We start from the raw sequence: 53,318 nt of genomic DNA on the forward strand, positions 1-53,318 counted from the left end.
GTCGACGCCTACATCCCGCAGCCGGAGCGTCCGGTCGACCTGCCGTTCCTGATGCCGGTCGAAGACGTGTTCTCGATCTCGGGCCGCGGCACCGTGGTCACGGGCCGCGTCGAGAAGGGCATCGTCAAGGTCGGTGAGGAAGTCGAGATCGTCGGCATCCGTCCGGTCCAGAAGACGACCTGCACGGGCGTGGAAATGTTCCGCAAGCTGCTGGACCAAGGTCAAGCGGGCGACAACGTCGGCGTGCTGCTGCGCGGTACGAAGCGTGAAGACGTCGAGCGCGGCCAAGTGCTGTGCAAGCCGGGCTCCATCACCCCGCACACCAAGTTCCTGGCCGAAGCCTACATCCTGACCAAGGAAGAAGGCGGTCGTCACACCCCGTTCTTCACGAACTATCGCCCGCAGTTCTACTTCCGCACGACGGACGTGACCGGCATCGTTCACCTGAAGGAAGGCGTCGAGATGATCATGCCGGGCGACAACGCCGAGCTGAACGTCGAGCTGATCACCCCGATCGCCATGGACCAGGGCCTGCGCTTCGCCATCCGTGAAGGCGGCCGCACCGTCGGCGCCGGCGTCGTGGCCAAGATCGTCGAGTAAGAAGACATCCTTTCGGCCTAACGCGCTCACGCGCTGCATGAGGCCGGTTGGATACAGAGTAGCGTAACAGAACGGCCTCCGGAGCGATCCGGGGGCCGTTTTGCTGTGGGGGCGACCACAGGCGCCCGCAACGGGCCTGCCGTTCGGGCGTTAGGATCGTCTGCCCAAAAGCCAAGGTTCACGATGCGTCTGATCTCGTTGCTTGCGTGCCTTGTCGCCCTGTCGGCCTGCGCCACCCATCCCGGCAAGGTCGATCAGGTCCGGTTCGCCAAGGACGCCGAGCCGGTGTTGGCGACGACGGAAGCCGGGACGGTGCGCGGCGTCGATGGGGCGGGGACGCGAGCGTTCCTCGGCGTTCCGTTCGCGGCACCGCCGGTCGGCGAACGGCGCTGGCGCGCGCCGCAGCCGGTCGCGGCATGGCAGGGCGCTCGGGATGCGACGCGGATCGGACCGGACTGCACCCAGGCGATCGGGCGACGCTCGATCCTGGGCGGCGGCGGCGGGATCGTCGTCGGGTCCGAGGACTGTCTGTATCTGAACATCTATGCGCCGGGCGGAGAGGCGGCCGAGGCGCGGCCGGTGATGGTCTATATCCCGGGCGGCGCCTTCACCGTGGGGGCGGGCGCCAACTACGATCCGTCAAAACTGGCCCGGGAGCAGGGGCGGGTGGTCGTGACGATGAATTATCGGCTCGGCGCGCTGGGCTGGCTGGCGCATCCGGGGTTTCAGGCGACTGGCGAAGGCTTCGGCGGCAACTTCGGCCTGATGGATCAGCAGGCGGCGCTGAAGTGGGTGCATCGGAACATTGCGGCCTTTGGCGGCGACCCGGGCGACGTCACCCTGTTCGCCGAGAGCGCCGGGGCCTGGACGGCCTGTTACCTGATGGCGTCGCCGCAGTCGGAGGGCCTGTATCAACGGGTCATCATGCAGAGCGGCGGATGTCTTGAGCCGTCGTCGCTGGTCAGGGCGCAGGATGCGGCCCTGTCGGGGCCAATGTTCGCCGAAAGGCTGGGCTGCACCGGCCAGGATCAGATCGCGTGTCTGAAGGCGCTTCCGGCCTGGCGGCTGTCGCGGGCGGCGTCATTGAGGGCGGGCATCAACGGGCCGGGATCGTGGGGACCGGTGCACACGGACGCCACTGTGCCGGAAAACCCGGCGGTCGCGATCCGCGAGGGGCGGTTCACGCGCGTGCCAGTTCTCGTCGGGACGAACCTCGATGAGGGGCGGCTGTTCGCCAACGAGGTGCAGGACATGGATCGCTATCAGAAGGAGACGATCTGGATGTACGGCGATCAGGGCGAGCGGGTGTTGGCGCGCTATCCGGTCGGTGAGGACGGGCCCGCCTATGCCATCGCCACCAACTTTACCGACCAGAGGTTCGCCTGTCCGTCACAGGCTTTGCGACGACTGCTGGCCCAGCACGTGCCGGTGTGGGGCTATGAGTTCGCCGATCGCGAGGCGCCGTTCGTCTTGCCCGACTGGATTGTCGGTCTCGACCTAGGCGCCTATCACGCCAGCGAACTGGCCTATGTGTTCGGCACGCGCTGGGTGTTTGCTGATCCAAAGCGGTTCACGCCTGAGCAGAGAGCGCTGTCGGAGCGGATGCAAAGGCTGTGGGCGACGTTCGGGCGTTCGGCCTTCGCCGCCAAATGGCCCCGCGTCGAGGGTGCGGGGCCGGTGCGCGTGTTCAAGCCACAAGGCGATGTCATCGACGACGGCTTCTTCGAACGCCACCACTGCGACTTCTGGGACGGGACGCCGTTCGGCGCCGTCCACTAGATAAAGCGGACAGTGACGCCGGGCTTAACCTTGTCGGCCAGCATCCAGGCGTCCCAGTTGGTCAGGCGGACGCAGCCGTGCGACGCCGTCTTGCCGACCAGATGCGGGTCCGGCGTGCCGTGGATGCCGTAGCTGGGCTTGTTCAGATCGATCCAGACGACGCCGACCGGATTGTTGGGGCCCGGTTTGACGACGACCTTCTTCTTGCCGTCGCCATAGCTGAGTTTCGACGGGTCGTAGGTGTAGTCCGGGTTTCGCGCCACGCCGTTCACCTTGACCGTGCCGGTCGGGGTGGGATTGTCGCCGCTGCCGATGGTGGCGGGGAAATAGGCGATCAGCTTGCCGTCGGCGTCGAACGCCTTGACCGAGCCTTCGCTCTTGTCGACGTCGATGTGGTCCACGTCGGCGGGCAGGGGGGCGGTGTTGACGGCGGGGACAAGCAGGCCTTGGCCCACGCGATTGAAGTCGGCGCCGGGGTTCATGGCGCGCAGCAAGGCCTCGGTGACGTGGAAACGCTCGGCCAAGGCCTCTACGATATTGGCGTATCCCATGTGGGCCGCCTGACCCTGAGCTTCCAGCTCCGTGGGGACGACGCCGAGATAGGGTCCGTCGATCTCCTGCTGGGTGATGGTGTAGGTGGTGGTCACCGCGCCCGGTCCGGCGGCGGCGCGCAGTCGGCCCATCACGTCGGCGTTCAACTCGCCATTCACCGTCATGCCGTTGGCTTCCTGAAACGCGGAGATCGCCTGACGCATGTTCGACCCCGCCAGGCCGTCGATCGCGCCGGGCGAGAAGCGGGCGCGCTCCAGAAGAACCTGGGCGCGGATCAGGGCGGGCTGCGGCTGCTGCTGGGCGGCATTCGGGCTGGCCGGCTGGCCCTCTTGTGCGGCCGGCGGCGCCGCATAGGCGGTGTTTTCGATGGCGTCTCGAGAGAGCGGGCCGGTTTGGCCCACTTGCGCGGCCTCGGCCGTCTGCGCCGCTGGGGCGGCTGTGTTCTCTTCCTTCGGCGAACAGGCGCCCAGAGCGAGAACAGCGAGTGCGGCGAGGTAGGCGGGACGGTTCATAAAAGACTTTCGAGGTGGTGAGTGCAGGCGGTCGATGTTCAGTTGGGTTCGCCGGTCGCGGGGTCGGTTTCGGTTTCGCCGGAGTTGGACGAGTCCTTCGAGCCCTTGGGTTCGGTCGCGGGGCGCGGCGGCTGGCCGTCGGCGTCCGGCCGCAGGTTTTCGTTCTCGACGGCTTTGCTGTCAGGGCGTTGATCGGTCATGGTCTTCTCCTTGGGTCACTCAAACGCGCCAGGGCGACCGCGGCTCCTTCAACGTGCATTCACCATGACAGTGAACCCTGATGAAACGCGCATAGGGCAGGGTGCGATGTGGAATGGACCTTGCTGCACAGGGCCCTAGAGGATGCGTATGGCCGGAATGCTGCAGGTCGAGATCATGGACGCGGCGGCGATGGACGCCGCCGCCGTCGCCCTGTGGCGTGGGTGGACGGCGGGCAATCCTGATCTGGCCAGCCCGTATTTCCGCTGGGACTATGCCGAGATCGCCTCGCGGGTCTGCCCCGGCGCGGCGATCGCCGTATTCCGGCGAGATGACAAGATCGTCGGCTTCTTCCCGCATCAGCGACGCGGCGGAGCGGTGCAGCCGCTGGGCGCGCCCATGAACGACTATCATGGCGTCATCGCCCCGGCGGGCGAGACGATCACGCTGGAAGAGGTGGCGCGGCTGTTGAAAGCCAAGCGGCTGAACGTGCCTGGGTGGATCGGCGCGGGCGAAACAGGCCAGGCGCGTGAGACGGTGCAGGTGGCCATGCCCGAGGCGGGCTATGACGACTGGTACGCCGAGCGTCGCAAGACCTTCGGCAAATACTTCAAGGACAAGGAGCGGGCGCGCCGCAGCCTGGAGGCTGAGCTGGGGCCGATCCGGGTGGAGCGGGGTCTCAGAGATCCTGCGCTGCTGGATCATCTGATCGCGCTGAAGGCGGCGCAGTATCGGCGCTCGGGCCTGCACGACATCTTCGCCTGCGGCTGGACGCGGGATTTGCTCCACGCGCTGATGAGCGAGCCGCGAGAAGGCTTCGGCGCCTCGATGGCGGCGATGCACGCGGGCGACAAGCTGGTGGCGATCGAGTTCTCGCTGCACGCCGGGCGGCATTACCATTTCTGGTTCCCGGCCTATGAGCCGACGCTGGCGCGCTGTTCGCCGGGCATCCTGCTCAGCATGGACACGATGCGGCTGGCGGCGGCCGAGGGCTTCCGGGTGTTCGACTTCGGCTTCGAGGGCGAGACCTACAAGAAGTATTTCGTCAACGCGCGCCAGACGGTGCGCGAAGCCGTGGTGATGCAGCCGGGCGTGACCCAAGCGCTGGGCGACATCACGGTCGCGGCGCTGAACAGGGCGGGCGGACGCGGCGAGGCGGTGCGAGCGTCCCTGCGTCGGCGCTGGGCCACGATCGAAGCTTGCGAGGCGACGCCGGTCGGGCGGCTGAGGGGCGCGGCGGTCGCCGCACGGTCGGCTGTCCAGAAGGCGGCTGCCAAGAAGAAGACGCCGGCGCGCGTCGCCCACGTTTGAGGATATCGGCATGACCCAACGCCGCACACGCTATCCGGGCCCGATCGCCGAGGCCAAGACCCACGCCCACACCCTGATTAAGCAAGGATTCGCCGAGGACGCGGCGCTGGCCGCCGTGCTGGATCGCTATCCGGCCGAGCTGTTCGACATCAACCTGTATGACTACGACGATGAGGGTCAGGTGTCCTTGCGCACCGGCGCGCGGGGGCGGTTGTCAGGAGAGGAGTTGCTGGAGGCGATCAAACAGGGTCGGCTGTGGGTCAATCTGCGCGGGGTCGAGACCGGCTGGCCCGAGTTGTGGGCGGCGGCGATGAAGGATTTCGCGGCGATCCAGGCGACCTACCCGGGGATGCGGGCGGTGCGGAACGCGGGGCAGTTGATCCTGTCGTCGCCCAAGGCGCGCGTGCCCTATCATTTCGACGCGGCGGGCGTGGTGCTGTTTCACCTGCGTGGGCGCAAGCGGCTGTTCGTCTATCCTGGCGACGAGGGGCATCTGCCCGAGCGAAACATGGAACAGGTGGTTGCGCGCCAGACGACCGAAGAGCTGCCTTACACGCTGGCGTTCGAACAGGACGCGCAGGTCATGGATCTGGAGCCAGGCCGCGCCCTGACCTGGCCGCTGTATGCGCCGCACCGGGTGGAGAATCTGGACCGCTTCTGCGTCAGCCTGTCGATGGATTTTCAGACCTGGCCGTCCCGTTTCCGCAACGGGGCGCTGTTCACCAATGCGGTGATCCGCAGCCGGGGCGGGCGGCCGCGCTTCACCGACGGCATGACCACGCCGGAGCTGGCGGCGCGCTGGGCCGCGTCGCTGGCGCTGAAGAAGGCGGGCGCGATGAAGAGCAAGATCGCCAACTTCGAGCGCGACTTCGAGCCGGAGATCGGCGCGGCTGACGGCGCGGGCGCTCTGAACGCGACGTCATAAGCTCGGGGCGTTAATTCGAGTTCATGACCTCGAGTTAAAATGACTTGGGCGCGGGCGGCGCGCACCTTCTCTTCAGAACCGGGCTCCTCACATCCGGGAAGGGAAAACGCTCATGAAAACCGCACTGATCGCCGCCGCCGCCGTCGCCACCCTGACCGGGTTTGTCGTGGCGCCCGCTTCGGCCGCCGAGGTCGAGATCCGCAACGCCGTCGCCCGTGTGGTGGTCATCGTCGAGGATCGTCAGGATATCGGGATCGAGGTCACGCAAGGCCAGACACGCTTGCCGGCCATTCAGGTTCGCCGCGACGGCAATGACGTCAAGATCGACGGCGGCCTGCGGCGTAACGGCATGTGGGGCGGCAACAGCGCCATTCGCGGCTGCAACTCCGGTCGCAGCGATGCGGGCCAGCCGGGGCAGGGCGCGACCGCCGAGGTACGCGACCTGGGCCGCATTCGCCTGGAAGACGCGCCGCTGATCGTCGTGCGTACGCCGCGCGCCGTTGACGTCAGCGCCAGCGGCGCGGTCTTCGGCTCGGTCGGACGCGGCGCGCGATCGGTCGAGTTGGACAACGGCGGCTGCGGCAACTGGAACGTGGCCAATGTGGACGGCGATCTGGAACTGGGACTCGGCGGCTCGGGCGCGATCCGCGCGGGCACGTCTCGATCGCTGAACGCCAGCGTCGGCGGATCTGGCTCCATCTCGGCCGGAGCGACCGGAGCCCTGAAGGCGGCTGTCGGCGGATCGGGCAATGTCGAGGTGGCCAGCGCCGGCGGACGCAGTGAACTGTCCATCGGCGGCTCGGGCGGTGTGAATGTGCGGCAGGGCCGAATGGACAAGCTGTCGGTCGCCATCGGCGGCTCGGGCGATGTTCGCTACGGCGGCGCGACGCGCGACCTGGACGTGGCGATCGCCGGATCGGGCAGCGTCCGAGTCGCCTCAGCCACGGGATCGGTTTCTCGCTCCGTCGTCGGATCGGGAACCCTGCAGATCGGGCAGTAAGACCCGAGCGACGAGAAGATCCCCGGTCGTGGAACCCCGGGGGCCTTTTCCGGCCAAACAAAAAGCTCCGGCGGATCGCTCCGCCGGGGCTCTTCGCATGGATCAGGTCCGAGACGCTTAGAAGACGTTCAGGACGCTGGAGATGGCCGAGACGCCCAGGTTGGCGCCGGCGCGGTCACGCGCTTGCAGACCGCCGCCAAACGAATAGCGCAGGCCGACCGACCAGGTGTCGACGTCCAGCGAATCGATGTCGGCGCGGGTATAGGCGGCGCCCAGCGAGAACGGGGTGTTCTCGAACTCGTATTCGGCGCCCACGCCGTAGGTCCAGGCGTCGGTGTCGCCGCCCGAGAAGTCGACGTTGTTGTAGGCGACGCCGGCGTTCAGGCGCAGATTCGGCATGACGTAGAAGGCGGCGTCAGCGCCGACGGTCCAGATGTCGGCGTCCACATTGTCAGCGGTCGTGTAGGCGACTTGGCCGGTCAGGGTGGCGTTCGACAGATACTTCTGCGCTTCGGCGCCGACGGTCCAGATCGGCTCGTTGCCGCTGCCGATGCCGTTGGCGGCGACGAAGGCGCCGGCGCGGACGTCGGAGGACCACATCTTGGTCAGGTGAGCAGCGGCCGCGCCGGTGACGTCTTCTTCGCCAAAGGCCTTGGTGTAGTCGATCGCGCCGTTCAGGGTCACGGTCCAGTCCTGGGCCGGCAGGGCGACCGATCCGTCAACGGTCCAGACGTCAGCGTCGACATCGTCGCCGGCGACTTCGATCGACGGGTTGGAATAGGTCACGCCGACCGAACCGATGGCGTCTTGGGCGAAGGCCGGGGCGGCGAACAGGGCGGCGGCGGCCGTGGCGAGGAGGATCGTCTTCATTTTTCTTTTGTCCTTAGCAGTCTGCTCCCGGATGGGGGTCCGGGGAGGGGCGCTGCTATCAGCCTAAGACGAAGCGGAGCAATAAACCGACGTTCGATTGGCTTGGGATGGCAAGGTTGTTGCGCAACAGCCACGCGTTGCGGCCAGAATGTGTCACGACTTGGCGATCTGTGGGGCAAGTCGTTAATCGCGCGCCGCAGTCGCGCTCATGCACTATAAAGAGGCGTCCGACGCCGCCGACGTCGCCGACGAATGCCTCGTGACGCTGTGCTGAGCCCTCGGCGAATACCGCGTCGAAATCCTGTGGCAGCCCGGGTTTGCGCGCTTGACGAAATCAGAATCGATAGGCATAAGCCACCACTCTTGTTGGACCGGCTGTGCAGTTCGCTGCAAACGCGGTTCGCAAGAACGACCTAAGTCACTGTTCTTTGCAGCTTCTTGGGATATCAACGGCCTTCGCGGGCAACTGCGTGGGCCGATCGTTTTTGCGGATTTGCGTTCCCTGAGGGCTTTTTGCCCGAAGGCCTTCGGTCTTTGAAATGGTTCACAGGGACGCGGTCCTCCGACCGCATTGGAAGTAAGCACCGATATGGATCAAAGCATCCGCATCAGGCTCAAGGCCTTTGATCACCGCGTCCTCGATTTTTCGACGCGCGAGATCGTTAATACCGCCAAGCGCACCGGCGCGACCGTTCGCGGTCCGATTCCGCTGCCGACCCTGATCGAGAAGTTCACCGTGAACCGCTCTCCGCACGTCGATAAGAAGTCGCGTGAGCAGTTTGAAATCCGCACGCACAAACGCGTGCTCGACATCGTCGACCCCACCCCGCAGACCGTGGACGCGCTCATGAAGCTCGACCTGTCCGCCGGCGTGGACGTCGAGATCAAGATTTAAAGTAGAAAGAGGCGGGATCCGATGCGCACGGGCGTGATCGCCAAGAAGCTGGGCATGACCCGCGTGTTCGCCGATGACGGCGCGCACGTACCGGTCACTGTGCTGCAGCTCGACGGCTGCCAAGTCGTCGGCCAACGTACCCAGGAGCGTGACGGCTACGTCGCTCTCCAGCTGGGCGCTGGCACGAAGAAGGCTAAGAACACCAACAAGGCTCAACGCGAGACCTTCGCCAAGGCGGAAGTCGAACCGAAGGCCTATGTGACCGAGTTCCGCGTCGATGCGGACGGTCTGCTGGACGTGGGCGCCGAACTGTCGGCCGAACACTTCCTGGTGGGCCAGAAGGTCGACATCCAGGGCGAGACCATCGGTAAGGGTTTCGCCGGCGCCATGAAGCGCTGGAACTTCGGCGGCCTTCGCGCCACCCACGGCGTTTCGGTCTCGCACCGTTCGCACGGTTCGACGGGTAACCGTCAGGACCCGGGTCGCACGTTCCCCGGCAAGAAGATGGCCGGCCACTACGGCACCGAGACCGTCACCACCCAGAACCTGACCGTCGTCCGCGTGGACGCCGAACGTGGCCTGATCCTGATCAAGGGCGCTGTCCCCGGTCACGACGGCAGCTACGTCAAGGTTCGCGACGCCATCAAGAAGGCTCGCCCGGCCGACGCTCCGTTCCCCGGCGCGCTGAAGTCGAGCAAGTCTGCTGCTCAACCCGCTTCGACCCCGGCTGAAGAAGCCCCCGTCGAAGCGACCGAAGGCGGTGAAGCGTAATGAAACTCTCTGTCATCCAACTCGACGGCAAGGCTGCTGGCGACGTGGAACTGTCGGACGCCGTCTTCGGCATCTCGGACATCCGCGGCGACATCCTGGCCCGCACCGTCAACTGGCAACTGGCCAAGCGCCGCGCCGGTACGCACAAGGTTCAGACCCGCAACGAGAACTCTCGTACGGGTAAGAAGATGTACAAGCAAAAGGGCACCGGCGGCGCTCGTCACGGTTCGCGCCGTGCACCGCAGTTCGTCGGCGGTTCGCGCGCCTTCGGCCCGATCGTTCGCGATCACGGCTTCTCGCTGCCGAAGAAGATCCGCGCGCTGGCTCTGCGTCACGCCCTGTCCTCCAAGGCCAAGTCGGGCGACCTGATCGTGGTCGACACCGTCTCGGTGAAGGAAGCCAAGACCGCTTCGCTGCGTGAAACGCTCGGCAAGCTGGGCTGGACCAAGGCTCTGATCATCGCGGGTCCCGAAGTCGATGCGAACTTCGGCCTGGCCGCACGCAACATCCCGCACATCGACGTGCTGCCGAACGCCGGCCTGAACGTCTATGACATCCTGCGGGCTGACAAGCTGGTGCTGACGAAGGCCGCCATCGAGGCCATCGAAGCCCGCTTCAGCGATAAGGAAGCCGCGTAATGGCCGCTCAACCTACCGCCAAGCACTACGACACCATCCTGGCCCCGGTGATCACCGAAAAGGCCACGATCCTGTCCGAGCAGAACAAGGTCGTCTTCCGCGTCGCCGACACGGCGACCAAGGACGAGATCGCCGCTGCGGTCGAAAGCCTGTTCAAAGTCAACGTCCTGAAGGTCAACACCCTGGTTCAAAAGGGCAAGACCAAGCGCTTCCGGGGTATCCTGGGTCGCCGGGTCGACATCAAAAAAGCGATCGTGACGCTGGCTGACGGCCAGTCGATCGACGTCACCACGGGGCTCTGATCAGATGGCCTTGAAACATTACAATCCGACCTCGCCGGGCCGTCGCGCCCTCGTGCTGGTTGACCGTTCGGAACTCCACAAGGGCCGTCCGGAAAAGTCGCTGACCGAAGGCCTGACCAAGTCGGGCGGACGCGGGCAGGGCGGTCGCATCGCGGTCCGCTTCCGTGGCGGCGGCGCCAAGACCCTGTACCGCAAGATCGACTTCAAGCGTCGCAAGTGGGACATGGTCGGCACGGTCGAGCGTCTGGAATACGATCCGAACCGCACGGCCTTCATCGCGCTCGTGACCTACGAGGACGGCGAGAAGACCTACATCATCGCGCCGCAACGCCTTAAGGCGGGCGACACGATCGTGGCGGGCGAAAAGACCGACGTGAAGCCGGGCAACGCCATGCCGCTGCGTTCGATGCCGGTGGGTACGATCATCCACAACATCGAAATGAAGCCGGGCAAGGGCGCTCAGCTGGCCCGTTCGGCCGGCGCCTACGCCCAGCTGGTCGGTCGCGATCAGGGCTACGCCCAGATCCGTCTCGGCTCGGGCGAACTGCGCATGGTCCTGGACGGCTGCATCGCCACGGTGGGCGCGGTTTCGAACCCCGACCACATGAACCAGAACCTGGGCAAGGCCGGTCGTAAGCGTCACATGGGCTGGCGTCCGCACGTTCGCGGCGTCGCCATGAACCCGATCGACCACCCGCATGGTGGTGGTGAAGGCCGGACCTCTGGTGGTCGTACCCCCGTCACGCCGTGGGGTAAGGACACCAAGGGCACTCGTACCCGCAAGAACAAGGCTACGGACAAGTACATCATCCGTACCCGCCACGTTAAGAAGGCTCGCTAAGAATGGCCCGCTCCTCCTGGAAAGGCCCGTTTGTCGACGGGTATCTGCTCAAGAAGGCCGACGCCGTTCAATCGTCGGGCCGCAAGGACGTGATCAAGACCTGGTCGCGCCGCTCCACCATCCTGCCGCAGTTCGTCGGTCTGACGTTCGGCGTCCATAACGGTCAGAAGCACGTGCCCGTGTCGGTCTCGGAAGAGATGGTCGGCATGAAGCTCGGCGAGTTCGCCCCGACCCGGAACTTCCCGGGTCACGCGGCGGACAAGAAGGCCAAAAGGAAGTAACCGATGGCCCAGACAAAAAACGAGCGTCGGGTCGCCCCGACCGAGGCCCGCGCAAAGCTGGTCAACGTGCGTATCAGCCCGCAAAAGCTGAACCTGGTCGCCGCTTCGATCCGCGGCATGCCGGTCCAGAAGGCGCTGAACGAGCTGGAATTCAGCCGTAAGCGCATCGCTGGCGACGTCCGCAAGGTCCTGTATTCGGCGATCTCGAACGCCGAGAACAACCACAACCTCGACATCGACAATCTGGTCGTCGCCGAGGCCTTCGTGGGCAAGAACCTGGTGATGAAGCGTTTCGCGAGCCGTGCTCGCGGTCGTTCGTCGCGCATCCTGAAACCGTTCAGCGAGATCACCATCGTGGTCCGTGAAGCCGGCGAGGCCGCCTGATGGGACAGAAAATCAATCCGGTCGGTCTGCGCCTCGGCGTGAACCGCACGTGGGACAGCCGCTGGTTCGCCGCCGGCGCCGACTATTCCCGCCTGCTGCACCAGGACCTGAAGCTGCGCGAGTGGCTGCGGGAACGCCTGGCCGCCGCCGGCGTGTCGCGCATCATCATCGAGCGCCCGCACAAGAAGTGCCGCATCACCATCTACGCCGCCCGTCCGGGTGTCGTGATCGGCAAGAAGGGTGCTGACATCGAGAAGCTCCGCAAGGACATCTCGGCGCGCACCGAGGGTGAAGTTCACCTGAACATCATCGAAGTCCGCAAGCCGGAAACCGATGCGCAGCTGATCGCCGAGAACATCGCGCAGCAGCTGGAGCGCCGCGTGGCCTTCCGTCGCGCCATGAAGCGTTCGATGCAGTCGGCCATGCGTCTGGGCGCCAAGGGCATTCGTATGAATGTCTCGGGTCGTCTGGGCGGCGCCGAAATCGCACGTATGGAATGGTACCGCGAAGGTCGCGTGCCGCTTCACACGCTGCGCGCCGACATCGACTATGGTTTCTACGAAGCCAAGACGACCTACGGCATCATCGGCGTGAAGGTCTGGGTCTTTAAGGGTGAAGTGCTGGAGCACGATCCCATGGCGCAGGACAAGCGTTGGGCCCAGGAAGCTTCGGGTCCGTCCTCGAACGAAGGCCGCGAACGCGGCGGCCCCCGTGGCGACCGCGGTCCGCGTCGCGACCGGGGACGTGAGAACTAAGTCATGTTGCAACCGAAGAAGACCAAATACCGCAAGGCCTTCAAAGGCCGGATCCATGGCTCGGCCAAGGGCGGTTTCTCGCTGAACTTCGGGTCGTATGGCCTGAAGACGCTGGAGCCGGAACGCATCACCGCGCGTCAGATCGAAGCGGCTCGCCGCGCGATCACTCGCCAGATGAAGCGTCAGGGCCGCGTCTGGATCCGCGTCTTCCCCGACCTGCCCGTCACGGGCAAGCCGGCCGAAGTCCGGATGGGTAAGGGCAAGGGCGCCGTGGACCACTGGGCCGCGCGTTGCCACCCGGGCCGTATCCTGTTTGAAATCGACGGCGTGCCGGACGATGTCGCCCGCGAAGCACTCCGTCTTGGCGCCGCCAAGCTGCCGGTCCGCACCAAGGTCGTGACCCGTATCGACGCCGGCGTCGCGCATGTGGAGGCTGCCGCCTAATGACCAAGATCGCCGATCTGCGGTCGCAAACGACCGACCAACTGTCCGACGAGCTGCTGAAGCTCAAGAAGGAACAGTTCAACCTGCGCTTCCAGGCGGCCACCGGCCAAATGGAAAAGACTCACCGCGTTGGTGAAGTCCGCAAAGACATCGCTCGCATCTCGACGCTTCTGCGCGAGAAGCGTGCGGCCTCGTAAGGAAACGAATATGCCCAAGCGAATTCTTGAAGGCGTGGTCGTGTCCGACAAGGGCGAGAAGACTGTCGTTGTGAAGGTGGAGCGCACCCTGCTTCACCCGCTTCTGAAGAAGACCGTCCGGTCGTCCAAGAAGTACCACGCGCACGACGAAGCCAACGCGCTCAAGGTCGGCGACATCGCTCGCATCGTCGAGTGCGCCCCCAAGTCCAAACTGAAGCGCTGGGAAGTCCTTTCCAACGCCTCCGCCTCGTAATCAGAAGGATCTGATCTTATGATCCAGATGCAAACTAACCTGGAAGTGGCCGATAATTCGGGCGCCCGCCGGGTCATGTGCATCAAGGTGTTGGGCGGCTCCAAGCGCCGCTACGCCTCGATCGGCGACACAATCGTCGCCTCCGTGAAGGAAGCCATCCCGCGCGGCCGTGTGAAGAAGGGCGACGTCGTTCGCGCCATCGTCGTGCGCACCGCCAAGGACATCCAACGCAAGGACGGCTCGGTCATCCGCTTTGACAAGTCGGCCGCCGTCATCGTCAACAAGCAGAACGAGCCTGTCGGCACGCGGATCTTCGGCCCGGTTCCTCGCGAACTGCGCGCCAAGAACCACATGAAGATCATCTCGCTGGCTCCGGAGGTCCTGTAACATGGCCGCCAAGATCAAGAAGGGCGACCGCGTCGTCGTCCTTACCGGCAAGGACAAGGGCCGCACGGGCAACGTGCTGAAGGTCCTGCCCACCGAAAACCGCGTCCTCGTCGAAGGCGTCAACATGGTTCAGCGCCACACGCGCCCGAGCCAGGCTGACCCGCAGGGCGGCATCAAGAACAAGGAAGCCTCGCTTCACCTGTCGAACGTCGCGATCGCCGACGCCAACGGCAAGGCAACCCGCGTCGGCTTCAAGATCGATGGGGACAAGAAGGTCCGCATCGCCAAGACGACGGGAGACGTCATCTGATGGCTACCGAAAAGTACACCCCGCGCCTCAAGGACGAGTATCACGCTCGCATCCGCCAGGTGATGAAAGAAAAGTTCGGCTACACGAACGAAATGCAGGTGCCCAAGCTGGACAAGATCGTCCTGAACATGGGCATCGGCGAAGCCGTCGCGGACTCCAAGAAGGCGAACACCGCCCTCAAGGATCTGACCGCCATTGCCGGTCAGAAGGCCGTCGCCACCAAGGCCCGTAACTCCATCGCCGGCTTCAAGCTGCGCGAAGGCATGGTCATCGGCGGCAAGGTCACCCTGCGCGGCGACCAGATGTACGAGTTCCTGGACCGGTTCATCACGATCGCGCTGCCGCGCGTGAAGGATTTCCGTGGTCTGAAGGGCACGTCCTTCGATGGTCGCGGCAACTACGCCACGGGTCTGAAGGAACACATCGTGTTCCCGGAGATCAACTACGACCAGATCGATCAGATGTGGGGCATGGACATTGTCGTCTGCACCACGGCCAAGACCGATGAGGAAGCCAAGGCTCTCCTCACCGAGTTCAAGTTCCCGTTCGTGAAGAACTGAGCGGGAAGGGAAGAGCACAATGGCTAAGAAAAGCGCCGTAAACCGCAATGAAGCCGTCAAGGCCCTGGTTGCGAAGTATGCCGCGAAGCGGGCCGCCCTCAAGGCGACCGCCAACGACGAAAACCTGCCGCTGGAGGAGCGCTTCGACGCGCGCCTGAAGCTGGCCGAACTGCCGCGCAACTCCGCGCCGAGCCGCATTCGCAACCGCTGCGAAGTGACGGGTCGTCCGCGGGCGTTCTACCGCAAGCTCAAGATGAGCCGGATTGCGCTGCGTGAACTGGGCAACCTGGGCCAGATTCCCGGCCTGACGAAGTCCAGCTGGTAAGGGGAGCGAACAGACATGATGATCAACGATCCCCTGAGCGACATGATCGCTCGCATCAAGAACGCGGCGACCCGCAAGCGTTCCAAGGTGCTGACCCCGGCTTCCCGTCTGCGCCAGCGCGTCCTCGACGTGCTGCAGGACGAAGGCTACATCCGCGGCTACAACCTGGTTCAGAACCCGGGTGAGTTTCCGCAGTTCGAGATCGAGCTGAAGTACTTCGACGGTCAGCCCGTCATCGCCGAGATCGCGCGCGTGTCCAAGCCGGGCCGCCGCGTCTATTCGGCGATCGGCGATCTGAAGCCCGTCAAGAACGGCCTCGGCATCTCGATCCTCTCGACTTCGAAGGGCGTCATGTCCGACGCTTCCGCCCGCGACGCTAACGTCGGCGGCGAAGTCCTCTGCAGGGTCTACTGATATGTCCCGTATTGGCAAGAAAACCATCGCCGTGCCGAAGGGCGTGACTGTCACGCTCGACGGCCAGAACGTCACCGTCAAGGGACCCAAGGGCGAGAGCGCCTGGACCGTCGCCGACGAGATCGAAGTCAAGCAGGAAGGCGACGAACTGTCGCTGACGCCGCGTTCGGACACGCCTCGCGCTCGCGCGATGTGGGGTCTGTCGCGCACGCTGGTCGACAACATGGTCGTCGGCGTCACCACGGGCTTCGAAAAGTCGCTGGAGCTGGTCGGCGTGGGTTACCGCGCCGCGATGAAGGGCGACGCCCTTTCGCTGCAACTCGGCTTCTCGCACGAAGTCGATATCGCTCCGCCGGCCGGCGTCAGCTTCGCTGTGCCGAAGCAGACCGAGATCAAGATATCGGGCGCTGACAAGCAAGCCGTCGGTCAGATCGCCTCGGTCATCCGCAAGCTGCGTCCGCCGGAGCCCTATAAGGGCAAGGGCGTCCGTTACGCGGGCGAGAAGGTCCGTCGCAAGGAAGGCAAGAAGAAGTAAGTCATGGCTCTTTCTCTTCGACAACAAGCCAAGCGTCGCTCGGAGCGCACGCGTCGCCGCCTGAAGGCTGTCGCCAACGGTCGTCTGCGTCTGTCGGTCTACCGTTCGGACAAGAACATCTCGGCCCAGATCATCGACGACGCCCAGGGCGTGACCGTCGTGGCTGCCTCGTCGCTGGAAGGCGGCAAGGGCAAGCGCGGTTCGGACACGGCTGCGGCCGCCGCGATTGGCAAGCTGATCGCCGAACGCGCCATCGAGAAGGGCGTCAAGGACGTCGTCTTCGACCGTGGTGAGTACATCTATCATGGACGGGTGAAGGCGCTGGCGGAAGCCGCGCGTGAAGCCGGCCTGAACTTCTAAGGGACGCGACAGATGGCGCAACAACCCCAACGCGGCGGCGGCGGCAACGATCGCAACCGTCGTGACAACCGCAACGGTCCCGCTGCTGATGGTCCGGATTCCGACATCGTCGAGAAGCTGGTGCACATCAACCGCGTCGCCGCCACCGTCAAAGGCGGCCGTCGCTTCAGCTTCGCAGCCCTGATGGTCGTCGGCGACGGCAAGGGTCGCGTCGGCTTCGGTCACGGCAAGGCGCGCGAAGTGCCGGAAGCCATCCGCAAGGCGACTGAAGAAGCCAAGAAGACGATGATCCGCGTTCCGCTGCGCGAGAACCGCACGCTGCACCACGACGGCAACGGCCGTTGGGGCGCCGGCAAGATCATGATGCGCGCCGCCCCTCCCGGGACCGGCGTCATCGCGGGCGGTCCGATGCGCGCCGTGCTCGAAACCCTCGGCGTCCAGGACGTCGTGGGCAAGTCGACCGGTTCGTCGAACCCCTACAACATGATCCGCGCGACGTTCGAAGCGCTGAAGGTCCAGTCCTCGCCCCGTCAAGTCGCGTCCAAGCGCGGCAAGAAGGTCGCGGATCTGATGGGCCGCCGCAACGACGGCGCGTCGACGCCCGAAGCCGTGGAGTCCTAAGTCATGGCTGAGAAGAAAACCCTCACCGTCAAGCAGACTGGTTCGCCGATCCGCCGCAAGAACGACCAGCGCGCCACCCTGGTGGGCCTGGGTCTAAACCGCCTGGGTCGTGAATCCACTCTGGAAGACACGCCTTCGGTTCGCGGGATGATCGCCAAGGTCGCCCACCTGACCGAGATCGTCGAAAAGTAAACCGTTTCGCCCTCTCCCGCACCCGGGGGAGGGCGTTTCTGCACTTGCGAATACCCAGAGGGTCGCCTATCAGCGGCCCTTAATTTTTTCCAAGCCGAGTCCGGACGATGTCCGGGCGCTAGCACCCGAAAGGATCAGGCACATGAAACTGAACGAAATCCGCGACAACGAAGGCGCCCACAAGAAGCGCATGCGCGTCGGCCGTGGCCCCGGTTCGGGCAAGGGCAAGACCGCTGGCCGTGGCGTCAAGGGTCAGAAGTCGCGTTCGGGCGTCGCCATCGGCGGCTTCGAAGGCGGCCAAATGCCGCTGTACATGCGTATGCCCAAGCGCGGCTTCAACAACGCCAATGCTCTGAAGCTGGCTGAAGTGAACCTGTGGCGCCTGCAAGACGCCGTCGACGCCGGCAAGCTGGACGCCAAGTCCGAACTGAAGGGCGACGCCCTGGTCGCCGCCGGCGTGATCCGTCGCGTCAAGGACGGCGTGCGTCTGCTGGGCACCGGCGAGCTGAAGCAAGCGCTGAACCTGGTCGTCTGGTCGGCCACTGCCGGCGCCAAGAAGGCCATCGAGGCCGCTGGCGGCTCGGTCGTCGAGCAACGCATCGAAGCCGAAGCCAAGGCCGCCGCGCGCGTCGAGAAGCGCAACGCCGCCAAGGGCAAGGCTCCGGCTCCCAAGGCGCCGCGCGGCGACGAGAACAAGATCTCGGCCCGTACCAAGCGCACCGCCGCCAAAGCCTAAGTCACGCGTCGTCGCGGCGATTAGGTCGTGACCTGATTACATCTGCGACGACGAAAGAACGGAAGCGGCCCTCGCATGAGGGCCGCTTTCCGCCTATCTGACGACTCAATCAGTCGTGGGGACGCATAATGGCTTCGGCCGCAGAACAACTCGCCGCCAATATGAATATGGGCTCGTTCGCGAAAGCGACCGAGCTGCATAAACGCCTGCTGTTCACGCTGGGCGCGCTTCTGGTCTATCGCATCGGCACCTATGTGCCGATCCCGGGCATCAACTCGCAGGCCTTCCTGCAGTTCTTCCAGAACCCGGACGGTCAGCGCGGCATCCTGGACATGTTTAACATGTTCTCGGGCGGCGCGGTCGAGCGTATGGCCATTTTCGCCCTGAACGTGATGCCCTACATCTCGGCCTCGATCATCGTGCAGCTGATGGGCACGGTGTATCCGCCCTGGGAGAAGCTGAAGAAGGAAGGCGGCGAAAGCGGCCGCAAGCAGTTGAACCAGTACACCCGCTATCTGACTGTGTTCTTGGCTCTGGCGCAGTCCTTCGGCATCGCGGCGGGCCTGAACAGCACGGCCGGCCTGGTCGACAACCCCGGCATCTTCTTCATCATTTCGACGGTCGTGACCCTGACCGGCGGCACCATGTTCCTGATGTGGCTGGGTGAGCAGGTGACCGCGCGCGGCGTCGGCAACGGCATCTCGCTGATCATCTTCGCCGGTATCGTGGCGGTCCTGCCGTCCACCATCGCCCGCCTGCTGGGCTTGGCCCAACAAGGCCAGATGTCGGCCTTCGCCCTGCTGTTCATCGCCATTCTGGCCGTGGCCACCGTGGTCTTCATCGTCTTCATGGAACGCGCCCAGCGCCGTCTTCTGATCCAGTATCCGAAGCGCCAGGAAGGCAACCGCATGGCCGGCGGCGAGCGTTCGTTCCTGCCGCTGAAGGTCAACACCGCAGGCGTTATCCCGCCGATCTTCGCCTCGTCGCTGCTGATGCTGCCGACGACGGTCGCGACCATGACGGCCAACGCCGACCTGCCCAGCTGGATGAGCTGGCTCCCGCTGGTGACGGCGCAGCTGACGCACGGCCAGCCGCTGTTTATGGCGCTGTATGCCGCCCTGATCGTCTTCTTCTGCTTCTTCTACACCTCGATCACCTTCAATCCCGAAGACACGGCCGAGAACCTGCGTAAATACGGCGGCTTCCTGCCGGGCATCCGTCCGGGCAAGCGCACGGCGGAATATCTGGACTATGTCCTGACCCGCCTGACCGTGATCGGCGCCGCCTACATCACCGCAGTCTGCCTGCTGCCCGAGTTCATCGTCAGCCAGTTCGGCAACAGCCTGTACTTTGGCGGAACGTCTATCTTGATCGTCGTCTCGGTCACCATGGACACTGTGGCTCAGATTCAGTCCCAACTGCTGGCGCATCAGTACGAAGGCCTGATCAAGAAGGCCAAGCTGCGTGGTCGTGGCGGTCGCGGCGCTCCCACGCCGGTTCGCCGCTAAGTCTTAGGTTGTCAGACGCCCAGGGGAGGGCTGAAGCATGAACTTGATCCTGTTCGGACCGCCGGCGGCGGGGAAGGGCACCCAGGCCAAGCGGTTGGTGGAAGAGAAGGGCATGGTCCAGCTCTCCACCGGCGACATGCTGCGCGCGGCGATCGCTTCGGGCTCGGAGCTGGGGCTGAAGGTCAAGGACGTGCTGGCGCGTGGCGATCTGGTCACCGACGAGATCGTCATCGCCCTGATCGAAGATCGCCTGACGGAGGCTGAGGCCGCCGGCGGCGCCATCTTCGACGGCTTTCCCCGCACCGTGGCCCAGGCCGAGGCGCTGGACGAGATGCTGGCCAAGCGCGGTGTTCAGATCGACGCCGTCGTTCGGCTGAAGGTTGACGACGCCGCCCTGACCGAACGGATCGCCAAGCGCTTCGCCGAACAGGGCCGGCCGGACGACAATCCGGAATCGTTCAAGGTCCGGCTCGAGGCCTACAACCGCAACACTGCGCCGCTACTCCCCTACTATGAAGCCCAGGGCAAGCTGACCGAAGCCGACGGCATGGGCTCGATTGAGTCCGTCGCCAAGGCGATCGACGAGGCCCTGGCCTGATTTGCGTTTTCGGGCGTTGATCGCCTGATGACCGAGTTGGACGATCCCAAACCCGAAAAGACCCGCCTGCGTCGCTGGCGCATGGCGGGCATATTCGTCGCCGTTGCCGTGGCCGAAATCGGCTTGTTCCTGTGGCTGGGACAGGTGAGGGGGCCGGCGCCGACGCCTGTGGTCGAGCCGCCGCCGTTCGAGGTCGTCCTCTACGATCCGCCGCCGCCGATTTCCAACGAACCCCCGGCGCCCGTGACCGGCGGCGGCGCCCCCGCTGCGCCATCCGTCATTCACACGCCGCCGCCTCCGCCCAAGGAACGCCCGCGCGAAGTCCCCACACCGCCCGTCAAGGCGCCGGAACCCGCGCCCGTCGTCGGGGCCGCGCCGGCGCCGTCGCCGCAACCCGGCTTCGGCCAGGGCGGGCAGGGGACAGGCAGCGGATCCGGCGTCGGCTCTGGATCCGGCCCGGGCAGCGGCTCGACCGGACCGCGTCTGGTCACAGGTCCCACCATCGGCCAGATTCGCGCCAACCACCCACCGGGCGCCCGCAGCCGTTACGGTCGGGTCGAACTGTCCTGCGTCATTCGCCTGGACAGCCGGCTGGACGGTTGCCGCGTCGTTCAAGAGACGCCCCCCGGCCTGGGCTTCGGCGCGGCCGGCTTGCAGGTGTCCGGCTATTTCCGCTTTCAACCGCCGACCGAAGACGGTCGCCCCGTCGAGGGCCAGCGGGTCACCGTCGGCGTCGATTTCGGCCGCCCGCCACGCTGAAGCGGCGCCGCGCGGGAGCGGATGTTGACGCCCGGTGAATCATCTGTATAAGGGCGCCTTCCCGCGAAGGGCGCCACGCTCCTGGTTTGTTAACCGGAGCGTTTGTTGCGTCTGACTAACGCGTATCTGGAGAATTTCGTGGCCCGTATTGCTGGCGTCAACATCCCGACCAACAAGCGCGTAGAGATCGCGCTTCAGTATATCCATGGCATCGGCCCCGCCGCCGCCAAGGACATCACCGAAAAGGTGGGCATCGAGCCCGCCCGCCGGGTGAACCAGCTGACGGACGCCGAAGTCCTGTCGATCCGCGAAACGATCGACAAGGATCACACCGTCGAGGGCGACCTGCGCCGCGAGACGTCGATGAACATCAAGCGTCTGATGGACCTGGCCTGCTATCGCGGCCTGCGTCACCGCAAGGGCCTGCCGGTCCGCGGCCAGCGCACCCACACGAACGCCCGCACCCGCAAGGGTCCCGCCAAGCCGATCGCCGGCAAGAAGAAGTAAGACAGACACATGGCCAAGGAACCGGGTCGCGTAAAGAAGCGCGAGCGCAAGAACATCACCTCGGGCGTTGCCCACGTGAATGCTTCGTTCAACAACACCATGATCACGATCACCGATGCCCAGGGCAACGCGATCTCGTGGTCTTCGGCGGGTCACATGGGCTTCAAGGGTTCGCGTAAGTCGACCCCTTACGCCGCTCAGATGGCTGCGGAAGACGCCGGTAAGAAGGCCCAGGAACACGGCGTGAAGACGCTGGAAGTGAACGTTTCGGGTCCGGGCTCCGGTCGTGAATCGGCCCTGCGCGCGCTGCAGTCGGTCGGTCTGACGATCACGACCATCCGCGACGTCACGCCGATGCCGCACAACGGTTGCCGTCCGCCCAAGCGTCGTCGCGTCTAAGCGATAGCGTTCTAAGGCACCCCCAATCTCCGTCCGCTCCATCATGGCCTCGTCGACAAGGCCGGAGCAGGCGAAACCCGTTCGAGGGACAAAATGATCGAAAGAAACTGGCAAGAGCTGATCCGTCCCGAGAAGCCGCAGATCGAGATCGGTTCCGACGCCCAGCGCAAGGCGCGCCTGGTGGCCGAACCCCTCGAGCGTGGCTTCGGCGTGACGCTCGGCAACGCGCTCCGTCGCGTTCTGCTGTCCTCGCTGCAAGGCGCAGCCGTCACGGCCATCCAGATCGACGGCGTCGTTCATGAATTCTCGTCGCTGGAAGGCGTGCGGGAAGACGTGGTCGACATCGTCCTGAACATCAAGCAACTCGCGTTGCGCATGCACGCCGAAGGCCCCAAGCGCATGACCCTGCGCGCCACGGGCCCCGGTCCGGTGACGGCCGGCCAGATCGACGTGCCGGCGGACATCGAGGTTCTGAACCCCGACCACGTCATCTGCACGCTGGACGACGGCGCATCGGTGCGCATGGAACTGACCGTCCAGAACGGCAAGGGCTATGTCGCCGCCGAGCTGAACCGTCCGGAAGATGCGCCGATCGGCCTGATCGCCGTCGACGCCCTATATTCGCCGGTCAAGAAGGTGGCTTACCGCGTCGAGCCGACCCGTCAGGGTCAGTCGCTGGACTACGACAAGCTGTTGCTGGAAGTCGAAACCAACGGTGCGGTCACGCCGGTTGACGCTGTGGCCTACGCCGCGCGCATCCTGCAGGACCAGCTCCAGATCTTCATCACCTTCGAAGAGCCCAAGAAGGCTGTCGAGCAGTCGGACGGCAAGCCCGACCTGCCCTTCAACCCGGCGCTGCTGAAGAAGGTGGACGAGCTGGAACTGTCGGTTCGTTCGGCCAACTGCTTGAAGAACGACAACATCGTCTACATCGGCGACCTGATCCAGAAGACCGAGGGCGAAATGCTTCGCACCCCGAACTTCGGCCGCAAGTCGCTGAACGAGATCAAGGAAGTTCTCACGACGATGGGCCTCAGCCTCGGCATGGACGTGCCGAACTGGCCGCCCGAAAACATCGAAGATCTGGCCAAGAAGTTCGACGACCAGATCTAAGTTCAACCCTCCGCCCGTCTCCTTCGGGAGAATGTCGGGGCGGTTAGAAGATTACGGTTCCAGGTCCGCTTGAGGATACCGGTTCCGGAGTAGGAGAGACCCAGATGCGCCACGGCGCCGCCCATCGTAAACTCGGTCGCACGAGCAGCCACCGCACCGCCATGTTCGCCAACATGGCCGCCTCGCTGATCAAGCACGAGCAGATCACCACGACCCTGCCCAAGGCGAAGGAACTGCGTCCCTTCGTAGAGAAGCTGGTCACCCTCGCCAAGAAGGGCGACCTGCACGCGCGTCGTCAGGCCATCAGCCAGGTTCGCGACGTGCCGCAAGTCGGCAAGTTGTTCGAAACGCTTGGACCGCGCTACAGCGAGCGTAACGGCGGCTATATCCGCATCATGAAGGCCGGCTTCCGCCACGGCGACAACGCCCCGATGGCCGTCATCGAGTTCGTTGACCGCGACGTCGAAGCCAAGGGTAAGGACTCCGGTCCGGTCCTGGCCTTCGAAGACAACGACGAAGACTAAGATTTGGTCGTTTGACCAAACGCCGGAAGGGCGGTCGGAGCGATCCGACCGCCCTTTTGCTTTGCGTGGAAACCGGACATGAGGGGTGAATGACCGTCGCGATCGTCGATTTCCGTCCCGATCACGCCGCCGCCTGGGCGAAGTTGAACACCGCCTGGCTGGTCGAGGGCGGCTTTGCGATCGAGGCCAAGGATCGGGTCGCGATCGATGATCCGCAGGGCGTCTTCCTGGACAAGGGCGGGCGCATCTTCATCGCGGAGAGGGATGGGGAGCCCGTGGGCTGCTGCGCCATGGTCCCGACCGTCGACGCGGTGGAGGTCTGCAAGATGACGGTCACGCCCGCCGCGCGTGGCCTGGGGCTGGCGCGACGCCTGCTTGAGGCCTGCGAAACGGCGGCGCGGGAAGCGGGCGCCGCCCGGCTCTATCTGGAAACCAACAGCGCCCTGAAGCCCGCGATCGCCTTGTATGAAAGCGCCGGCTTCGTGCATCTGCCTCCGCGTCCCACGCCTTATGCCCGCGCTGATGTCTTCATGGATAAGCGGCTCTAGCCGCCCAGGACGCGGCGGTGGACGCCTTCCGCGACTGGCTGGTTGCGGAAGGCGCGCGCAGTCCGTCGCCGCCTATTCCTTGGACAAATCCTGGCGGTTGAACCAGGCGACGGCGGCGGCGAAGGGGACGCCGATCCAGAGGGCCAGGCTGAGAACGCCCTTGAGTACGGCATGATCGGGCAGTTGCGCTGCCGATGCGCCGCCCTCGATGGCGGCCTTCAGCAGGTCGGTGGCCATGCCGGGCGACAGCAGGGGCAGAAGCCAGCCGTCCGGCGTTACGCCCATCGGCAGCAGCAGTTGGGGCAGGAAGAACTGGGCCACGCCGATCACCAACGGCGCGAACAGGGCCGCCAGCAACGAGCGCGTCACTACGGCCGCCAAGAGGCCGAGCATGGTGAACTGCAGAATGCGCGCCCAGGACGTCAGGGCCAGCAGGCCGAAGTCCGCCGCCGCTGCGCCGGTCATCGAGAATGTGAGGGGGCGGCCGAATACCGCCGCCTGGATCACACTGGCGATCACGTCGGAGATCAGGGCGGCGATGGTCGCCAGCACGATCACCAGACCCACGACCGCGACCTTGCCGGTCAGCAGATTCGGCCGGGTGTTGCGCGCGCTGATCAGCCGCCAGGTTTCCCAGCGATAGTCGCCGGCGTAGATGGTCGCCGCGCCGATCAGGACGAACATCAGGATCGCGGGATTGGCGAAGTCGCCCGCGCTCTTGAGCAGGGCCATCCCCAGATCGAGCGGGCCGCCCTTCATCATGTCCGGCGGCAGCTTGCCCGCCAGCTTGGCCTCATTGGCCTTGGCGACGACGAAGCCCAGGGTGGCGAGGATTACGCCCATGATCGGGATGAACAGCACGCTCCAGAACAGGGCGGTGCGGTTCTTGGACAGGCGGTAGGTTTCGGAACGGATCGCGTCAGCCAGCACGGTTTTGCTCCTGCACGCCGGTCCAGCCGGTTTCGCTCATGAAGACGTCTTCCAGGTCCGCGCCGATCCAGCGGGCCTCTTCGATATCGACTCCGCCCTCGACCAGAGCCCTGATGGCGGCGGCGGCTTCGCTACGCGGCACGGCGGCCACAAGTGCATCGCCCTCCAGCGTCGCGCGCTCGCCCAGCACGGACATGGCCTTCGCCAACGGCGTGACCGACAGGCGAAGACGCTCGCCCGAGGCGGTCAGATCGGAGACGCGGCCCTCGGTGATCACCTTGCCCTTGTTGAAGATGGCGACGCGGTCGCAGACGCGCTGGACCTCCTGAAGCTGGTGGCTGGCCAGGATGACCGTCACGCCGTCGTGGTCGGCCAGGCTGCGGATCAGGGCGCGCATCTCCTGGATCCCGGGCGGATCCATGCCGCTGGTTGGTTCATCCAGGATGACCAGGTCCGGCTTGGTCATCAGGGCGGCGGCGACGCCCAGGCGTTGCAGCATACCGACCGAAAAACCCTTCACGCGCCGATTGGCGGCCTCGGTCAGTCCGACGCGTTGCAGCCAGTCAGCGATCTCGGCCGAGGACACGCCGCCATGGGCGCGGGCCAGCCATTCCAGCACCTGGCGAGCGGTCATGAACGGCGGAAAGCGCGGCGTCTCGATCATCGAGCCCATGAGCCGCATCGAGGCCGGATCGCCGATCCGACCGCCCATCACCGTGGCCTCGCCCTCGGTCGGACGAATCAGACCCAACAGGGTGCGAAACAGCGTCGATTTGCCCGCACCATTGGGCCCCAGAATGCCGTAGACCCCGCCGCGCGGGATCGACAAGGTCAGGCCGTCCAAGGCCTTTACGGTCCCGTAGGTCTTGGTCAGGCCGCGAATGTCGATGACGGTTTCCATACGCCAAGCTTGGCGAGTGAACGCCGGTCGCACAAGCCGTCGCGTGGCTGTCGTCCATTAAGTTTAGGCAATGGTTCAGTGTCGCCTTGGAGTAAGTTCATGTCTCGTTTCGTCGCCGCCAGCCTGGCCGTGGCCGCCGCCGTCGCCGTCGCGTCCTGCGCCGGGGCCCCGCAATCCGCCCTTACATCTCCGATTGTCGAGCAGGCCGCGCAGACGACCCGTCCCGATCTGGTCATCCTGGTGTCGATCGACGGCTTCTCGCCGGACTATCTGGGCAAGGGGCAGACGCCGGTGCTGGATGGACTGGTCGCCAGCGGCGCGTTCGGGTCGATGCGGCCGTCGTTCCCCAGCGTGACCTTCCCCAACCACTATACGCTGGTGACGGGACTGCACCCGGACCATCACGGGGTGGTCGGCAACCGGTTCACCGACGCGCAACTGGGCGCCTTCACCATGGCCAGCAAGGAAAGCGGCTTCTGGGATCAGGGCGAGCCGATCTGGGTCACGGCCGAAAAGGCCGGCGTGCGCGCCGGCACCATGTTCTGGCCGGGATCGGAGGTCGAGATCCACGGCGTAAGGCCCAGCCAGTGGGCACCGTTCGACCAGGGAATGCCGGGCGATGCGCGCGTGGATCGTCTGCTGTCGTGGCTGGACCTGCCGTTGGATCGGCGACCGAAGCTGGAGACGCTCTATTTCGACATCGTCGATACCGCCGGTCATCGCAACGGCCCTGATTCAGCCGAGACGCGCGCCGCCGCCGCATCGGTGGACGCCTCGATGGCACGGTTGATCGAGGGGCTGAAGGCGAGGGGGCTTTATGATCGCACGATGCTGGTCGTGGTGTCGGATCACGGCATGGCCGCGACCTCGCCGGATCGGGTCGTGTGGATCGACGACATCATCGATCCGGCTGCGCTGAAGATCGGCTATGGCGGAGCGGTCCTGACCGCCGATCCGGCGCCGGGCCGCGAGGCCGAGGTGCAGCAGAAGCTGGTCGGACGCCATCCGCATATGGAATGCTGGAACAAGGCCGATGTGCCGGCGCGGCTGGTCTATGGATCCAACCCACGCGTGGCGCAGATCGTCTGTCTGGTCGAGACTGGCTGGTTGACGGCGACGCGGGATCGGCCGGTGACGCGGGCGGGCGGCGCTCACGGTTATGACAATCAGGCGCCGGAGATGGCGGCGATCTTCATCGCCCATGGGCCGGGCGTGGTCGCCGGGCGTCGGCTGACCGATATGGACAGTGTCGATGTGCAGCCTTTCCTAGCGCGGATGCTCGGGATTGCGGCGCCGGCCGGCGACGGGCGGGCGCAAGACACCTTGCCCGTCACCATGCCCTGATGGGGTGATTGGCGAGCCGACGATTTGAGCGCACACTGGTCGCCAAAGGGAGAGGGGCGAAGATGCGCAAAGGTCTGTGGGTCGCGACGGTTTCGGTCGCCTGTCTGATTGCGCCCGTGGCGGTCGCCGACGCCACGGCGACGGCGGCGACCCTGGCCCTGATCACCAATCCGCAGGTCTGCGGCCGGGTCGGCGCCGTCGGCGATGTCCAGCCGACACGCGATATGGTCATGGCCCCAGGCTTCGGCGACGAGGGTTTCGCGGTCGATACGCAGAACCCCGAGGCCCAGGCCTGGTTCGACCATGGCGTGCGGCTGCGCTGGGCGTTCGAGCATTCGGAATCGGTGCGGGCGTTCAGGAAGGCGAGGCAGTTGGACCCGTCGTGCGGCATGTGCGCCTGGGGCGAGGCCTGGGCGATCGGGCCGAACCTGAATGGCGGCGGCGGCGATCCCGAATCGATCGCCGCAGGCCTGCGCGTCGCCCGTGACGCGCGGCGTCTGGCCCGCGACGCCACGCCGATGCAGCGCCAGATGATCGACGCGCTGATCCAGCGCTATTCCGGCAAGGAGAAGACCCGCGCCCTGCGTTACGCCCGTGCCATGGACCGGATCGCAAAGCGTCATGCCGACGATGTATCGGTCGCCTCGATCACCGCCGACGCCTGGATGCTCCAGCCCGAGGGCGAATGGTGGGACAAGGACGGCAAGGCGACCGATCCGGCCGTCACCCGCGCCATGGCGATCCTGGAGCACGCCCTGACGGTCAAGCCCAACGATCCGGGCGCCATTCACCTGTATATCCACCTGACCGAATGGTCGGACGATCCGCACAGGGCGCTGGCCTATGGCGAGCGGCTGGCCCTGCTGGCGCCGGGCGCCAGCCATCTGGTGCATATGCCGTCGCACACCTTCTATCGTGTCGGGCGCTACAAGGACGCGATGATGTCCAACGTCAACGCCGTGGCGCTGGACAAGAGTTACGACCAACTGGTCGGCCCGCCCGGCGGGATACGCGGCATGCGGCTGCATGCCCACAACATCCATTTCGGCATGGGCGGCGCCCTGATGGCGGGTGGGGCCGAGCGCGGGCTGGAGCTGGCCGACTGGTACATGGCGACCTATCCGCAGCTGGCGGGACCGCCCGAGGCGGGCGAGGACGGCTATGTCGTCTATCGTCAGGTGATGGCGGCGGACGCCTATGCGCTTTACGGCCGGTTCGGATCGGACGCCCAGGTCGCGGCGCTTGCCGAGCCGGACGTGGCCCGTCCGCTGATGCGGGTCGGCTGGCGCTATGCACGGGGCGAGGCGGCGGCGCGGCGCGGCGATGCGGCGACCGTTCGGGTCGAGGCCCAGGCCATCGCCGCCCTGCTGGCGGACAAGGCGTTCAAGGGCCCGATGGCGGATCGTCAGACCGGTTTCACCGAACTGTTCCAGAAGGTGCTGGAAGGTCGCGCGGCCATGATCGATCAGGACTATCCCGCCGCCATCGCCGCCTATGGGCGGGCGGCGGCGATCCAGGCCATGGCGCCCGAGGGCGGCGATCCGCCCATGATCTGGTATCCGACGCGGCGAAGCCTGGCCGCCGCCATGCTGGCGTCCGGCGATGCGGCGGGGGCCAAGGCCAAGATCGGCGAACTGCTGAAGGATTGGCCGAACGACCCGTACAGCTACTACGTCCTCTACCGCGCCGAACAGGCGCTGGGCGATGAGACCGCGGCCAATGACGCCCTGCGCCACGCCGGCGTCGAATGGATCGGCGGACAGATGAGTTTGGCCGAGGCATAGCGCCTCGGCCTCAGTTTTTTCAGCGCTTCGCCGCTTCGATCATTTTGCCGATTTCGGCCGGGTCGATGCCGGGGCTGGCCTTGCCGTTGACGAAGAAGGTCGGCGTGCCGCGCAGACGCAGGGCGGCGGCCGTGGTGTGGATGTCGGCGATGTGGCGGGTGGTGTCGGGCGCGGCGATCGCTGCCTTGGCGCGGTCCATGTCCACGCCATGCGCCGCCAGGATGGCGTCGATCGCTTCGATCGACAGCGCCCGCTCGGTCATCAGGCCGTCATAGACCTCTAGGTACTTGCCCTGCTGATGCGCGGCCAGGGCGGCGCGGGCGGCGTATTGCGAGGTGATGTCGTCGCCGCGGTCCAAGATGGGCCAGTCCTTGAAGACGAAGCGGACCTCCGGATGAGCAGCCATCAGGGCGCGATAGTCGTGGGCCACGGCCTTGCAGCCGGGGCAGCGGAAGTCGAAGAACTCGATCACCGTGACCTTGGCGTTCGCCGGACCGAAGGCCGGATCGCGGGCGTCGGGCGCCAGGAGGCCGGCGTTGGCGGCGGCGGCCTGGTTCGTCTCCTCGACGGCGGCCTCGGCGTCCTTGGTCTGGAGCGCCATCTGCGCCTCCTGCAAGACCTCGGGATGCTCCAGCAGATACGCACGCACGTTCGATCCGCCGGTCAGATAGGGCGCGGCTGAAAAGCCCAGCGCGATGACCGACAGGCCCAGGGCCAGATAGCCGGCGCGGCCGCCGCTGAGCCATCCTGGCTTGGCGGTCTTGGGTTCAGGCGCAGGCGTGGGGGCGTCGTCGGTCATTCAGGCTCGCAGTCGGCGGTAAGCATCAGTTGAGGGTGGCGGGCCGGCGCGCGGCGTCACGGCGGTCCAGGTCGTTGAGATCGTCGGGCGTGGCGCCCGAGGCGAGGACGATATCGACGGCGCGTCGCCATTCGATCGAGCCCGGATCCAGCATGGAGCGGGCGCGCAGGGCGAATTGGGTGGCCTGTTTCTCGTCCCCGCCGGCGAAATAGTATTCCGCCGAGGCCAGGCGCGCCTCGCCCTCCTTGCCTTGCGAGGCATAGGCCTGGGCCAGCAGTCGCCAGGCCATGGTGTTGTCCTTCTCGGCGACGACGGCGTGCTTCAACTGGTCGATGGCCTCGTCCAGCTTGGCCTTGTCGTTGGTCTCGATCAGGGCGTGGGCCAGGTTGACGCGCAGCAGGGGGGCGTCGGGCTTCAGGCGGACCGCCTCGCGGTGGGCGGCGACGGCCTCGGCCGGGCGGCCTTCCTCGAACAGGATCTGGCCCTTCAGTTCCTGGAAATAGGGGTTGTTCACGTCGCCGGCGATCAGCGCATCCACCGCCGTCAGCGCCTTGTCCGTCTGGCCGTCGCGATACCAGGCGATGGCCCGCGCATAGCGGCCGGGCAGGGAGGTGTCGGACGACGGATAGTCGCGCAGGGTGGCGTTCGGCGGATCCATGAAGGCGTGAATCTTGGCCAGGATCAGCGCGTGCTGGGCCATACGTTCGGGGCTGTCGCGATGGTCATAGTGCGGCTGTTCCTGCACATAGCGGCGCAGGCTCTCGATCCGGTTCGACGACAGGGGGTGGCTGCGGAAATAGGGATAGCGGCGGGCGTCGGAGAAGACCTCCTGCGAGCGGAAGTTCTCGAAGAAGGACACCAGACCGGCGCCGGATTCGCCGGCCGCCTCCAGCGCCCGCGCGCCCGAGATGTCGGCCTCGCCTTCCTGGCTCTGCATGTAATGCAGCGCGCCCAGAGCGCCGAAATACTGGCTGGAGCCCAGCAGGGCCACGCCTGCGTCCGGCGCGCCGGCGGCGATCGCCAGGGCGCCGAGCGCCATGGTCATGAACATGGGCTGTTTGCCGGCGTTCTCGGCCCCGTCGCGCAGGGTGTGGCGGTTCTTGATGTGGCCCGCCTCGTGCGCCATCACGCCCAGCAGTTCGCCGGGGGTCTTGGTGCGCAGGATCAGGCCGGTGTTGACGCCCATGATCCGCCCGCGGGTCGCAAAGGCGTTCAGGTCGTTGTCGTTGACCAGCAGGACTTCGATGTCGTTCGGGTTCAGCCCCATGGCCACGAAGACCGGGTCGGCCCATTCGCGCACGATGCCCTCGACCTCGGTGTCGCGGATCAGGCTTTGCGCGGAGGCCTGGTCGGCGACGGAAACAGCCATAAAGGCCGTCGCCGCCGCCGCCAGAACGCGGGATGCAGATCGGGGAAGCCACCTCATGGCTCTACTCCAACAACGACCGGCCCCCGCCTGTATCCAGACAGTCTAATCGTGACCGATCAGCGGCGCCACCACCCGCGCTTGGGCTTTTCGGGCGGTGCGACGATCTGGTTCGGGTCTTCGGCGATGATGGCCTGAACGTCGATCTCCGGCGTGGGGGCGACGAAGGGCTCGGCCAAGACGGCCTCGGTCACCGGAACCGCCGTCGGGGCGACTTCGGCCGGTTCGGCGGCCAGCGCCTCGTGCGGGGTCACGTCCAGCTCGACCGGCGCGCCTTGGACCGTGGCCTCGTTCGGCTCGATGGCGGTGTCGGGATGCGGCTCGGTCGCGATCTCGACGTTGGCGCCGGCCGACTTGCGACGCACGCGACGACGCTGAGGCTCAGGCGCGATGGCCGGGGCGGCCGTCTCGACGGTCTCGGTCGGCTCGACCATCACGGCCATCGGCGTCTCGGGCGAACCGTCGGGCGGCATGCCTTCGTTGGTGGCGCGGTTCTCGACCTTGATCTCGTGGCTGACGGAACCTTCGCCACGGCCGCGACCGCGACGACGGCGACGGCGCGAACGCCCGCCCTCCTCGCCGGAGCCTTCGCCGGCGCCGCTATGGGCGACGACATCCAGGCCTTCGCCCTCGGACTGAGCGAAGGCGGGGCGTTCAGACCGCTCATGGCGCTCGCCGCGTTCCGGGCGACCTTCCGAGCGGCCGGGGTTCAGCGGGTCGAACCAGACATAGGGGTCGTCCAGCGAAGGCGTGCGGCCGCGAACCCAGGTGTAGACGTCGCGCTCGCCATCCTCGCGGACGCGGCGACCGCCACGGCGACCACGGCGACGGCGACGGCCGTTTTCGTCTTCCTCATCATCCGAGGCGTCGTCGGCGCTGACCGTATCGACGGCCTCGACGTCGGAGGTTTCCTCGTCGCGACGACCGCCGCGACGGCGACGGTTGCGTCCACGACCGCGATCGCGACCGCCGTCGTGACGCTCCGAGCGTTCGCGCGGTTCGTCGTCGTCGTTGTCTTCGCGATCCAGGGACTCGACCGTGTCGTCATCGTCGTCGGCGATGATCTCCTCGTCGTCGTCCTCATCCTCGTCTTCGTACAGCGAGGCGTCGAAGTCGTCGTCGAGGTTGGGCATCTCGATCTCGGGCGCGACGAAGTCCTCGTTGGTCTCGGTGCGCTCGATATTGTGTTCGCCCTGACCCAGGCTGTCGTCGATCTGGACGATGACGTTCAGGCCGCGACGTTCAAGCAGCGACTGCAGATAGGCGCGCTTGTGGTTCAGTATGTACAGGCCGACGGCGGTGCAGACCTTCAGCACCACGACGCCCGCGCCGTTCTTGCCGGCCTCGATGTCGACTGCGCGCAGGGTCATCAGGGCGGCGGATTCCGCCGAACGGATGCGGCCCGTGCCCTGGCAGTGCGGGCAGGCTTCGGTCGCACCCTCGATTACGCCCAGACGACGACGCTGGCGGCTGATCTCCATCAGGCCGAAGGGCGAGATGCGGCCCATCTGGATGCGGGCGCGGTCGGAGGACAGGGCCTCCTTCAGCACGCGCTCGACGGCGCGGTTGTTCTTGCCCTCATCCATGTCGATGAAGTCGATGACGACCAGGCCGGCGAGGTCGCGCAGGCGCAGCTGGCGGGCGGCTTCCTCGGCCGCTTCCATATTGGTCTTGAACGCTGTCTGTTCGACGTTGCGTTCCTTGGTGGCGCGGCCCGAGTTGACGTCGATGGCCACCAGGGCCTCGGTCTGGTTGATGACCAGATAGCCGCCGGACTTCAGCGGCACGACCGGCTGATGGATCTGCGTCAGCAGTTCCTCGATGCCGTTGGCCGCGAACAGGGGGCGCGAACCGCGATACAGGTGAACCTTCTTGGCCTGGGCGGGCATCAGCACGCGCATGAAGTCGCGCGCTTCCTTGAAGCCCTCGACGCCCTCGACCTGGATGCCGTCGAAGTCCTTGTCGAACATGTCGCGCACGGCGCGGCGGACCAGGTTCTCTTCCTCGTAGATCACCGAGGGGGCGTGAGAGGCGAGGGTGGTTTCGCGGATCGTCTCCCACAGGCGCAGCAGATATTGATAGTCGCGCTTGATCTCGGCCTTGGTGCGCTTGGCGCCCGCCGTGCGGATGATCAGGCCCATGCCCTTGGGCACTTCCAGGGCCGAGACGGCGCTCTTCAGGCGGCGACGGTCCGAGGTGTTGGTGATCTTGCGGCTGATGCCGCCGCCCTTGCCTGTGTTGGGCATCAGGACGCAGTAGCGGCCGGCCAGCGACAGCCAGGTGGTCAGGGCCGCGCCCTTGGCGCCGCGTTCGTCCTTGACGACCTGGACCAGGAGGATCTGGCGGCGCTTGATGACGTCCTGGATCTTGTAGCGACGCATCAGGCGTCGCTTCAGCCGCTCTTCATCGGCCAAGGCCGATTCGGGATCGACGTCGTCGCCGGTCGATTCGCGGTCGAGATCGTCCTCGTCCTCATCGTCATGCGCCTCGGCCATGATGGCTTCGCGGTCGGCGACGGGAATCTGGTAGTAGTCGGGGTGGATTTCGTTGAAGGCGAGGAAGCCGTGGCGATTGCCGCCGTATTCAATGAAGGCGGCCTGCAGGCTGGGCTCTACGCGGGTGACCTTGGCGAGGTAGATGTTGCCGCGAAGCTGGCGCTTCGCACGGGATTCGAAATCGAATTCCTCAATCTTGCGCCCGTCCACGATGGCGACCCGGGTCTCCTCGGGATGCGCCGCATCGATCAGCATTGTCTTTGACATGGAAAGTCTCTCTCTGGCGCGCGCAGGCCGACCGTCCCGGATCTCCGGACAGGGTCATGGCGGCTCGCCGAATGAAGGTGAGGGCCAGCGCGCGCGACATCCCCTCGCCGAGAACGGCGAAGAAGGCTTGATCAAGCCGTTGGGGAACGCAGGCGGAAAGGCCCATTAAGTCGTCGGTCCTGAACCGGGCGCGCCAATCCCTTGGGAAGGCCGCGTCCCTGGTCCGCTCTTCGAACCATCGGCCAGGCCGGGGTGGTTCTAGGATTGGTGAAAGTCAACGCCGCGAGGAGGGCGCGCCAAGATTCGCAGAGGCGAAATCGGCGCGATCGGTTCGCGAGCGGTCACAGCATAGTCATGCAACGGGAGAATTAAAAGGCGCTCGCCTTAACCCCCTGAATACGAGCCTCTGTCATGATGAGGTTCAAGTAGGCTTAAACCGGGTTCGCCGACGCAGATGAGCGGTCGCGTTTTGACAGGTCTGATGCGCTGGGGCGCGAAGGAGTGGGCGATGACCGCCCTGGCCTTCGTGGTCATCTGCATGGTCGGTCTGTCCGCAACGCGCGGTTTCGCCTGGGGCGCGCAGGGCGATGTGCTGGCGGTGCGCTTCGGCGCCGATGGCGATCGGACCCGCGTCGTCATCGATCTGGACAAGACGGCGCAAGGACGCGTCATCGACGCGGGCGGCGAAGGCCGGGTGGTGCTGGCCCTCAGCGGTGTTGCGCCAGGGCGTGGTCTGAACGGTGGCGGTTCCGGTCTGGTGCGCTCCTATGAGGTCACTTCGTCTGGCGGTTCGTCACGTGTTCAGCTGGAACTGGCGCGCGGCAGCGAGATCGAACGGCGCTTCCTGCTGCCGCCCGGCGACGGCGTCAGCCATTATCGTTATGTCGTGGACCTGAAGGCGACGGGAGCCGCCGCGCGCGCCTCGACCACGCCGGCGCCGCGCGCCAGCGCGCCGCCGCGCCGCGCTGAACGCCCCCTGATTGTCATCGACGCCGGCCATGGCGGCAATGATCCGGGCGCCAGCGGCGCAAGCGCCCAGGAAAAGCAGGTCACTTTGGCCGCCGCCCTGGCGTTGAAGGCCGAGCTTGAGAAGAACGGCCGCTATCGCGTGCGCCTGACCCGGACCGACGACCGCTACGTCGATCTCTATCGCCGTGTTTCCATCGCGCGTCAGGCCGACGCCGATCTGTTCATTTCCTTGCACGCTGACGCCGGCGCCGACCCGGCGCTGCGCGGGGCCAGCGTCTATACCTTGTCGGAGCAGGGCGCGGGCCGGGCCGTGCGCGAGTTCACGCGCGGCGACAACTGGCACCGCGAGCTGCATCTGCCGGGGCGCGACCCGTCGGTGGATCGCATCCTGCTCGACATGACGCAACGTGCGACTCAGAACCGCTCGGCCCAGTTCGCGCGCGTCTTGCTGACCCATCTGGAGGGCTCGGACCATCCTCTCTTGCGCCGCAGCCATCGCGATGCGGGTCTGGCTGTCCTCCTGGCGCCCGACGTGCCGGCCGTGCTGCTGGAAATGGGCTTCATCACCAATCCCGAGGACGAGCGGCTTTTGACCGACGAGCGCGCGCGCCGTCGCCTGATGAAGTCGGTGGCGGACGGGATCGATCGCTATTTCCGCGAGCCGTCGAGCCCGATGATGGCTGCCGCGAACAGCCAGGCGGCCGGTCAGCCCTGATCCGGCGCAACCAAGCCGGCTGTCGCCGGTTTCCCGACCATGAAAAAAGCGATTGTCACGGGCGGATCAGGCCTGATCGGAACGGGCGTCTGTAGGGCCTTGCTGGCCAACGGATGGGAAGTCGCCTCCTTCGACCTGAAGCCGGGAGAGGGCGAAGCGCGTCACATCGACTGCGATTTGGGTGATGAGGACTCGGTCAAACAGGCGTTCGAGACGTTGGGCTGGTCGTCGCTGGACCTGCTGGTCAACAACGGCGGCATCGCCGATCCGGTGAACGGCCCGCTGGCTGAGCTGTCGCTGGCGGACTGGCGCAACACCATCGACAGCCATCTGACCGGCGCTTTTCTGATGAGCCGCGGGGCCATTCCGCTGCTGAACGAGGGCGGCGCCATCGTGAACATGATCTCGACGCGCGCCTTCATGTCCGAGCCGCACACCGAGGCCTATGCGGCGTCCAAGGGCGCGCTGTTCGCCCTGACCCACGCCCTGGCGATCAGCGAAGGGCCTCGGATTCGCGTGAACGCCATTGCGCCCGGCTGGATTTCGGATGGCGAGGATTTGCGTCCAGTCGATCACCAACAGCATCCGGTCGGCCGCGTCGGCCGCGCCGAGGATATCGCCGGGGCCGTGCTCTACCTCGCCGAAGCGAGTTTCGTGACAGGTCAGGTGCTGACCGTGGACGGCGGCATGACGCGCAAGATGATCTACGCCGACTAGGCCGTCAGGCCAGACCGGCCTTTTTCAGCGTCTTCCACGCCTTGATCACGCGTTGCAGCTTGGCCTCGGCGCTGCGGTCGCCGCTGTTGGTGTCGGGGTGAAACCGCTTCAGCAGCTCGTGATACTGAGCCTTGATCTTCGCCTTGTCGGCGCCCGGATCCAGATCGAGGTCGGCCAAGGCGGCGCGTTCCAGCTTGCCGATGCGGCGGTCCTCGGTCGCGGACTGCGGCGCCTGATCGCCCTTGCGACCGAAAAGGCCGAAGCTGTCGCGCCATGAGCCGGCGCCGGTGGTGTTCGAGGTGCCCATCTTGGCGGCGAAGGCGGCGGCCTCACGTGTGAACTTGCCGGCCTGCATCTCCCAGGTCGGGCGCCCGCCGGTCATGGCCTCGTTTTCCTGGGCGGCGCGGATCTGGCCTTCGCTCATGCCGGCGTAGAAGTTCCAGCCCTTGTTGTACTCGCCGGCGTGCGGCTGGCAGAACTCGTAGAAGTCGTTCAGCCGTTCGCGCGACTTGGGCGCCTTGGCCGCAGCAGCCCGGCGACAGTCGGGCCACTGGCAAGGCTTTTCGCCAGGCTTGAGGTGCAGGACGTCGGCCTTCGCCGCCTCTTCCTCGGGCTTGGGCGGCTTCACCCGAATGTCTGTGAAGCGCGGCTTGTATTGAAAGGAGGCGGACATCAGCCGAAGTGTAAGCCCGATTGGGACAGCATCAAGGAATCGATCATGTCTGAAGGGCCGGTGGCGACGATTATTCGTGCAAAACTGACGGCGGGGCTGTCGCCCTTGCGTCTGGAGGTCGAAGACGACAGCTGGCGCCACGCCGGACATCATCATGAAGGCGGAATGGACGCCAAGCCTGGCGGCGAAAGCCATTTCAATCTGGTGATCGTGTCCGCTGCTTTCCAGGGGCAATCGCGGCTGGCGCGACAGCGCGCGGTCAACGCCCTGCTGAAGGACGAGATGGCCGGACCAGTCCACGCCCTTTCGATCAAGGCCCTAACGCCGGATGAGGCGGGATGAGCGAAAGAACTGCGTTCACATCGTCTTAGAACCTTCGTCTTAGCGTCATCCGACCAAACAGAACGTGGGGATCTGGGCTTATGGTGGAATCCGATGGCGTCGTGAAGGCGCTCGAAGGCGAACAACGCGCCGGAGACGCGGCCCAGGCGCTGACCGCCATCCTGCAGACGCAGTATCTCCGCTACATGATCATCGCCTCGTGGGGCGTAGGTCTTCTCGGCACGGTGGGCCTGTGGCCGGCGCTATTGTGGTTCGGCGGCACCCTGGCGGCCGGGTCGCTGCGGGGAATCGTCGAACATCGTCTGAGCCATCGCGTCGGCACCAACTGGGGCGTGATTTTCCCGATCGTGGCCACGGTGACGACCGGCGCCTGGGCCATCGCGCCTCTGATGGCCTGGTTCTCGCCCACCGAGTTCGGACGCCCCCTGGCCCTCGCCCTGCTAATTTCTGGCTATGTGCTGGTCTTCGCCCAGCTTCGCAGCTCGCCGCGTCAGGCCCTGATCATCTCTTCGCCCTACGGCGCGGCCGCGACGATCATTCTGTTCAGCCTGTGGGGCACCAACGCCTTCTGGTCGATGCTGGCGGTCCTGCCGTTCACAGCTGCGGGTCTGTTCGTGCTGGTGACCATGACCCTGCTGCGCGAAGACCGCATCCGGGCCTTCCAGTCGCACCAGGCGCATCTGATCGAGGAGCTGGAAGCGGCCCGCGACAAGGCCAACGCCGCCAATGACGCCAAGTCGAACTTCCTGGGCGTGATCTCGCACGAACTGCGCACTCCCATGAACGGCGTGCTGGGCGCGGCCCAACTGCTCAGCGCGACACGACTGGAGACGACGCAGCGCGAATATCTGTCGATCATTCGCAACTCCGGCGACAATCTGTTGTCGCTGCTGAACGACATTCTCGACATGACCAAGATCGAGGCCGGCAAGATGAACTTCGAGGTCGTCGATGTCGCCGTCGACGGTCTGAACAAGCGCATCACCGGCCCCTTCGAGGCCCAGGCCGAAGCCAAGGGCTTGACGTTCGTCACGACCGTGGAAGGCGACATCCCGACGGTGGTGCGCGGCGATCCGCTGCGCGTCTGCCAGGTGGTGCAGAACCTGTTGTCCAATGCGGTCAAGTTCACCGAGGCCGGCGAGATCCACTATCTCGTGCGCGGACACCGCGTGTCGGATCAGCGCGTGCGGTTCGAGTTTGTCGTCCAGGACAGCGGCGCAGGCATTGCGGCGGCCGATCTGGAGCGGTTGTTCATGCCCTTCACCCAGGTCGACACCTCGTCCACGCGGCGCTTTGGCGGGACGGGTCTGGGCCTGACCATCGCACGGCGCATGGCCAACATCATGGGCGGCGACATCACCGTGACGTCCAAGCTAGCCGAGGGCTCGTGCTTCACCCTGGAAATCGAGGCCGAGGTCGTGGAATGGGCCAAGCCCGTCGCGGCGGCCGAGGTTCATGCCGAGATCGAGGGCGGCGAATCGCTGCGCGTCCTGGTGGTCGAGGATCACCCTGTGAACCGAATGATCCTGGAGGCCTGGATGAGCTCGGCCAGTCACGTTACCTCGACGGCCGAGAACGGCCAGATCGCGGTCGATATCGCCAAGGACCAGCCGTTCGACCTGATCATCATGGATGTGAACATGCCGGTGATGGACGGACTGACCGCGACACGCATGATCCGCGAAGGCGGCCAGAACGCCGGCACCCCCATCGTGGTCCTGTCCGCCTCGGCGCGTCATGAGGATCATGAGGCCGGGCTTCAGGCCGGCGCCGACGCCTATCTGAACAAACCGATCGATTTCGGCGCTCTGGCCGCCCTGATGGGGCGCGTCGGCGGTGGTCGCGATGCGGTCGCGCAAATGGCGCTGCCTTCGTCGGAGGCCTCGGTCGCCGCCTGATTGCGGCGATCCTGTGTTCCCGACATGAACCTGGGCCGATGACGCCGGTTCAGGTGCGCCTCAGTCGCCGTGCTCCATAACTGCATCCAAGCCGACGTTCTTCGGCGCAGATGGAGACAAGATCATGAAAAAGATCCTGACCACCGCAATCGCTTCGGTCATGGCCGCCGGCGCGCTGGGCGCTGCTGGCGCAGCGTCGGCCCAACCCATGCCGCCCCACGGTCCGCATGGTCCCGCCGCACGCCACGGTCCGGGTCCTGACCACTACGATCGTCGGGACTATCGCCAGGATCGCCGCGACTACCGCCGCGAGCTTCGTGAGGATCGTCGCGACTATCGCGAGCAGCGACGCGCCTATGAACGTTGGCAGCGTGCGGAACGTCGTTACAACGCCCCGCGCTATGTCCCGCCGCGCGGCTATGCGGTTCGCACCTGGAGTTATGGCCAGCGGATGCCGTCCTACTACCGGACCAACGCTTATGTGGTGAACGACTACAACCGCTATGGCCTGCGTGCGCCGCCCCGTGGCTACCAATACGTCCGCAGCGGTAATGACGTGGTGCTCGCCGCCGTCGCCGGCGGCCTGATCACCGCCGTGATCGCCGGACTGTTCAACTGATCTGCTGAGGATTTGAGATACGCCCCGGAGGGAAACCTCCGGGGCGTTTTTCGTTGTGAAGAGGACGGCGACGCTTCCGGCGCCCAAGATGGATGACGATGCGCGCCTTCGCCGAGCTACTGGACCGCCTGTCCCTGACGGCCTCGCGCAATGCGAAGCTGGTGCTGGTGCGCGATTATCTGAGGGCGACGCCCGATCCGGACCGGGGATGGGCGCTGGCGGCCCTGACCGGGGACCTGACGTTCGACGCGGCCAAGCCGGCCATGATCCGAAAGGCGGTCGAAGGCCGGGTCGACAGCGTGCTGTTCGGCTGGTCCTACGACTATGTGGGGGATCTGGCGGAGACGGTGGCCCTGATCTGGCCCGTGACCCCGGACCATCGGCCAAACCGCGAGCCCGAATTGGCCGAGGTCGTCGAGGCGCTAAGGACCGCGACGCGGACGGAGGTGCGCGGTCTTCTGGAAGGCTGGCTGGATGCGCTGGAGCCGAAAGGGCGCTGGGCGCTGCTGAAGCTGATGACCGGGGCCTTGCGCGTGGGCCTGTCCGCGCGACTGGCCAAGACGGCGGCGGCGATGATGCGCCCGGATGCGGTGATGGCGCCGCCTTCGCCGGACGGCGACGAGGCGCAGATGACGCTGGAGGCGTTGGATGCCGCTGCCATCGAGGAGGTCTGGCACGCGGTCGAGCCGCCCTACGCCGATCTGTTCGCCTGGCTGGAGGGCAGGGCGGAGCGGCCCAGCCCGGATGCGCCCGGCCGTTTCCGACCCGTCATGCTGGCGGTCGCCATCGATGAAGCGGTCGATCTGCCCAAATTATCGCCGGCCGACTACGCCGCCGAGTGGAAGTGGGACGGCATACGGGTTCAGGCGGTGCTGGAGGGCGAGGTCCGCAAACTCTATTCCCGCACGGGCGACGAGATTTCGGCCGCCTTTCCCGACGTGATGGCGGCTTTGGCGTTCGAAGGCGCGATCGATGGCGAGCTGATTGTCTGGCGCGACGGGGCGGTCGCGCCGTTCGGGGACTTGCAGCAGCGCCTGAACCGCAAGTCGGTGGACGCCAAGGCGATGCAGGCCTTTCCGGCGGCGGTCGTCGCCTATGACCTGCTGGCCCAGGATGGCGAGGATCTGCGCGGCCTGCCGCTGCGCGAGCGTCGGGCGCGCCTGGAGGCCCTGGTCAATGGTCATACCGGCGAGCGACTGCATCTGTCGCCGGTGGTCGATTATGCCGATTGGGATCAGTTGGCACGGTTGCGAGCCGATCCACCGGTCGGGGCGGCGGCCGAGGGGCTGATGCTGAAACACTGGGACAGCCCCTATCTGGCGGGGCGACCCAAGGGGCCGTGGTTCAAATGGAAGCGCGACCCGCACGTCATCGACGCCATCCTGATGTACGCCCAGCGGGGGCATGGGAAACGCTCGAGCTTCTATTCCGACTACACCTTCGGCGTCTGGACGCCAGAAGGCGCGCTGACGCCGGTGGGCAAGGCCTATTTCGGCTTTACCGACGAGGAGTTGAAACAGCTCGACAAGTTCGTGCGCGATCACACCATCGACCGGTTCGGGCCGGTGCGGTCGGTGCGGGCCGAGCGGGACTTCGGCCTGGTGCTGGAGATCGCCTTCGAGGGACTGAATCGCTCGACCCGGCACAAGTCGGGCGTGGCCATGCGCTTCCCGCGCGTCAGCCGCATTCGCTGGGACAAGCCGGCGCGAGAGGCAAACACCATCGACGACGTAATGGACCTGCTGGACGCTATCGAAAGCGGCGGCGGGCGGATCGCAAAGGCCTGAAATCGGGCTTTCGGGGGTTCCAATCGTCGCGTCAGGCGTTAGACCCGACCTCATGTCTCTGCCTATTTCCAACGAAGTCGCCGACGCGGTGGCCGCGGGCCGCAAGGCCGTTTCGATCGATGCCGCCGTGATCGCCAAGCTGACCGACATGGCAGGTGATTTCGCGATCAACCTGACGATCGCCATCCTGATCTTCGTTCTCACCGTCTTTGCGGCGAAATGGGCGGCGCGCGGGGCGCGAAATACGCTGTCGAGGGTCAGGGGCTTCCGCCACGATCCGACGGTCCTGAGCTTCGCGGTACAGGTCGTGCGGGTGGTGGTGTTCATCATCGGCATGATCGCCGTGCTCCAGCGCCTGGGTGTTCAGACGACCTCGATCATCGCCGTGCTGGGCGCGGCGTCCTTGGCGGTAGGTCTGGCGTTGCAGGGCACGTTGTCGAACGTGGCGTCGGGGATCATGCTGCTGGTGCTGCGGCCCTACCGGGTCGGCGACGTCGTCGATGTCGGCGGGATGAGCGGCACGGTGCAGCGACTGGATCTGTTCACGACCCAACTTTCCAACGCCAATAACCACAAGATCGTCATTCCGAACTCCAAGGTCCTGAGCGACCCGCTGACCAATCTGACCGGCCAGCAGACGCGCCGGATCGAGATCAACTTCACGGTCGGCTATGGCGACGATCTGAACCAGGCGCGCTGCGTCCTGGCGGATATGGCCGCCGCACACGACAGGGTGTTGCACGATCCCCATCCCTGGACCGGCGTGACGGGCCTGCTGGACAGCTCGGTGCAGGTGACGCTGCACGCCTGGGTCAAGGTCGGCGACTGGTGGCAGACCCAGGCCGATCTGATGCAGGGCGGCAAGGAGGCGCTGGACGCCGCCGGGATCGAGATTCCGTTCCCGCATCAGGTCGCCGTGCCGTATGGCGATGAGGATGTGGTCCCGGTCGTGCGCGTCCGCACGGTCGATGACGATACGGCCGATCTGAAGGCGACGAACCGTTGATGCGTTACGATTTCGGCTCCGACAACACCGCCGGCATGGCGCTGAGCGCCATCGAAGGCCTGGTGCGCGCCAACAAGGGATTTGTTCGCGCCTATGGCGCAGACGAGGTCACCGCCCGCGCCGCCGACCAGATTCGCCAGCGTCTGGATGCCGACGCCGAGGTGCGTTTTGTTTTCAGCGGGACGGCGGCCAACGCCATCGCCCTGTCGATGCTGGCCCAACCCTATGAGGCGGTGCTGGCGCACCATGCGGCGCACATCTGCACCGACGAGACGGGCGCGCCGGGATTCTTCGGTCACGGCGTCGGCCTGATCGGACTGCCGGGGTTCTCGGGCAAGATCGATCCGCTTGCCCTGCAGGCGCAGTTGGGCGAACCCGAAGTCGGGCATCGTCAGCCGCCCGCCGCCCTGTCGCTGACCCAGGCCACGGAATATGGCTCGGTCTATACCGAGGAAGAACTGCGCCACCTGATCGAACCGGCCAAGGCGTTGGGCTATGGCGTCCACATGGACGGAGCGCGCCTGACCAATGCGGTCGCCGCCGGTTTCGATTTGAAGGACATTCCGCGCCTGGGCGTGGACGTGCTGGTGTTCGGCGGGGCTAAGGCGGGTGCCAACTGCGCCGAGGCGATCGTGCTGTTCGACAAGAGCTTGGCGCGGCGACTGAACAATCGGCTCAAGCAGGCGGGCCAGACGTCATCCAAGACGCGTTTGTTGTCGGGTCCGATGCTGGGCTTGCTGGAAAGCGGCGATTGGGAATCGGGCGGCGCCCACGCCAATCTGATGGCGCAGCGGTTGGCGGCGGGCATCGCGGGGCGGTCGCCCTTCGTCCTGGCCCATCCGGTGGAGGCGAACGCCGTCTTCGTGCGGATGCCGCCAGAGGCGCATGCCCGCCTGAATGAAATGGGCTGGGCCTGCTACGCCTTCGATGACGGTTCGGTGCGCTTCGTCTGTTCGTGGGCGACGCAGGAAGCGGCTGTGGACGAGTTGATCGAGGCGCTCGCCGGTCTGGGCTGAGCGACTAATCCCCGTTCGCGCGCCAGCGTGGCCTTTCCCCGGTCGCATTGGCTTTCCATATGCGGATCATGGCGATACGAGGCGAACGCTCCGGCGGCAGGCGTGACCCGATGGTCAAGGCGCAGCAAGCGGGGAGCCCACAGGACAAGACGGACGGACCCCCGACGCTGACGGCGTTGGCGGACCTTGCGCGGCTGGTGGCCCGATCGGGCGCACCGCACCTGAAACTGCGGCTGATCTCGGCCATCCTTCTGACGCTGGCGGGCAAGGGGCTGGGCGTCATGGCGCCGCTGGTGCTGGGCGCGGCGGTCAACCGTCTGGCGGCGGGGCAGGGTGCGGCGACCGCCGTCGGCCTGGGCTTTGCGGCCTTCGCCATCGGCTGGACGCTTGTTCGGTTCCTGTCGGCGGCCTCGCCCCTGATCTCCGACGTCGTATTCGCGCCGGTGCGTGCCGCCGCCCAGCGCGCGACGGCGGCCGAGGCGTTCGCTCATGCGCTGAGCCTGTCGCTGGACTTCCACCAGACCAAACGCTCGGGCGCCTTGTCGCGGACGATGGACCGGGGATCGCGCGCGGTCGATTTCCTGCTGCGCATCCTCGCCTTCAACCTGGTCCCAACCGGGGTGGAACTGGTGCTGGCGGCCGGGGTGCTGGGCGCCAAATACGACTGGCGCTTCGCCGCCGTCGCGGTGGTCGTGGTCGTCATCTACACCGCCGCCACCTTCGCCATGTCCAACTGGCGGCTGGAGCATCGCCGGATCATGAATGCGGCCGATTCCGAGGCCGCTGGCGTCTCGGTTGACGCCCTGCTGAACTATGAGACGGTCAAGTCGTTCGGCGCCGAGACGCGCGCGGCTCAGACCTATGACCGGGCGCTGGGCGACTATGCCGAGGCGTCGCTGAAGGCCAACAGTTCGCTGAACATGCTGAACGGGATGCAGGCCCTGGTGATGAACCTGGGGCTGGGCGTCATGGCGGTGATGGCCGGGTTCGAGGCGGCGGCCGGGCGGATGGGACCGGGCGACGTGACGGCGGCGGTGCTGATCATGATCTCGCTGTATGCGCCGCTGAACATCCTAGGCTTCGCCTATCGAGAAATTCGTCAGTCCTTCATCGACATGGAGGAGATGCTGAAGGTGACGCGACAGACGCCGCAGGTCGCCGATGCGCCGAACGCCGTCGCCCTGCCACGGCCGGTCGATGCGCGCGGGGCGTCGGTAGCGTTCGAAGCCGTCGGCTTCCGCCACGACGCGCGGGCCAATGGGCTGGAGGACGTCAGCTTCTACGCTGCGCCTGGCACCACGACGGCGCTGGTCGGGCCCTCGGGCGCGGGCAAGTCCACCATTGTCAAACTGGCGCTGCGTCTGCTCGATCCGCAGGAGGGGCGCGTGCTGATCGACGGCCATGACGCGCGTGAGGTGACCCAGGCCTCGCTGCGATCGGCGGTGGCGCTGGTGCCTCAGGATGTGGCGCTGTTCAACGACACCCTGGCCGCCAACATCGCCTTCGCCCGGCCCGAGGCGGATGAGGCGCAGGTGTGGGCGGCCGCGGAGGCGGCGGAACTGGCCGACTTTATCCGCGGCTTGCCGGATGGGATGCAGACCAAGGTCGGCGAACGGGGGCTGAAGCTGTCGGGCGGCGAACGTCAGCGGGTGGGCATCGCCCGAGCCCTGTTGGCCGATCCGTGCATCCTGATCCTGGACGAGGCCACCAGCGCCCTGGACAGCCGGACCGAGGCGGCGATCCAGAAGACCCTGCGCAAGGCCAGGAATGGCCGCACGACCCTAGTGGTCGCACACCGGCTGTCGACCGTGGCGGACGCGGACCAGATTATGGTGCTGAAGGCCGGGCGGATCGTCGAACGCGGCGGGCACCACGAACTGGTGGCCCGACAAGGCGGGGAATATGCGGCGCTGTGGCGCAAACAGACGCGTGGCGGCAAGACGCCTCAGATGGCCGACTGATCGGCGGCCGGCAGCTTCTTTCGTAGAACCTCATGCAGGTTCGTCAGGATGGCGGTCCGCGCGGCCTGCTCTTGCGGCGGCAGCGCCAGCAACAGCTTCATCGCCTGGGCATGGACCGTGGCGATGCGCCAGTCGAACCCGCCCTGGCGCGGCGCGGCGTCCAGCAGGTCGCACAGGCCTTTGGCCGCGGTGCATAGGTCGTCCATCGAGAAGGGGCTGGCGGCGTCAATGATCTGGCTTGAGGCGGAATAGGCCAGATCCAGCCGCATCGGCTCGATCAGGTTCGGATCGGGCTTGGCGAGGAGCACCGCGATATTGTCGCCGATGATGGCGCGGGCCTGATCCTGAAGTCCGTCCAGATTGGCGCGGGCCTGGGCCAGGGCGACCCCGACGCTGACGCCGCCGGGGCGATCCAGCATCTCGGACAGGCGCGACTTGCGTTGGTTGTGGGTGATGACGGTCATAGGGCCAGACTCTCCATCCCCTTCGCCTTTCGAATCATGTCGGCGCGACGTTCCACGCCTTCATAGCCGGTGTGCCGGAACCGGCGATCCGGCCCCAGATAATCGCCGACCTCCAGGAAGGGCCGGCTGTCGCGCGCCACCCACAGGATACGCTCCAGCAGAAGCGCCGGGCTGAAAGGCTTGGTGACGACGAAGTTGGCGCCGCAGTCCCGCGCCTCGGCGACGCGCCCGCGACGAATGTGGCTGGCGGTCATGATGACGGGGGTGAAGGCGTTGGGATTGGGGCCAGAGCGGCGCAGCCAGCGCACCAGTTCGAACCCGTCGATGTCGGGCATGTCGGTGTCGACGACCAGCAGATCGACGGGTTTGTCGGTCAGCAGCTTCTTGGCTTCCATGCCCGTGCCGCACGCATAGGTCGGGCGGATGCCGAAACCGGTCAGGGCGTTGGACGTCAGGGTCAGCGAAAACGGCGAATCGTCGACGATCATCGTGATCGCGCCGGCCAGGTTGAAGACGGCGCTTTCACGCAGGGACTCGCCGCCGCTCATGGCGCAAAGGCCCCAGTCTGTCGCGCCGCTGAACTCATGGCCGGTCGCAAACCCCGATGCCTCTGAACGAAGCGCCGAGCTTGGCAGACGAGGGTGGATGCTGCGTTAACGTTGGTCGGCCAAAGCGACCGGGCGTCAGAGGGCGCCGATGGCGTAGAAGCGATCCGCGCGACGCTTCTTGATCTGCTGGGGCGTCAGGCCGTCGAAGCCCTTCAGCTCTTCGGCCAGAACGTCGCCGACATTGGCCATGGCCGTATCGCGATCGGTATGAGCGCCGCCGACAGGCTCGTCGATCAGGCGATCAACGATCCTCAACTGCATCAGGTCCGGGCCGGTGATCTTCATCGCCATGGCCGCATCCTTGGCCCGCGCGCCGTCGCGCCACAGGATGCCGGCGGCGCCCTCGGGCGAGATGACCGAATAGATCGAGTGTTCCAGCATCAGCACGCGGCTGGCCGCCGCGATGGCGATGGCGCCGCCCGAGCCGCCTTCGCCAGTGATGGTGGCGATGGAGGGCACGCCCAGGGTCAGGCAGCGCTCGGTCGAGCGGGCGATGGCCTCGGCCTGGCCGCGCTCCTCGGCGCCCAGGCCCGGATAGGCGCCGGCGGTGTCGATGAAGCTGAGGACCGGCAGGCCGAACTGTTCGGCCATGTCCATCAGACGCACGGCCTTGCGATAGCCCTCGGGCCGCGCCATGCCGAAGTTGTGAGTGATGCGGGTCGCAGTGTCGTGACCCTTTTCGTGGCCCATGATGACGACCGGACGACCGCGGAACCGGGCCAGACCGCCCAGGATGGCCTGATCGTCGCCGAACTGACGGTCGCCGTGCAGTTCGTTCCAGTCGGTGAACAGGCTCTGGACGTAATCGATGAAGTGCGGGCGCTGCGGATGGCGCGCGACCTGGGTCTTCATCCAGGGGTCGAGGCCGGCGTAGGTCTTCTTGCGCAGCTGCTCGGCCTTTTTGCGCAGGCCCTCGATCTCGTGATCGATGTCGCCCGAGGTGTCGGCCAGCAGCGACAGCTCCTCGATCTTGGCTTCCAGATCGGCGATCGGCTTTTCGAAGTCGAGATAGTGCGTGGCCATCAAGGCGTCCGGGAACTGCAAACGGGCGAAAGCGCCCTTGGGGAAGGCGCGCGAACCTAGAGAGGTCAACGCCGCCGGGCAAGCGGCGGTTCAGTCGTCGCGCGCCAAGGGGTGGTTTTGGTGGACGACCTGGGCCAGGCGGTCGGTGGCGACGTGGGTGTAGATCTGGGTCGTGGCGATATCGACGTGGCCCAGCAGGGTCTGGACGACGCGCAGGTCCGCGCCGCCTTCCAGCAGGTGGGTGGCGAAGGCGTGGCGTAGGACGTGGGGGCTGACGCGGGCGGGGTCGATGCCGGCCGTGATCGCCGCCTCGTCCAACAGTTGGGCGAAACGGCGCGGGGTCAGGTGGCCGGTGCGGCCGGAGGAGGGGAAGAGCCAGGGACTTTCGGGCGCCTCAGGCTTTCGCCCATCCTTGCCTTTGAGTCTGGCGTCGCGCGCGACGAGCCAGGCCTTGATCGCTTCGCGGGCGGAGGCGTTGAGGGGGGCTAGTCGCTCCTTGCCGCCCTTGCCGCGCACGATCAGATAGGCGGGGTCGCGCCGTACGGCCTCGACTTTGAGCCCCAACAGTTCGGATACCCGCAGGCCGGAGGCGTAGGCCATCTCGACCAGGGCGACCAGGCGCAGACCCCCCGCCGCGTCACGGGCGGCCGAGGCGGCCAGCAGGGCGTCGATCTCGGCGCGACTCAACACCTTGGGCAGGGACCGGCCCTGTTGGGGGGCGTCAAGGCGGCGCGAGGGGTCGTCGGTGCGCCATCCTTCGGCCAGGGCGAAGCGGTAGAACTGCCGCGCTGACGAGCGGCGACGGGCGGCGGTAGCGGCGGACAGGCCGCGCCGCGACAGGTCCGCGAACCAGGCCTCGAGCGCCTCGGCGTCGGCCTTCATCAATCCGCCGGCGTCCGACAATGCCATCTCCGCGTCCGCCAGATCGCGACCATAGGCGGACAGCGTATGGGGCGAGGCGTCGCGTTCGACTGCCATCATCTCCAGAAAGGCCTCGATCTGGGGCGTCATGCGGCGATCCGTGGCCTGAACGACTGGCGCAGGGTCAGGCTTGGTGTAGAGGTTTTCTGGATCATGCCTGCCCGCGCCGCCGCCTTCGCCTTCCTCTCGACCGACCGTTCCGCCGGAGCCGCCGGATGAGGCGGCGTGCGAATCCGGGTCCGACCCGCACCATAGCCCTGGTGGGCCTGATGGGGGTGGGCAAATCGTCGGTCGGTCGTCGGCTGGCCAATCGGCTGCGACTGCCGTTCGCGGACGGGGATGTGGAGATCGAGGCGGCGGCCGGGATGACGGTCTCCGAAATTTTCGCCGCCCTGGGCGAGGCCGAGTTCCGCGCGGGCGAGGCGCGGGTGATCCGCCGCCTGCTGGAGGGCCCGCCCATCGTGCTGGCGACCGGCGGCGGGGCGATGATGAACCCGGAGACGCGGGCGCTGCTGAAGGCCAAGGCCGACACGGTCTGGTTGAGGGCCGATCTGGCGGTCATCGCGGAACGGGTGGCGCGGCGCGACACGCGGCCCCTGCTGCGGGGCAAGGATCCGCTGGAGGTTCTGACGAGCCTGGCCGAGGCGCGCTATCCCATCTACGGCGAGGCCGATGTGACCGTGGACGTCGGGCAGGGCTCGCACGGCCAAGCGGTGGACGCCATTCACAAGAACCTGCGCCGACACTGGCGCCAGAGACGACGCACGGAGACCCCGCAATGACGATCATTCCGGTCAGCGGCGGGGCCTTTGCGGCCTATGACGTGGTGGTGGGGCGCGGGCTGCTGGCGCAGGCCGGCGCCCACATCGCGCCGCTGGCCAAGGGGCGGACGGTCATCGTCACCGACGAGACGGTTGCGGGCATCCACGCCCAGGCCCTGACCGCGTCGCTGACGGCGGCGGGCGTGACCAGCGAGATCGTGGCCGTGCCGGCAGGCGAGGGCTCCAAGTCCTTCGCCGAGCTGGAGCGCGTCCTGGATCGGCTGCTGGAGATCGGGCTGGACCGCAAGGATGTGGTGATCGCTTTGGGCGGCGGGGTCGTCGGCGATCTGGCCGGGCTGGCGGCGGCCCTGTTCATGCGCGGCATCGACTTCGTGCAAATCCCCACCACCCTATTGGCCCAGGTCGACTCGTCTGTCGGCGGCAAGACAGCCATCGACACCCCGCGCGGCAAGAACCTGGTCGGCGCGTTTCATCAGCCGCGTTTGGTGCTGGCGGATGTCGACGTGCTGGCCACGCTGCCGGAACGCGAGGTGAGGTCGGGCTGGGCCGAGGTGCTGAAGCACGGGCTGATCTGCGACGCGCCCTTCTTCGACTGGCTGGCGGGCGAGGGGGGTGCGGGCGCGCAGGGTGATCCGGCGGCGCTGGAACGGGCGGTGATCCGCTCGGTCGAGATCAAGAGCGCGGTGGTCGGCGAGGACGAGAAGGAGACGGGGCGGCGCGCCCTGTTGAACCTGGGCCACACCTTCGGCCATGCGATCGAGACCGAGGTCGGCTTCGACGAAGGGGCGCTGGCGCACGGCGAGGCGGTGTCGCTTGGCTGCTGCATGGCCTTCCGATATTCGGCGCGTGAGGCCTTGTGCTCTGCGGACGACGTGGCGCGGGTCGAGGCGGTGGTCGCGGCGGCGGGTCTTCCGACGCGGCTGGATCAGGCGGGATCGTTCGCGGCCGACCGTCTGCTGGCCTTGATGGCGGGCGACAAAAAGGCCGAGGGCGGGGCGCTGACCCTGATCCTGGCGCGCGGCATCGGCCAGGCCTTCGTCGGCAAGGGCGTGGATGCGGCCAAGGTGCGGGCCTTCCTGATCGAGGAGGGCGCGACCGCGTGATGCAGATCGCCTCGGTCCCTCTGGAGGATCGCTTCGTGCGGCTGGAGCCGTTCGAGGAAGGACTGGAAGCCGAGGTCAAGGCCGCGCTGGATTGCGATCCCGAGGCCTGGAGCATCATGGTCGCGCCCGCCTATGGCGATCATTTCGAGGCGTGGTGGAACGCCGCGATGGCGGCGATGCAGGCGCAGACGCGGATCGCCTATGCGGTGCGGCGGCGCTCGGACGGGGCGGTGGTCGGGACGACGAGCCTGTATGAGATCAACCCCGCCTATCGCCGCTGCGAGATCGGCTCGACCTTCTATCGGCCCGAGGCGCGGGGCGGGGCGATCAACCCGGCTTGCAAGCGGCTGTTGCTAGGGCATGCCTTCGACGCGGGCGCGGTGCGGGTCGAGATCATCACTGACACCGTCAACGCCCAGAGCCAGGCCGCGATCCTGAAGTTGGGCGCCAAGGCCGAAGGCGTGCTGCGCAAGCACAAGATCACCTGGACCGGCCGGGCGCGCGACACCGCCATGTTCGCCGTCATCGACGACGACTGGCCCTCAGTGCGCGACGGGTTGGATCGACGGTTAGCCGCCTTCGATTAGTCGACCGCGCGGCATTCCGTCGGCTGGCGGCCTTCGACGGACCAGGTGGCCAGGACGCCCTTGCCGCGCAGTTCGACGTTGGAGGCGCGGTACCATATGCCGTCGGCGGCGCGCTCCTGATACAGGTCGATGGCCTCGCCGGACGAGTTGCGAATGGTGGCCATCTGGCGCGGGTTGTCGAAGTCGACTGACAGACGCTCGCCATTGTCGCAGAGATAGACGGTGTGGACGACGCGGTTCAGGGTGCGGTCCTGGATTTCGGCGCCGGTGCGCTGGCGGGCGGTCTGGGCCTCAATGGCGCGTTCCTTGACCTCGTCGCCAGTGCGCGGCGCCTTGTCGGGGTCGGCGCCGCAGGCGGTGAGGAGGGCCAGGGCGGCTAGGCCGCTGAACACGATCGACTGCGGCAGATCCGGCTTGAACAAGGTCTTTTCCCTCCACGGCCCCGCCCAACGGCGCAGCTTTTCGCGGCGTTCTAACGTGCGCCGCCTGTCGCCGTTCCCCGTCTTTGACGGAAGAAGGATTTCAGCAGCGACGACGCCTCGGCCGCCAAAAGGCCTGAGTCCGTGGTCGGGCGCCAGTGGCAGGTGGGTTGTTCGAACAGACGCGGGCCGTGGATGACGGCGCCGCCCTTGGGATCGTCGGCGGCCCAGACCACGCGGCCGATGCGGGCATGGCTGATGGCGCCGGCGCACATGGCGCAGGGCTCCAGCGTCACATAGAGCGTCAGGCCGGTCAGGCGATAATTGTCCAGCGCCGTCGCCGCGCGCCGCAGTGCGACGATCTCGGCATGGGCGGTGGGGTCGTGGGCCGCAATCGGACCATTGGCGCCGGTCGAAATTACCTCACCTGAAGCAGGATCGACAAGAATTGCGCCCACGGGCACCTCTCCTGCGTCCGCCGCCGCTTGCGCTTGGTCCAGCGCCATGCGCATGAACCGCTCATCATGGTCCGCCATACAGACGACAACGACAAGAAGCCCCGCGCCCGTCAAGACGAACGGTCGCCCCGGCCCTTTAAATCCTCCGGTCCCCGCAAGAGCGGCGACGGGACGAGATCATTCGGCGACAAGCCGCGCGGCCCTCGCGAAGACGGCGCCAAGCGGTTCGGCGACAAGGCCGACCGCCCCCGCAGCGACAAGCCCCGCAGCGACCGGCCCCGCACCGACAAGCCGCGCAGCGACGGGGGCGGCAAGGACGGCAAGTCCAAGACGCCGGACACGCCCCTGCGCGCCGAGCGAATCGCCAAGACCATGGCCCGCGCCGGCATCGCCTCGCGCCGCGAGGTCGAACGGCTGATCGGTCTGGGCAAGGTTGCGGTCAACGGCCGCATCCTGGATACGCCCGCGACCCTGGTGACGCGCGACGACGTGATCACGGTGGACGGCAAGCCCATCGGTTCGACCCAGGCGACGCGGGTCTGGCGCTATCACAAGCCGGCGGGCCTGTTGACCAGCCACAGCGATCCGACGGGACGACCGACGGTGTTCGACGCCTTGCCGGCCGGCTTGCCGCGCGTGATTTCGGTCGGACGGCTCGACCTGGCGACCGAAGGCCTGCTGTTGCTGACCAACGACGGCGAGCTGAGCCGGGCGCTGGAGCTGCCTTCGACCTCGCTGGTGCGTCAGTACCGGGCGCGGGCGCGGGGCAAGATCACCCAGGAACAGCTGGACGCGCTGAAGGACGGCGTGGTCGTGGACGGCGTCTCCTATGGTCCCATCGAGGCCAAGCTGGACAAGGCCAAGGAGTCCAAGTCCGAAGACGGCAAGGCGCCGGCGAACCTGTGGATCTCGGTATCGATCACCGAGGGCAAGAACCGCGAAGTTCGAAAGGTGCTGGAGTCCGTCGGCCTGACGGTCAACCGGCTGATCCGTCTGGCCTACGGCCCGTTCCGCCTGGACGTGCTGCCGGTCGGGTCGGTGGAAGAGGTCGGGCCGCGCGTGATCCGCGAGCTGCTGTCCGACTACATCCGGTCCGAGAACCTGCCGACCGGCAATACGGTCGAGACGCCCGCGCCCATCCCCGGTCGTCGGGTGTCGACGCCCATCGTCAAGGGCCGGTCGGGTTCGGCCATGTCGGATCCGTCGCGCAAGCCCAGCCGCGTTCGGGCCGCCGAAACAGCCCAGGCGGACGCGGTCGAACGCCGCGAGCGTCCGCCCAAGAAGGAAGGCTGGGCCAAGGCCGCGCCCAAGTTCGAGCATTCCAAGAGCTTCAAGCCGCGCGAACGCACCGCGCCCGCCGTTGATCGTCCGGCGCGTGAGGATGGAGATCGGCCAAAACG

64 protein-coding genes (1 of these 64 running past the window's edge) are annotated in these 53,318 nt (G+C 66.4%); 49 read left to right on the forward strand and 15 right to left on the reverse strand.

The window, feature by feature from the left end; all coding sequences use genetic code 11:
- Together GGC30_RS10175 and GGC30_RS10180 are read left to right on the forward strand one after the other, a co-directional pair.
- Positions 1-600 (forward strand): EF-Tu/IF-2/RF-3 family GTPase (locus tag GGC30_RS10175; protein WP_255488881.1); only part of this gene is annotated, 600 nt, incomplete at its 5' end.
- Between the two features lie 183 nt (positions 601-783).
- A complete protein-coding gene (locus tag GGC30_RS10180) occupies positions 784-2,379 on the forward strand; it encodes a carboxylesterase/lipase family protein (RefSeq protein WP_153923819.1) in 1,596 nt (531 codons plus the stop codon).
- Here GGC30_RS10180 and GGC30_RS10185 read toward each other — a convergent pair.
- Both GGC30_RS10185 and GGC30_RS16285 read right to left on the reverse strand, forming a co-directional pair.
- Positions 2,376-3,443 carry a L,D-transpeptidase family protein gene (locus GGC30_RS10185; protein WP_153923821.1) on the reverse strand — a complete coding sequence of 356 codons (1,068 nt, stop codon included), beginning with the start codon at positions 3,441-3,443 and terminating at the stop codon, positions 2,376-2,378. The genes GGC30_RS10180 and GGC30_RS10185 overlap by 4 nt on opposite strands.
- Before the next feature lie 38 nt (positions 3,444-3,481).
- A complete protein-coding gene (locus GGC30_RS16285; RefSeq protein ID WP_165117191.1) occupies positions 3,482-3,643 on the reverse strand; it encodes a hypothetical protein in 162 nt (53 codons plus the stop codon).
- A gap of 148 nt (positions 3,644-3,791) precedes the next feature.
- Between GGC30_RS16285 and GGC30_RS10190 the strand changes: the two genes are divergently transcribed.
- The 3 genes from GGC30_RS10190 to GGC30_RS10200 all read left to right on the forward strand — a co-directional run bounded on the left by GGC30_RS10190 (position 3,792) and on the right by GGC30_RS10200 (position 6,877).
- On the forward strand, positions 3,792-4,952 hold the full coding sequence (locus tag GGC30_RS10190) for a GNAT family N-acetyltransferase (RefSeq protein WP_153923897.1): 1,161 nt from the start codon (positions 3,792-3,794) through the stop codon (positions 4,950-4,952).
- 10 nt (positions 4,953-4,962) lie between these two features.
- On the forward strand, positions 4,963-5,877 hold the full coding sequence (locus GGC30_RS10195; RefSeq protein WP_153923823.1) for a transcriptional regulator: 915 nt from the start codon (positions 4,963-4,965) through the stop codon (positions 5,875-5,877).
- A gap of 112 nt (positions 5,878-5,989) precedes the next feature.
- Positions 5,990-6,877, forward strand: a complete 888-nt coding sequence (locus tag GGC30_RS10200) for a DUF2807 domain-containing protein (RefSeq protein WP_153923825.1) — start codon at positions 5,990-5,992, stop codon at positions 6,875-6,877.
- A 117-nt stretch (positions 6,878-6,994) separates the two neighbouring features.
- Here the strand turns inward: GGC30_RS10200 and GGC30_RS10205 are convergent, their stop codons facing one another.
- Complete coding sequence (locus tag GGC30_RS10205; RefSeq protein WP_066551211.1) at positions 6,995-7,747, reverse strand: porin; 753 nt, start codon at positions 7,745-7,747, stop codon at positions 6,995-6,997.
- Positions 7,748-8,336: 589 nt separating this feature from the next.
- Here GGC30_RS10205 and rpsJ point away from each other — a divergent pair.
- The 29 genes from rpsJ (at position 8,337) to GGC30_RS10350 (ending at position 23,904) form a co-directional block, all read left to right on the forward strand.
- On the forward strand, positions 8,337-8,642 hold the full coding sequence (gene rpsJ, locus GGC30_RS10210; RefSeq protein ID WP_003164367.1) for a 30S ribosomal protein S10: 306 nt from the start codon (positions 8,337-8,339) through the stop codon (positions 8,640-8,642).
- Positions 8,643-8,663: 21 nt separating this feature from the next.
- Positions 8,664-9,413, forward strand: coding sequence for a 50S ribosomal protein L3 (gene rplC / locus GGC30_RS10215; protein WP_055753390.1), 750 nt, complete (start codon positions 8,664-8,666; stop codon positions 9,411-9,413).
- Positions 9,413-10,051: a 50S ribosomal protein L4 gene (gene rplD / locus GGC30_RS10220; RefSeq protein WP_055804613.1), complete on the forward strand. Its 639-nt coding sequence runs from the start codon at positions 9,413-9,415 to the stop codon at positions 10,049-10,051. Before rplC ends, rplD begins: the two co-directional genes overlap by 1 nt.
- On the forward strand, positions 10,051-10,353 hold the full coding sequence (locus tag GGC30_RS10225; RefSeq protein WP_008260292.1) for a 50S ribosomal protein L23: 303 nt from the start codon (positions 10,051-10,053) through the stop codon (positions 10,351-10,353). Before rplD ends, GGC30_RS10225 begins: the two co-directional genes overlap by 1 nt.
- Before the next feature lie 4 nt (positions 10,354-10,357).
- Entirely contained in the window at positions 10,358-11,194 is an 837-nt protein-coding gene (rplB, locus tag GGC30_RS10230) for a 50S ribosomal protein L2 (RefSeq protein ID WP_055753391.1), read from the forward strand.
- Positions 11,195-11,196: 2 nt separating this feature from the next.
- Positions 11,197-11,475 carry a 30S ribosomal protein S19 gene (gene rpsS, locus GGC30_RS10235; RefSeq protein WP_017506055.1) on the forward strand — a complete coding sequence of 93 codons (279 nt, stop codon included), beginning with the start codon at positions 11,197-11,199 and terminating at the stop codon, positions 11,473-11,475.
- 3 nt (positions 11,476-11,478) lie between these two features.
- On the forward strand, positions 11,479-11,859 hold the full coding sequence (gene rplV, locus GGC30_RS10240; RefSeq protein ID WP_017506054.1) for a 50S ribosomal protein L22: 381 nt from the start codon (positions 11,479-11,481) through the stop codon (positions 11,857-11,859).
- A complete protein-coding gene (gene rpsC, locus GGC30_RS10245) occupies positions 11,859-12,614 on the forward strand; it encodes a 30S ribosomal protein S3 (RefSeq protein WP_017506053.1) in 756 nt (251 codons plus the stop codon). The genes rplV and rpsC overlap by 1 nt, the downstream gene beginning before the upstream one ends.
- A gap of 3 nt (positions 12,615-12,617) precedes the next feature.
- Entirely contained in the window at positions 12,618-13,058 is a 441-nt protein-coding gene (gene rplP, locus GGC30_RS10250; protein ID WP_017506052.1) for a 50S ribosomal protein L16, read from the forward strand.
- A complete protein-coding gene (gene rpmC, locus GGC30_RS10255; protein WP_008263673.1) occupies positions 13,058-13,255 on the forward strand; it encodes a 50S ribosomal protein L29 in 198 nt (65 codons plus the stop codon). Before rplP ends, rpmC begins: the two co-directional genes overlap by 1 nt.
- 10 nt (positions 13,256-13,265) lie before the next feature.
- Positions 13,266-13,508 carry a 30S ribosomal protein S17 gene (gene rpsQ / locus GGC30_RS10260; RefSeq protein ID WP_017506051.1) on the forward strand — a complete coding sequence of 81 codons (243 nt, stop codon included), beginning with the start codon at positions 13,266-13,268 and terminating at the stop codon, positions 13,506-13,508.
- Between the two features lie 18 nt (positions 13,509-13,526).
- A complete protein-coding gene (rplN, locus tag GGC30_RS10265) occupies positions 13,527-13,895 on the forward strand; it encodes a 50S ribosomal protein L14 (protein WP_003164378.1) in 369 nt (122 codons plus the stop codon).
- A gap of 1 nt (position 13,896) precedes the next feature.
- Positions 13,897-14,205 carry a 50S ribosomal protein L24 gene (gene rplX, locus GGC30_RS10270; RefSeq protein WP_039248554.1) on the forward strand — a complete coding sequence of 103 codons (309 nt, stop codon included), beginning with the start codon at positions 13,897-13,899 and terminating at the stop codon, positions 14,203-14,205.
- A complete protein-coding gene (rplE, locus tag GGC30_RS10275) occupies positions 14,205-14,765 on the forward strand; it encodes a 50S ribosomal protein L5 (RefSeq protein ID WP_017506049.1) in 561 nt (186 codons plus the stop codon). Before rplX ends, rplE begins: the two co-directional genes overlap by 1 nt.
- Positions 14,766-14,784: 19 nt before the next feature.
- A complete protein-coding gene (rpsN, locus tag GGC30_RS10280; protein ID WP_055753393.1) occupies positions 14,785-15,090 on the forward strand; it encodes a 30S ribosomal protein S14 in 306 nt (101 codons plus the stop codon).
- Between the two features lie 15 nt (positions 15,091-15,105).
- The gene (gene rpsH, locus GGC30_RS10285) at positions 15,106-15,504 is read left to right on the forward strand and encodes a 30S ribosomal protein S8 (RefSeq protein WP_008262310.1); all 399 of its coding nucleotides are present in this window, start codon (positions 15,106-15,108) and stop codon (positions 15,502-15,504) included.
- Position 15,505: 1 nt separating this feature from the next.
- Complete coding sequence (rplF, locus tag GGC30_RS10290) at positions 15,506-16,039, forward strand: 50S ribosomal protein L6 (RefSeq protein ID WP_055753394.1); 534 nt, start codon at positions 15,506-15,508, stop codon at positions 16,037-16,039.
- A gap of 3 nt (positions 16,040-16,042) precedes the next feature.
- Positions 16,043-16,399, forward strand: a complete 357-nt coding sequence (gene rplR, locus GGC30_RS10295; RefSeq protein WP_008259637.1) for a 50S ribosomal protein L18 — start codon at positions 16,043-16,045, stop codon at positions 16,397-16,399.
- Between the two features lie 12 nt (positions 16,400-16,411).
- Positions 16,412-17,020, forward strand: a complete 609-nt coding sequence (rpsE, locus tag GGC30_RS10300; RefSeq protein WP_153923827.1) for a 30S ribosomal protein S5 — start codon at positions 16,412-16,414, stop codon at positions 17,018-17,020.
- A gap of 3 nt (positions 17,021-17,023) precedes the next feature.
- On the forward strand, positions 17,024-17,212 hold the full coding sequence (gene rpmD / locus GGC30_RS10305) for a 50S ribosomal protein L30 (RefSeq protein ID WP_055753396.1): 189 nt from the start codon (positions 17,024-17,026) through the stop codon (positions 17,210-17,212).
- A 142-nt stretch (positions 17,213-17,354) separates the two neighbouring features.
- Positions 17,355-17,948, forward strand: coding sequence for a 50S ribosomal protein L15 (gene rplO / locus GGC30_RS10310; RefSeq protein ID WP_055804617.1), 594 nt, complete (start codon positions 17,355-17,357; stop codon positions 17,946-17,948).
- Between the two features lie 128 nt (positions 17,949-18,076).
- Positions 18,077-19,456, forward strand: a complete 1,380-nt coding sequence (secY, locus tag GGC30_RS10315) for a preprotein translocase subunit SecY (RefSeq protein WP_017506043.1) — start codon at positions 18,077-18,079, stop codon at positions 19,454-19,456.
- A 37-nt stretch (positions 19,457-19,493) separates the two neighbouring features.
- Positions 19,494-20,054 (forward strand): adenylate kinase, encoded by a 561-nt coding sequence (locus GGC30_RS10320; RefSeq protein ID WP_017506042.1) that lies wholly within the window; start codon positions 19,494-19,496, stop codon positions 20,052-20,054.
- Positions 20,055-20,081: 27 nt separating this feature from the next.
- The gene (locus tag GGC30_RS10325) at positions 20,082-20,813 is read left to right on the forward strand and encodes an energy transducer TonB (RefSeq protein ID WP_153923829.1); all 732 of its coding nucleotides are present in this window, start codon (positions 20,082-20,084) and stop codon (positions 20,811-20,813) included.
- 138 nt (positions 20,814-20,951) lie between these two features.
- On the forward strand, positions 20,952-21,320 hold the full coding sequence (gene rpsM, locus GGC30_RS10330; protein ID WP_026108555.1) for a 30S ribosomal protein S13: 369 nt from the start codon (positions 20,952-20,954) through the stop codon (positions 21,318-21,320).
- Between the two features lie 9 nt (positions 21,321-21,329).
- Positions 21,330-21,719: a 30S ribosomal protein S11 gene (rpsK, locus tag GGC30_RS10335; RefSeq protein ID WP_013268944.1), complete on the forward strand. Its 390-nt coding sequence runs from the start codon at positions 21,330-21,332 to the stop codon at positions 21,717-21,719.
- Positions 21,720-21,812: 93 nt separating this feature from the next.
- The gene (locus tag GGC30_RS10340; RefSeq protein WP_017506040.1) at positions 21,813-22,832 is read left to right on the forward strand and encodes a DNA-directed RNA polymerase subunit alpha; all 1,020 of its coding nucleotides are present in this window, start codon (positions 21,813-21,815) and stop codon (positions 22,830-22,832) included.
- A 104-nt stretch (positions 22,833-22,936) separates the two neighbouring features.
- Positions 22,937-23,356, forward strand: a complete 420-nt coding sequence (gene rplQ, locus GGC30_RS10345; protein WP_153923831.1) for a 50S ribosomal protein L17 — start codon at positions 22,937-22,939, stop codon at positions 23,354-23,356.
- 89 nt (positions 23,357-23,445) lie between these two features.
- A complete protein-coding gene (locus GGC30_RS10350; RefSeq protein WP_153923833.1) occupies positions 23,446-23,904 on the forward strand; it encodes a GNAT family N-acetyltransferase in 459 nt (152 codons plus the stop codon).
- 72 nt (positions 23,905-23,976) lie between these two features.
- Here the strand turns inward: GGC30_RS10350 and GGC30_RS10355 are convergent, their stop codons facing one another.
- Positions 23,977-24,834: an ABC transporter permease subunit gene (locus GGC30_RS10355; RefSeq protein WP_370451951.1), complete on the reverse strand. Its 858-nt coding sequence runs from the start codon at positions 24,832-24,834 to the stop codon at positions 23,977-23,979.
- Positions 24,824-25,735, reverse strand: coding sequence for an ABC transporter ATP-binding protein (locus GGC30_RS10360; RefSeq protein ID WP_153923835.1), 912 nt, complete (start codon positions 25,733-25,735; stop codon positions 24,824-24,826). Before GGC30_RS10360 ends, GGC30_RS10355 begins: the two co-directional genes overlap by 11 nt.
- A 99-nt stretch (positions 25,736-25,834) precedes the next feature.
- On the opposite strand from GGC30_RS10360, the gene GGC30_RS10365 reads away from it, so the two are divergent.
- Entirely contained in the window at positions 25,835-27,079 is a 1,245-nt protein-coding gene (locus tag GGC30_RS10365) for an ectonucleotide pyrophosphatase/phosphodiesterase (protein WP_153923837.1), read from the forward strand.
- 62 nt (positions 27,080-27,141) lie between these two features.
- The gene (locus tag GGC30_RS10370) at positions 27,142-28,863 is read left to right on the forward strand and encodes a hypothetical protein (RefSeq protein ID WP_153923839.1); all 1,722 of its coding nucleotides are present in this window, start codon (positions 27,142-27,144) and stop codon (positions 28,861-28,863) included.
- Positions 28,864-28,882: 19 nt separating this feature from the next.
- Here GGC30_RS10370 and GGC30_RS10375 read toward each other — a convergent pair whose 3' ends face one another.
- The 3 genes from GGC30_RS10375 to GGC30_RS10385 are packed head-to-tail and all read right to left on the reverse strand — an operon-like array spanning position 28,883 to position 33,850.
- A complete protein-coding gene (locus GGC30_RS10375; protein WP_153923841.1) occupies positions 28,883-29,662 on the reverse strand; it encodes a thioredoxin domain-containing protein in 780 nt (259 codons plus the stop codon).
- 25 nt (positions 29,663-29,687) lie between these two features.
- Positions 29,688-31,088, reverse strand: coding sequence for a M48 family metalloprotease (locus tag GGC30_RS10380; protein ID WP_153923843.1), 1,401 nt, complete (start codon positions 31,086-31,088; stop codon positions 29,688-29,690).
- Positions 31,089-31,147: 59 nt separating this feature from the next.
- Positions 31,148-33,850, reverse strand: coding sequence for a ribonuclease E/G (locus GGC30_RS10385; protein ID WP_194943575.1), 2,703 nt, complete (start codon positions 33,848-33,850; stop codon positions 31,148-31,150).
- 508 nt (positions 33,851-34,358) lie between these two features.
- Between GGC30_RS10385 and GGC30_RS10390 the strand changes: the two genes are divergently transcribed.
- Positions 34,359-35,534: an N-acetylmuramoyl-L-alanine amidase gene (locus tag GGC30_RS10390; RefSeq protein ID WP_228763701.1), complete on the forward strand. Its 1,176-nt coding sequence runs from the start codon at positions 34,359-34,361 to the stop codon at positions 35,532-35,534.
- Positions 35,535-35,573: 39 nt separating this feature from the next.
- Positions 35,574-36,251 carry an SDR family oxidoreductase gene (locus GGC30_RS10395; protein WP_153923847.1) on the forward strand — a complete coding sequence of 226 codons (678 nt, stop codon included), beginning with the start codon at positions 35,574-35,576 and terminating at the stop codon, positions 36,249-36,251.
- 4 nt (positions 36,252-36,255) lie between these two features.
- On the opposite strand, the gene GGC30_RS10400 is transcribed toward GGC30_RS10395, so the two are convergent.
- Entirely contained in the window at positions 36,256-36,924 is a 669-nt protein-coding gene (locus tag GGC30_RS10400; protein WP_017506027.1) for a J domain-containing protein, read from the reverse strand.
- A 45-nt stretch (positions 36,925-36,969) separates the two neighbouring features.
- Here GGC30_RS10400 and GGC30_RS10405 point away from each other — a divergent pair, with 45 nt between their 5' ends.
- From GGC30_RS10405 to GGC30_RS10435, 7 genes are all read left to right on the forward strand, one after another.
- Entirely contained in the window at positions 36,970-37,266 is a 297-nt protein-coding gene (locus GGC30_RS10405) for a BolA family transcriptional regulator (RefSeq protein ID WP_153923849.1), read from the forward strand.
- Between the two features lie 80 nt (positions 37,267-37,346).
- Complete coding sequence (locus GGC30_RS10410) at positions 37,347-39,164, forward strand: response regulator (RefSeq protein WP_153923850.1); 1,818 nt, start codon at positions 37,347-37,349, stop codon at positions 39,162-39,164.
- Positions 39,165-39,288: 124 nt separating this feature from the next.
- Positions 39,289-39,783, forward strand: a complete 495-nt coding sequence (locus GGC30_RS10415; protein WP_153923852.1) for an RcnB family protein — start codon at positions 39,289-39,291, stop codon at positions 39,781-39,783.
- Between the two features lie 98 nt (positions 39,784-39,881).
- Entirely contained in the window at positions 39,882-41,570 is a 1,689-nt protein-coding gene (locus GGC30_RS10420) for a cisplatin damage response ATP-dependent DNA ligase (protein WP_153923854.1), read from the forward strand.
- 52 nt (positions 41,571-41,622) lie between these two features.
- Entirely contained in the window at positions 41,623-42,576 is a 954-nt protein-coding gene (locus tag GGC30_RS10425; protein ID WP_153923856.1) for a mechanosensitive ion channel family protein, read from the forward strand.
- A complete protein-coding gene (locus GGC30_RS10430) occupies positions 42,576-43,592 on the forward strand; it encodes a low specificity L-threonine aldolase (RefSeq protein ID WP_153923858.1) in 1,017 nt (338 codons plus the stop codon). Before GGC30_RS10425 ends, GGC30_RS10430 begins: the two co-directional genes overlap by 1 nt.
- 110 nt (positions 43,593-43,702) lie before the next feature.
- Positions 43,703-45,553: an ABC transporter ATP-binding protein/permease gene (locus GGC30_RS10435; RefSeq protein WP_228763702.1), complete on the forward strand. Its 1,851-nt coding sequence runs from the start codon at positions 43,703-43,705 to the stop codon at positions 45,551-45,553.
- Here GGC30_RS10435 and GGC30_RS10440 read toward each other — a convergent pair.
- The 4 genes from GGC30_RS10440 to GGC30_RS10455 all read right to left on the reverse strand — a co-directional run bounded on the left by GGC30_RS10440 (position 45,538) and on the right by GGC30_RS10455 (position 48,659).
- On the reverse strand, positions 45,538-46,017 hold the full coding sequence (locus GGC30_RS10440; RefSeq protein WP_153923862.1) for a chemotaxis protein CheE: 480 nt from the start codon (positions 46,015-46,017) through the stop codon (positions 45,538-45,540). The genes GGC30_RS10435 and GGC30_RS10440 overlap by 16 nt on opposite strands.
- Positions 46,014-46,565 carry a PleD family two-component system response regulator gene (locus tag GGC30_RS10445; RefSeq protein WP_039247653.1) on the reverse strand — a complete coding sequence of 184 codons (552 nt, stop codon included), beginning with the start codon at positions 46,563-46,565 and terminating at the stop codon, positions 46,014-46,016. The genes GGC30_RS10440 and GGC30_RS10445 overlap by 4 nt, the downstream gene beginning before the upstream one ends.
- Positions 46,566-46,700: 135 nt before the next feature.
- Positions 46,701-47,648, reverse strand: coding sequence for an acetyl-CoA carboxylase carboxyltransferase subunit alpha (locus GGC30_RS10450; protein WP_153923864.1), 948 nt, complete (start codon positions 47,646-47,648; stop codon positions 46,701-46,703).
- A gap of 90 nt (positions 47,649-47,738) precedes the next feature.
- The gene (locus tag GGC30_RS10455) at positions 47,739-48,659 is read right to left on the reverse strand and encodes a site-specific tyrosine recombinase XerD (RefSeq protein WP_153923866.1); all 921 of its coding nucleotides are present in this window, start codon (positions 48,657-48,659) and stop codon (positions 47,739-47,741) included.
- A 125-nt stretch (positions 48,660-48,784) separates the two neighbouring features.
- On the opposite strand from GGC30_RS10455, the gene GGC30_RS10460 reads away from it, so the two are divergent.
- The 3 genes from GGC30_RS10460 to GGC30_RS10470 are packed head-to-tail and all read left to right on the forward strand — an operon-like array spanning position 48,785 to position 51,041.
- Entirely contained in the window at positions 48,785-49,351 is a 567-nt protein-coding gene (locus tag GGC30_RS10460) for a shikimate kinase (protein ID WP_153923868.1), read from the forward strand.
- Positions 49,348-50,454, forward strand: coding sequence for a 3-dehydroquinate synthase (gene aroB / locus GGC30_RS10465; RefSeq protein ID WP_153923870.1), 1,107 nt, complete (start codon positions 49,348-49,350; stop codon positions 50,452-50,454). Before GGC30_RS10460 ends, aroB begins: the two co-directional genes overlap by 4 nt.
- Positions 50,454-51,041 carry a GNAT family N-acetyltransferase gene (locus tag GGC30_RS10470; protein ID WP_153923903.1) on the forward strand — a complete coding sequence of 196 codons (588 nt, stop codon included), beginning with the start codon at positions 50,454-50,456 and terminating at the stop codon, positions 51,039-51,041. Before aroB ends, GGC30_RS10470 begins: the two co-directional genes overlap by 1 nt.
- Here GGC30_RS10470 and GGC30_RS10475 read toward each other — a convergent pair.
- Both GGC30_RS10475 and tadA read right to left on the reverse strand, forming a co-directional pair.
- Complete coding sequence (locus GGC30_RS10475) at positions 51,038-51,463, reverse strand: MliC family protein (protein WP_084140420.1); 426 nt, start codon at positions 51,461-51,463, stop codon at positions 51,038-51,040. The two genes, GGC30_RS10470 and GGC30_RS10475, sit on opposite strands and share 4 nt — an antisense overlap.
- 50 nt (positions 51,464-51,513) lie before the next feature.
- Positions 51,514-51,972: a tRNA adenosine(34) deaminase TadA gene (tadA, locus tag GGC30_RS10480; protein WP_194943579.1), complete on the reverse strand. Its 459-nt coding sequence runs from the start codon at positions 51,970-51,972 to the stop codon at positions 51,514-51,516.
- 12 nt (positions 51,973-51,984) lie between these two features.
- On the opposite strand from tadA, the gene GGC30_RS10485 reads away from it, so the two are divergent.
- Positions 51,985-53,318, forward strand: the 5' portion of a protein-coding gene (locus GGC30_RS10485; RefSeq protein WP_153923873.1) for a pseudouridine synthase. 223 nt of this gene lie beyond the right edge of the window; only the first 1,334 of its 1,557 coding nucleotides appear in the window; it begins with the start codon at positions 51,985-51,987; the stop codon falls past the right edge of the window.

The sequence above is a fragment of the Brevundimonas sp. SPF441 genome (assembly GCF_009661015.1).
Taxonomy (GTDB): Bacteria; Pseudomonadota; Alphaproteobacteria; order Caulobacterales; family Caulobacteraceae; genus Brevundimonas; species Brevundimonas vesicularis.

Coding starts and splice junctions, on each gene's coding strand:
- GGC30_RS10180 (WP_153923819.1), top strand. CDS start 784: ATGCGTCTGATCTCGTTGCTTGCGTGCCTTGTCGCCCTGTCGGCCTGC.
- GGC30_RS10185 (WP_153923821.1), bottom strand. CDS start 3,443: ATGAACCGTCCCGCCTACCTCGCCGCACTCGCTGTTCTCGCTCTGGGC.
- GGC30_RS16285 (WP_165117191.1), bottom strand. CDS start 3,643: ATGACCGATCAACGCCCTGACAGCAAAGCCGTCGAGAACGAAAACCTG.
- GGC30_RS10190 (WP_153923897.1), top strand. CDS start 3,792: ATGGCCGGAATGCTGCAGGTCGAGATCATGGACGCGGCGGCGATGGAC.
- GGC30_RS10195 (WP_153923823.1), top strand. CDS start 4,963: ATGACCCAACGCCGCACACGCTATCCGGGCCCGATCGCCGAGGCCAAG.
- GGC30_RS10200 (WP_153923825.1), top strand. CDS start 5,990: ATGAAAACCGCACTGATCGCCGCCGCCGCCGTCGCCACCCTGACCGGG.
- GGC30_RS10205 (WP_066551211.1), bottom strand. CDS start 7,747: ATGAAGACGATCCTCCTCGCCACGGCCGCCGCCGCCCTGTTCGCCGCC.
- rpsJ (WP_003164367.1), top strand. CDS start 8,337: ATGGATCAAAGCATCCGCATCAGGCTCAAGGCCTTTGATCACCGCGTC.
- rplC (WP_055753390.1), top strand. CDS start 8,664: ATGCGCACGGGCGTGATCGCCAAGAAGCTGGGCATGACCCGCGTGTTC.
- rplD (WP_055804613.1), top strand. CDS start 9,413: ATGAAACTCTCTGTCATCCAACTCGACGGCAAGGCTGCTGGCGACGTG.
- GGC30_RS10225 (WP_008260292.1), top strand. CDS start 10,051: ATGGCCGCTCAACCTACCGCCAAGCACTACGACACCATCCTGGCCCCG.
- rplB (WP_055753391.1), top strand. CDS start 10,358: ATGGCCTTGAAACATTACAATCCGACCTCGCCGGGCCGTCGCGCCCTC.
- rpsS (WP_017506055.1), top strand. CDS start 11,197: ATGGCCCGCTCCTCCTGGAAAGGCCCGTTTGTCGACGGGTATCTGCTC.
- rplV (WP_017506054.1), top strand. CDS start 11,479: ATGGCCCAGACAAAAAACGAGCGTCGGGTCGCCCCGACCGAGGCCCGC.
- rpsC (WP_017506053.1), top strand. CDS start 11,859: ATGGGACAGAAAATCAATCCGGTCGGTCTGCGCCTCGGCGTGAACCGC.
- rplP (WP_017506052.1), top strand. CDS start 12,618: ATGTTGCAACCGAAGAAGACCAAATACCGCAAGGCCTTCAAAGGCCGG.
- rpmC (WP_008263673.1), top strand. CDS start 13,058: ATGACCAAGATCGCCGATCTGCGGTCGCAAACGACCGACCAACTGTCC.
- rpsQ (WP_017506051.1), top strand. CDS start 13,266: ATGCCCAAGCGAATTCTTGAAGGCGTGGTCGTGTCCGACAAGGGCGAG.
- rplN (WP_003164378.1), top strand. CDS start 13,527: ATGATCCAGATGCAAACTAACCTGGAAGTGGCCGATAATTCGGGCGCC.
- rplX (WP_039248554.1), top strand. CDS start 13,897: ATGGCCGCCAAGATCAAGAAGGGCGACCGCGTCGTCGTCCTTACCGGC.
- rplE (WP_017506049.1), top strand. CDS start 14,205: ATGGCTACCGAAAAGTACACCCCGCGCCTCAAGGACGAGTATCACGCT.
- rpsN (WP_055753393.1), top strand. CDS start 14,785: ATGGCTAAGAAAAGCGCCGTAAACCGCAATGAAGCCGTCAAGGCCCTG.
- rpsH (WP_008262310.1), top strand. CDS start 15,106: ATGATGATCAACGATCCCCTGAGCGACATGATCGCTCGCATCAAGAAC.
- rplF (WP_055753394.1), top strand. CDS start 15,506: ATGTCCCGTATTGGCAAGAAAACCATCGCCGTGCCGAAGGGCGTGACT.
- rplR (WP_008259637.1), top strand. CDS start 16,043: ATGGCTCTTTCTCTTCGACAACAAGCCAAGCGTCGCTCGGAGCGCACG.
- rpsE (WP_153923827.1), top strand. CDS start 16,412: ATGGCGCAACAACCCCAACGCGGCGGCGGCGGCAACGATCGCAACCGT.
- rpmD (WP_055753396.1), top strand. CDS start 17,024: ATGGCTGAGAAGAAAACCCTCACCGTCAAGCAGACTGGTTCGCCGATC.
- rplO (WP_055804617.1), top strand. CDS start 17,355: ATGAAACTGAACGAAATCCGCGACAACGAAGGCGCCCACAAGAAGCGC.
- secY (WP_017506043.1), top strand. CDS start 18,077: ATGGCTTCGGCCGCAGAACAACTCGCCGCCAATATGAATATGGGCTCG.
- GGC30_RS10320 (WP_017506042.1), top strand. CDS start 19,494: ATGAACTTGATCCTGTTCGGACCGCCGGCGGCGGGGAAGGGCACCCAG.
- GGC30_RS10325 (WP_153923829.1), top strand. CDS start 20,082: ATGACCGAGTTGGACGATCCCAAACCCGAAAAGACCCGCCTGCGTCGC.
- rpsK (WP_013268944.1), top strand. CDS start 21,330: ATGGCCAAGGAACCGGGTCGCGTAAAGAAGCGCGAGCGCAAGAACATC.
- GGC30_RS10340 (WP_017506040.1), top strand. CDS start 21,813: ATGATCGAAAGAAACTGGCAAGAGCTGATCCGTCCCGAGAAGCCGCAG.
- rplQ (WP_153923831.1), top strand. CDS start 22,937: ATGCGCCACGGCGCCGCCCATCGTAAACTCGGTCGCACGAGCAGCCAC.
- GGC30_RS10350 (WP_153923833.1), top strand. CDS start 23,446: ATGACCGTCGCGATCGTCGATTTCCGTCCCGATCACGCCGCCGCCTGG.
- GGC30_RS10360 (WP_153923835.1), bottom strand. CDS start 25,735: ATGGAAACCGTCATCGACATTCGCGGCCTGACCAAGACCTACGGGACC.
- GGC30_RS10365 (WP_153923837.1), top strand. CDS start 25,835: ATGTCTCGTTTCGTCGCCGCCAGCCTGGCCGTGGCCGCCGCCGTCGCC.
- GGC30_RS10370 (WP_153923839.1), top strand. CDS start 27,142: ATGCGCAAAGGTCTGTGGGTCGCGACGGTTTCGGTCGCCTGTCTGATT.
- GGC30_RS10375 (WP_153923841.1), bottom strand. CDS start 29,662: ATGACCGACGACGCCCCCACGCCTGCGCCTGAACCCAAGACCGCCAAG.
- GGC30_RS10380 (WP_153923843.1), bottom strand. CDS start 31,088: ATGAGGTGGCTTCCCCGATCTGCATCCCGCGTTCTGGCGGCGGCGGCG.
- GGC30_RS10385 (WP_194943575.1), bottom strand. CDS start 33,850: ATGTCAAAGACAATGCTGATCGATGCGGCGCATCCCGAGGAGACCCGG.
- GGC30_RS10390 (WP_228763701.1), top strand. CDS start 34,359: ATGACCGCCCTGGCCTTCGTGGTCATCTGCATGGTCGGTCTGTCCGCA.
- GGC30_RS10395 (WP_153923847.1), top strand. CDS start 35,574: ATGAAAAAAGCGATTGTCACGGGCGGATCAGGCCTGATCGGAACGGGC.
- GGC30_RS10400 (WP_017506027.1), bottom strand. CDS start 36,924: ATGTCCGCCTCCTTTCAATACAAGCCGCGCTTCACAGACATTCGGGTG.
- GGC30_RS10405 (WP_153923849.1), top strand. CDS start 36,970: ATGTCTGAAGGGCCGGTGGCGACGATTATTCGTGCAAAACTGACGGCG.
- GGC30_RS10410 (WP_153923850.1), top strand. CDS start 37,347: ATGGTGGAATCCGATGGCGTCGTGAAGGCGCTCGAAGGCGAACAACGC.
- GGC30_RS10415 (WP_153923852.1), top strand. CDS start 39,289: ATGAAAAAGATCCTGACCACCGCAATCGCTTCGGTCATGGCCGCCGGC.
- GGC30_RS10420 (WP_153923854.1), top strand. CDS start 39,882: ATGCGCGCCTTCGCCGAGCTACTGGACCGCCTGTCCCTGACGGCCTCG.
- GGC30_RS10425 (WP_153923856.1), top strand. CDS start 41,623: ATGTCTCTGCCTATTTCCAACGAAGTCGCCGACGCGGTGGCCGCGGGC.
- GGC30_RS10430 (WP_153923858.1), top strand. CDS start 42,576: ATGCGTTACGATTTCGGCTCCGACAACACCGCCGGCATGGCGCTGAGC.
- GGC30_RS10435 (WP_228763702.1), top strand. CDS start 43,703: ATGGTCAAGGCGCAGCAAGCGGGGAGCCCACAGGACAAGACGGACGGA.
- GGC30_RS10440 (WP_153923862.1), bottom strand. CDS start 46,017: ATGACCGTCATCACCCACAACCAACGCAAGTCGCGCCTGTCCGAGATG.
- GGC30_RS10445 (WP_039247653.1), bottom strand. CDS start 46,565: ATGAGCGGCGGCGAGTCCCTGCGTGAAAGCGCCGTCTTCAACCTGGCC.
- GGC30_RS10450 (WP_153923864.1), bottom strand. CDS start 47,648: ATGGCCACGCACTATCTCGACTTCGAAAAGCCGATCGCCGATCTGGAA.
- GGC30_RS10455 (WP_153923866.1), bottom strand. CDS start 48,659: ATGACGCCCCAGATCGAGGCCTTTCTGGAGATGATGGCAGTCGAACGC.
- GGC30_RS10460 (WP_153923868.1), top strand. CDS start 48,785: ATGAGGCGGCGTGCGAATCCGGGTCCGACCCGCACCATAGCCCTGGTG.
- aroB (WP_153923870.1), top strand. CDS start 49,348: ATGACGATCATTCCGGTCAGCGGCGGGGCCTTTGCGGCCTATGACGTG.
- GGC30_RS10470 (WP_153923903.1), top strand. CDS start 50,454: ATGCAGATCGCCTCGGTCCCTCTGGAGGATCGCTTCGTGCGGCTGGAG.
- tadA (WP_194943579.1), bottom strand. CDS start 51,972: ATGCGCATGGCGCTGGACCAAGCGCAAGCGGCGGCGGACGCAGGAGAG.